The organism is Sphingomonas floccifaciens, from assembly GCF_042681125.1.
In the GTDB taxonomy this organism is placed as follows: Bacteria; Pseudomonadota; Alphaproteobacteria; order Sphingomonadales; family Sphingomonadaceae; genus Sphingomonas; species Sphingomonas floccifaciens.
The window spans coordinates 44,326-100,473 of the sequence record NZ_JBHUFC010000003.1 but is presented as its reverse complement, the minus strand read 5'-3'; the positions used below and the strand labels follow the sequence as shown (position 1 = coordinate 100,473).

The following is a 56,148-nucleotide window of genomic DNA, read 5'->3' as shown; positions in this document are numbered from 1 at the left end:
CTGACCTGGCTGTGGCTCAGCGCCTATGTCTTCCTGCTCGGTGCCGAGCTGAACGCCGAACTCGAACGGCAGGTCGCCGGTGCTGCGACGGGCGAAAATGGCGCGCAGATTCTGCCCGAAACGCCTGCACCGGCGGTGGCGACCTCGATCGATCCGATCGGCAGCGGGATCATCGCCGCCTCTGCGCTCCGGGGGCGATCGGCCGCCGCCGCCGGCTTGATCGTCGCCGCAGCGCTGCTGTGGCGACGGACGCGTAAGGACTAACGCTTCCGCGCGCGGGCGATCGACAGCACGTCGTGCAGGGCTGTGACGGCCGCCGGATTGCCCCCCGTCAGCAGCCCGCGTTCCGCCCGGCGCACGCGTGATACCGCTGCGGCGATCTGTGGCGTCGACCAGCGACGCAACGCGGTGATCGTCGCGCCACGTTCCTTCCAGAACACGCGATGCCGTTCGACCACCATGTCGGCTGATTCGCCGCGGTCGACCTCGCCACGCATGTCAGCAAGCGATATCAATCGTTTGGCGAGCCCGCGCAGCATCGGGATCGTCATCCCGGCAGCATCGACCCCCATCAGTTCGCGGCCCAGCACGGCGGCATCGCCATCGATCGCAGCGGTGATCGCGGTCGCCATCTCGCTTTCGGCGATATAGGCGCCGATCTCAGCCAGTACATCCTCTCCGGCATCGCGGGGACGATCGGGGGCGGCATCAAGGAATAGCGCCAGCTTCTCGATCTCGCGCGTCAGGACGGCGCGGTCACCGCCACTCGCCTCGAACAGGGCCGCGGGCGTGTCTCCGGTCAGGCGTACGCCGTGTTCCCGCGCGATGCTGGTGGCGAGCCGCGCGGCGTTGACCCCCTCCGGCGGATAGCAGGCCAGCGCCATCGCCGCGGGGTTGGACACCGCGGCCTTGACCAGCTTGCCGGTCGCCTTGGCGGTCGGAGCGATCGCGACGACGGGATTGCCCGCCGATCCCGCCGACAGCAGCAACTCGACCGCCTCGACCGACTCCTCGCCCATACCGGTGACACGGATGTAGCGCGCACCGCCGAAGAGCGAGATCGAGGCCGCCTCGTCGGCCAACCGGCCCGGATTGGCCTTCAGCGTCGGGCCATCCAGATCGACGCGCTCGGCATCCGCACCCATCGCGCGGCCGAGCCGGGCGGCATAGTCCATCGCGCCGGCTTCGTCGGGACCATGTAAAAGGAACAGCCGCGGCCCGTTCGGCCCACGCTTGCCGGCATCGTCGATCGCCGAGGCCATCCCGGCGGCAGTCGCCTTCACTGGGCTGTGGACCTTTGCGCGAACAGCGCGATGCGCGCGACGATCTTGTCGGCGATGATCCCCGACAGCCGCTCCAGCCCGCTCTGCTCGGCCGCGATCGTGGCATATTCGGAGCCGACGACGTCGATCCCGACATCGCTACCCGCCGTATCGTCGACCACGGTCAGCCCGCTCGCCAGATCGACCAGCTGGTAGCGCGCCCGCAGCGTGCGCCGCTCACGTGACACCGAGTCGTCGCGGCGGACGCCCAGACCGATGATCGAGTCATCCAGCTTGATATCGAGCCGATAGCGGGGGCTCGTGCCATCGACGGCCGCCAGTCGATCGCGCAGCGCGCTGCCGACCAGCCAGCCCGCCTGTCCCTCGATCGGTGTCACCTGAACCTGCGACAGCGCCGCGCGAGCCGGGCTCGCCGCCCCGCCGTACAGCGGGCGCAGGCCACAGCCGGCGAGCGTCAGCAGCAGCGCGAGCGAGGCGGCAGCGCGCCTCATGCGACGATGTTCACCAGGCGATCGGGCACGACGATGACTTTCTTGGGGGCAGCGCCCTCCAGAATGCGCTGAACGCCGGCCGATGCAAGCGCCGCGGCCTGCAGAGCGTCCTTGGCCGAGCCCTTGGGTACGGTCAGCGTGTCGCGCAGCTTGCCGTTGACCTGCACCGCGATGGTGACAGAATCGTCGACCAGCAGCGCCGGATCGACGTCCGGCCATGCGGCATCGGCGACCAGGCCGTCTTGGCCGAGCACGCTCCACGCTTCCTCGGCCATGTGCGGGATCATCGGTGCGACCAGCCGGACAAGCGTCGCTACGGCCTGCGCGCGCGATGCCGATGGCTTGGCCTTCTCGATCGCGCTGGTCAGTTCGTACAGCTTGGCCACGGCCTTGTTGAAGGCGAGCGCCTCGACATCCTCGGCCACGCCGGCGATCGTGCGGTGAAGCTTGCGGTCGAGCTCGACGTCCGCGCCTTCAGCCGCCTCGACGCCCTCGACGAGGCGCCACACCCGCTGGACGAACCGCCAAGCGCCCTCGATACCCGCTTCGCTCCACGGCAGGTCGCGCTCGGGCGGGGAATCCGACAGCATGAACCAGCGCACTGCGTCCGCGCCGTAGCGATCGACGATCGGCGACGGGTCGACCGTGTTCTTCTTCGACTTGGACATCTTCTCGACGCGGCCGACCGTCACCGGCTCGCCCGTCGCGATGACCTTGCCGTCGGCGACCTGCTCGGGCGCCAGCCAGGTGCCGGCCGGATCCTTGTAGGTTTCGTGCGTCACCATGCCCTGGGTGAACAGGCCGGCGAAGGGCTCCGCCACATTGATCTTGCCGACACGGCGCAGCGCGCGCGTCCAGAAGCGGGCGTAGAGCAGGTGGAGGATCGCATGCTCGACCCCACCGATATATTGCCCGACCGGCAGCCAGCTCTCCGCGACCGCCTTGTCGAACGGCTGGTCGTCGGGCTGGCTGGCGAAGCGGATGAAATACCAGCTCGAATTGATGAAGGTGTCGAGCGTGTCGGTCTCGCGTCGCGCCTCGGCGCCGCAGGACGGGCAGGGGACGTGCTTCCACGTCGGATGGCGGTCGAGCGGGTTGCCCGGCACGTCGAAGCTGACGTCCTCCGGCAGCACGACCGGCAACTGGTCCTTAGGTACCGGCACCACGCCGCACGCGTCGCAGTGGATGATCGGGATCGGCGTGCCCCAATAGCGCTGGCGGCTGACGCCCCAGTCACGCAGGCGCCACACTGTCGTGCCGTCGCCCCAGCCTTCGGTTTCGGCACGCGAAATGACCGCGCGCTTGGCGTCGGCGACGTCCATGCCGTCCAGGAAGCGCGAATTTACCAGGCGGCCGGGGCCGGTATAGGCCTCGGCGTCCGTGAACTCCGGCGCGCTGTTCTCGCCATCGGCGACGACGCGACGGATCGGCAGCGCGTATTTGGTGGCAAATTCGAAGTCGCGCTGGTCGTGCGCCGGCACGCCGAACACGGCGCCGGTGCCATAGTCCATCAGCACGAAGTTGGCGATGTAGACCGGCAGCTGGATCGACGGATCGAGCGGGTGCGTCGCACGGATGCCGGTGTTGTAGCCCAGCTTCTCCTGCGTCTCGATCTCCGCCGCCGAGGTGCCGCCCGCCTTGCACGCCGCGATGAAGTCGGCGACGTGCGCGTCGCCCGCCATCGCCTGCGCGATCGGGTGATCGGCCGCGACCGCAACGAAGCTCGCGCCGAAGATCGTGTCGGGGCGCGTCGTGAAGACTTCGACCTCGCCGCCGTCCGACAGCGCGAAGCGGAACCGCAGGCCCTCCGACTTGCCGATCCAGTTTTCCTGCATCAGCCGCACCTTGTCTGGCCAATGCTCCAGCGTGCCCAGCCCGTCGAGCAGCTCGTCGGCGAAGTCGGTGATCTTCAGGAACCACTGGTTCAGCTTGCGCTTCTCGACCAGCGCGCCCGACCGCCACCCACGGCCGTCGATAACCTGTTCGTTAGCCAGCACGGTCATGTCGACCGGGTCCCAGTTGACCGCGGATTCCTTGCGATAGACCAGACCCGCCGTCAGCAGGTCGAGGAACAGCGCCTGTTCATGCCCGTAATAGGTCGGGTCGCAGGTCGCTAACTCACGCGTCCAGTCGAGCGCGAAGCCCAGCCGCTTCAGCTGCGCCTTCATCGATGCGATATTGTCATAGGTCCAGGCGCCGGGATGAACGCCCTTTTCCATCGCGGCGTTTTCCGCGGGCATGCCGAACGCGTCCCAGCCCATCGGGTGGAGCACTTCGTGCCCCGTCATCCGGCGGAAGCGCGCCAGCACGTCGCCCATCGTATAGTTGCGGACGTGCCCCATGTGGATCTTCCCCGATGGATAGGGGAACATCTCCAGCACGTAGCTCTTGGGCTTTGCGCTCGAATCCTCCGCGGCGAAGGTGCCGCGCTCGTCCCACGCCGCCTGCCACTTGGCATCGGCGACGGACGCGTTGAACCGCGACACTGACACTGTCGGAACCTCTTTTTTAGTTGGCGACGGCGCTGCGGCGCAGGTCGCGCGCACGCGTCAGGATGATGTCTTCCAGCTTCTGCACGGTCGCCGCCTGGACGGGTGCTGCGACCCACTGGCCGCCCTGGTTGATCTGGCGCAGCGCCGCGACGCGGACGGCATCGGCGCGCAGGTCCTGGTCCAGAATCGACACGGTGACCTTCATCCGCTCGGTCGGGGTGTTGGGGTTCGTGTACCAGTCGGTCACGATGACGCCGCCGTTCGAATCGGTCTGCAGCAGCGGCATGAAGCTCAGCGTGTCGAGCGTCGCACGCCAAAGATAGCTGTTCACGCCGATCGTCGTCACCTTCGACGCGGCAAGATCGGCCTTGGGACGGTCGCCCCGGCCGCAACCGGCAAGCGCGATCAGGGTCAGGCTCACGAGGGCGATACGCGAACGCGAAATCATGGGGCAGTCCTCAATGGGTACGATAAAGGCGTCAGGCGACACGCCTCTATAGACCCCCGGCGCGAGGCCGCAAGCGCGGGCGGAACGGGGACCGGATTGTGGATAAGCTGCAACACTTGTCTGAGAAATGGATCTGGCGGTGGAACATCCGGCCCTGTTCGTGGTACCGCATCCGTCAGGGAGTGGGACGCAGATGGTTGCTTTGCGCATCATTGCAGGAACGGGGCTCGCGGCAGCAGTGGCTGTCGCGTGGGCCATCGCGCCTGCGATCGGTGCCGAGGATGGCCGCAGTGGGCCGCGTCGCCTGACGCCTTCGGTGGAAGGAATCGGCTCGTTCACACCTGCTTCGGGCGACCCCCGTCTCGCCGCTGCGCTCGCGCGGGCTGGCGTATCGGGCAACGGCTTCCGCTTTACGCCGTCCAATGCCGGTCGTGCCGGTTCGCGTGCCGTGACCGTCGCGGTCCAGGCCCGGTCAAGCCGCAGCGCCGCGGTCGGTGCGTCGGATCGCCTGGCCGCTGCCGCGCCTGCGGCGACGGCGGCACCGATCGCCTATAACCTGGGTGTCGCGGTGGGCTGGAAGCGGTTTGCGATCTCGGGTGATCTCGCAAAGATCGACCTCGCCGCCCAGCCGGGCAGCCGCGAAGTCGCCGATCTGGGCCTCAGCTATACCGGCCGTTCCTTCTCGGGCCGGGTGAAGGCGGAGGCTGCGCGCCCGACCGCGAACCAGCCGCGCCTGACCGCCGATGCGCCGAGCTATTCGCTCGACCTGGGCGGTGCCTATTCGATCACGCGCAACCTCGATCTGACCGCGGGCGTCCGCTACAAGACCGAGCGTGACCGCCTTCCGCAACTGGCGGAGCAGCGGCGCGACAGCCAGTCGGTCTACGTCGGCACCGCATTCCGATTCTAAGGTTCGCGCAGGAGAGTAGCGCAAGCTAATCTCCGCCTCGGCGCGAACCACGGCCGGCATCGCGCAAGCGATGACCGACGGCGCGAATTCACTTCGCGCCGCGCCCCATAGCGATCAACCTACTCAACCCAGCCAAGCATCGATCCCGGCCCACCCATAGGCCCCGACCGCCGCCACCCGGCGAAACCGCCGCGCATCCATTCCTCCAAGCGCGATCACCGGGACCGCGGCCCCGCGCACCAGCGCCCCGAACCGCGCGACTCCCAACCCATGCGCCCCGACATGCGACCGAGTCGCGAACACCGGCGACACGAACACGGCATCCGCCCCGCGCCGTACCGCCGCGACCAGCTCCCGCCGATCATGCGCCGATCGCGTCGACAGCCTTCGCCGAACCCGGCCATTATGGACGCCACCGCTCCCGACCAGCCCGCCGGCGCCGAGCACTACCAGTCCCCGCCGCCGCGCGACGTGCTCGATGCGTGCCAGCAACCGCCGTCGCTCCGCCATCGGCCAGCCATAATGCCGCACCACCACGCCGGCGCCGCGCGGCAGCCGGTCGATCGCCGCCCACAGTGCATCCCCCATCCGCTCGTCAGTCATCAGCCAGAGGCGGGGCAGGGGGTGGCGGGCGCGCATCGCGGCACCTATAGCGCCCCACATGCCGAACGACGATGCCGCAGGCCGGCTGGCCGCGATCCACTCGACCATTGCCTATGGCTGCAAGCTCGCGGGCCGCGACGCGTCCGACGTGACGCTGATCGCGGTGTCGAAAATGCACGATGCCGATGCCATCCGCCCGCTGATCGCTGCCGGCCAGCGCGTGTTCGGCGAAAACCGCGTGCAGGAGGCGGCCGACAAATGGCCGGCCCTGCGCGAGGAAACGGCCGGCATCGCGCTCCATCTCGTCGGTCAGCTCCAATCGAACAAGGCAGCCGATGCCGTAGCGCTATTCGACGCGATCCATTCGGTCGACCGCCCTTCGCTAGTCTCAGCCCTCGCCCGCGCGATGGATGCGCAGGACCGACGCCTGCCGTGCTTCGTCCAGGTCAACATCGGCGACGAACCGCAGAAGGGCGGCTGCCCGGTCGCCGACCTGCCCGCGCTGCTCAGCGACGCACGCGCGGCGAACCTCCCCGTCGTCGGGCTGATGTGCGTGCCCCCAGCGGACCTCGAACCCGCCCCCTATTTCGCGCTGCTGGCGAAGATCGCGCGTGATGAGGGGCTGGGCCAGCTCAGCATGGGCATGAGCGGCGACCTCGAAACCGCGGTCCGGATCGGCGCCACGCATGTCCGCGTCGGCACCGCCCTGTTCGGAGCGCGCGCGTGACGCCGCTTCCGATCCGCTTTGCCGCGCTGTTGTTCGACTTCGACGGCGTGCTGGTCGAAACCGAATATGCCGGCAACCGTCACATCGCCGACTATCTGACCGGCATCGGCCATCCGACCAGCCCCGAGGACTCGATGGCCAATTTCATGGGCCTGTCGGGGGCGGATTTCATCGGTGCGATCGAACGCTGGATCGGCCGCGCCCTGCCCGAGGATTTCGCGAGCGTTCGCGAGGAGGAAAACGCCCGCGCGATCCGAGACGGCGTCGCCGCGGTCGCGGGCGCGGTCGCCTTCGTTCGCGCGCTGCCCGCCGACCTGCCGCGGGCGATCGTCTCGTCGAGCTCGACCGAATGGATCCGCGCGCACCTCGACCATATCGGGCTGGCCGACGCGTTCGGCGACCACATCTACTCGGGCAAGGAGCATGTCGCTCGCGGCAAGCCGGCACCTGATCTGTATCTCTACGCTGCCAAGGCGCTGGGCGTCCCGATCACCGATTGCGCGATCCTGGAGGATTCGCCCGTCGGCGCGACCGGGGCGGTGGCGTCGGGCGGTCATGTCATCGGGCTGTGCGCCGGCACGCATTGCGGCATCGGCCATGCCGACCGGCTGACCGCGCTTGGCGTTGCGGCCGTCGCCAGCGATTTCGACGAGGTCGCGCGGCTACTCGCCTAGTCGCGCGATCAGCGCCTGCGCGGCGGCGGGATTGCGCTCCTTCGCGCCCGAGATGAAGAAGACGAAGGTCTCGCGTGGAGCCGTCTTTGCGTCCCGCGTGACATAGGGCAGCCCGTCCGGCTCGCCCCCCGTCGCCCAGTCGCGCGCCATCGTGGCGATGCCGGCCAGGTCGTCGGCCGCATAGCCCTCGGGCTCGTCCGCAACCGCCGTCTCGAACCGCGCATAGACGAAGTCCGCCGTCACATCGGCGATCGCAGGATAGTCGTCCGACCGCGCCTGGACGATCGCGACATTCGCCGCCCGGCACATCGCGACGAACTCGGGCACCGCAAAGCTTGCGTGCCGCACCTGCACCGCATGCCGCAGCGCCAGACCATCGCGCGTCTTCGGCAGCAAGGCCAGGAATGCCGCGAAATCCTCGGCCTCGAACTTCTTGGTCGCCATGAACTGCCACAGGATCGGGCCGAGCTTGTCGCCGAGTTCGGTGATCCCCTGACCGACGAACTTCTCGATCGATGCCCCCGCCTCGGCCAGCACCTTGCGATTCGTGCAGAAGCGCGACGCCTTCAACGTGAAGACGAACCCGTCGGGCGTTTCGTCGCGCCATTTGGCGAAGGTCTCGGGCTTGAAGCCGGAATAATAGGTGCCGTTCACCTCGATCGCCGTCAGCTTCGACGCGGCATATTCCAGTTCACGCTTCTGCGGCCATTTCTCGGGATAAAAGACGCCGCCACGCCACGGCTCGAACGTCCAGCCACCGATGCCGACGCGAATCTTGGGATGGGTCATGAGACAGTCTTAGCATGCCGCTACGCTCTCGTGCAGGCATAAGCCCCAACTCATCGACTATGCCAAAACTGACATGACAAGCGGCAGGGCGGCGCCGGCCGTCACCGTGCGACCCAAGCCATACTCACTGCGATTTCTTGTATAGCGCCGCTGCTCATAACCAGCGACTGGAGCGGGCGAAGGGATTCGAACCCTCGACCCCAACCTTGGCAAGGTTGTGCTCTACCCCTGAGCTACGCCCGCTCTGGCGTTGCCGGGAAGTGCTTCCCGGCGGGTGGAGGCGGGCCATTAGCGCGGGTGTTTCGGGGACGCAACCCCGAAATCGCGTGCGCGCCGAAAACACTTGGCGTGGGGAGGTTCAGCGCCCACATGGGCGGCATCCCGATTTCGCAAGAGGACCCGCCCTTGGCCACGCTAGGACTTTCGCCCGCCGACAAGGAGGCCGTGGAGGCTTTCCGCCGCGACGTCGTCGAGCCGTCGATGACCAACCTGGTCATCATCGATTTCTGGGCGGAATGGTGCGGGCCGTGCAAGCAGCTGGGGCCGGTGCTGGACAAGGTCGCCGCCGATTATGCCGGCAAGGGCGTCGTGCTGAAGAAAATCGACGTCGATGCGAACAAGTTCATCGCCGCGCAATTCCAGGTCCGTTCGATCCCGACCGTCTATGCGATGTTCCAGGGCCAGCTTGCAGCCGATCTGACCAGCGCACGGACCGAATCGCAGCTGAAGGCGATGCTCGACCAGCTGCTGCGCCAGTTGCCCGTCCAGAGCGACGAGGCGGCGCAGGAGGCCGAGCTGGAGCCGCTGATCGCGATGGCGGAGGGCGTACTGGCCGAGGGCGACGCGGCGCGTGCGCTGTCGATCTACGACGAGCTGGCAGAGATGACGCCCGAGCATCCCGCGGTCGCCGCCGGGCGCGCCCGGGCGTTGGTGGCGGAGGGGCGGGTGGACGAGGCTGCCGCGGCGCTCGACGCCCTTCCGGCCGAGGCCGCCAAGGCGCCTGAGGTGACCCGCGCACGTTCGGCGATCGATCTGGCGCGCACGGCGACGCCGGTCGCGGACCTGTCGGGGCTGGAGGCTCGCGTCGCCGCCGATCCGACCGACCATGCAGCGGCGATGGAACTGGCGGGCGGCCAGATGGCGGCCGGCGACCGCGATGGTGCCGCCGCGACGCTGTTGCGATCGATCGCGACCGACAAGGACTGGAACGAGGGCGCTGCGCGGGCGCAGTTGCTGAAGCTGTTCGAGGCGGTCGGGCTGGAGGACCCCTGGGTCTCGGCGCACCGCCGCAAGCTGTCCGCGATCCTGTTCGGGTGAGCGACGCGCCTGCCTCGACCCGCCTGTCGATCTTTCCGCTGCCGGGCGCGATCCTGTTTCCGCGGATGCACCTGCCGCTGCACATCTTCGAGCCGCGGTACCGGGCGATGGTCGGCGATTCGCTGGCGCGCGACCGGCGGATCGGGATGATCCAGCCGCGAGGCGCGCCGTTAGTGCACGGCGACCCGCCGCCGCTGTTCGACATCGGCTGCGTCGGCAAGATCGCCGATGTCGAGGCGCTGGACGATGGCCGCTACAACATCGTGCTGGAGGGGCTGGCACGCTTCCGCATCGTCCGCGAGTTGAATGTCACCACCAGCTTCCGCCAGGTCGAGGCCGTGCTGCAACCCACGCCTGAGGGCGAGATCCTGAATCTGGGCGAACGTGCCGCGCTGGAGGCCGAATCGCGCAAGTTCGCCGACATCCACGGCTATGCGGTGGATTGGGACAGCGTCGCGCGGCTCGACGACGAATCGCTCGTCAACGGCATCGCGCAGATCGCGCCGTTCGACCCCGCGTCGAAACAGGCGTTGCTGGAGTCACCGTCGCTGTCGGAACGCGCCGAGCTGATCGTCCAGTTGATGACGTTCTTCGGCCACCACGATGAGGATTCGGGGACACTGCAATAACGCTGGGCTCCGTCGACACGGGCAGCGACGTGCCGACCCGATCAATGCCCGTGCGTCTTGATTCCCCGCCGCCGCAGCTTCTGCCGCCGGCGCTTGCGCAACAGGATCACCGCAGTCGGAATTGCCGCCACGACGATCGCGACGATGATCCCATATGCGACAATCTCACGTTCGATTTCGAAGAGCATGCGACCTACCCGTACCCCGGTACGTGAACATTATTACCTAAATCAGAAGCCCTGACAGGAGTTTCGGCACCTGTCCGCTTTCACCGCGGGCTTCCGCCATGAACCGGTCCTTCAGCGCCGGCATCCGCTGGACCGCCGACAGGCCGAAGCGCCGCACCGCGCTGGCGGTCTTGCCCGGCACGCCGAACAGCCGGGTCAGCCCGTCCGTCGCGGCCGCGACCATGAAGGTATCGAGGCTGCGCCACCGCTCATAGCGCGCGAGCAGCTGCGCGTCACCCAGGTCCATGCCGGAGCGCTTGCCCTCAACCAGCACCTCGACCAGCGTGGCGACGTCGCGGAAGCCGACGTTGACGCCCTGGCCCGCGATCGGATGGATGCCATGCGCGGCATCGCCGACCAGCGCGAGCCGTTCGCCGGTGATCTTGGCGGCATGATGGAAGCCGAGCGGATAGCTCTGCCGCCGGGTCAGCTTGCTGAGCGGGCCGAGGAACCCGCCCATCCGCTTCTCCGCCTCATGCAGCCACGCACGGTCGCCAAGCTTCATCATGCCGGGCGCATCGCTCGCGCGGACCGACCACACGATCGCCGAGCGATGCCCGTCGTCATCATCGACCAGCGGCAACAGCGCGAACGGGCCGCTGGGATAGAAGATCTCGTAGGCGATATTCTCATGCGGTTCGGCATGGTGGAACGACGACACCATCGCGGCGTGATCGTACGTCCAGCGCGCGACCCGCAGGCCCGCCGCCTCCCGCGTCGGCGAACTGCGACCTTCGGCAGCGATCAGCAGCGGCGCGTGGACGGTCGATCCGTCGCTGAGCGTCGCGGTCACGCCGAACGGCCCGCGATCGATCGTCGTCGCCCGCGTCGACATGCGCAGGTCGACATGCGCCGCGCCTTCCGCCGATTCGAGCAAGGCGCGGCGCAGGTGCCGATTCTCGAACATCGTGCCCAGCGCGTCGCCCGGCTGGTCGGGCGCGAAGTCGAGCGCGCCGGGCTCCAGCCCGTCGCTGACGCGGATACCCTCGATCGGGCAGCCGACCCCCGCCAGCCGCTCGATCACGCCGATCGCCGACAGCATCCGGTACGGCGCGCTGGCGATGGCGGAGGCGCGGCCGTCGAAGCCTGCGGCGAGGATGGTGTCCTTGTCCGCGATATCGACGATGATGCTGGTCAGGCCGTGCGCCGACAGCGCGACGCCCAGCGCGCTGCCGACCAGCCCGCCGCCGAGGATGAGGACATCTGCACGGTTCATGGACACAGCCCTACCGGGCCGCAGGCGCCGTGCCAATGGTGGGCGGGCAGACATAGGCCGTCTTGTACGGCTGGTCCCAGCAGTGCTGGAAACCGTCGAGGACGTTAAGGTTCATCGGCCAGCGGATCGCGATCGGCTTGCCGTCCGGCCCGCGCGGGTCGAAGCCGGCCGGGCGGGGCACCGCGGCGAGTGCCGTCCGCGCCCGGTCCAGCCCCGCGCGATCGCGGCGCAGGAAGGCGATGCTGCCGTCGACATACAGGTTCCAGCCGAAGCCGCGGTCCTGCTCGGGCGTCTTGTAGGCCTGCTTAAAGAGCGCGATCGCCGCCGCGGTCTGGCCCAGGTTCGCCCGCAACTGGCCCTCGTGCCAGTAGAGCAGGCCGATCCGATCGGGCGGGACGGTATTTGCCGTGCGCCAGTCGCGGATCAGGTCCGCCGCCTCCGCTTCACAGCCGCGCATCGACAGCGAGCGCCAGCCGCCTGCCATGTCCTGATCGAACCCGCGCAGGTCGAGCGCCATCATCGCGGACCGGTCATAGCGGCAATCCGGCGCGACGGACTGGGCGAGCAGCAGGGCGAGAAGCATCGACATGGGCCGATATCTGCCGGGCGGACGGGGCGAACACAACCGCACGCCGCCGCCTTGACGGCGAGTCCGCAGGCGCGGACAATGGCAGCCTGCTTTCTTGGGGTATGAATCGATGGCGAGCCGGGCGGCGCCATATCTTTGGCGGGACACGGTAAAGGCGGGCGCGCGGCGCTCCGGGGCGATGCTGGCGGCGGTGCTGCTGATCCTCGCCACGATCGCGCTGGCGCTGGCGCTGGCCAGCTATCATTCGGGCGATCCGTCGCTGAACACCGCCGCCGGCGGGCCGGTGCGCAACCTGCTCGGCACGCCCGGCGCGTTCGTCGCCGATGCGCTGTTCGCCCTGCTCGGGCCGGCGGTCGCGCTCGCGCTGCCGCTCGGGCTGGTCTTCGCCTCCCGCCTGTGGCGCGACGTGCCGCTCGGGCGATGGGGGCGGATGCTGCGCACGACGCTGATCGGCGTCGCGCTGATGGCCAGTGCCTTTGCCTTCCTGTCGTCGGAAGCCGTCATGGCCCTGCCCGGCGGGTGGGGTGGGATCGTCGGGCTGACGGTCGCGGACGCCTTCCGCTGGCTCATCTCGCTGATCGGCAATGCCGGGGCCGAACTCTGGGCCGCGCGGATCATCGGGGTGGTGCTGGGTCTGATCGGCGTGTTCGTCTGGACGCGGGGGATCAACCTCGACCTGCCCGAAGCGCGCCTGTCGCTCCCGCGCCTGCGCCGGGCCGGAACGACGCCGCGCACCCGCGGCGCGTCCGGCGCGATCGAGGTCGATGACGTCTTCGATGTCGATGACGACATGGAAGACGATGGCGCCGCCGCCCCGGTCGTCGCCGCGCCGGCCCCGCGCAAGGTCGCGGTGCCGATCGACCGTCCCGGTCCGCTGATCGCCGACCGCCAGGTGCCGCCTGCGCCCGCCAAGAAGGAAGAGCGCCAGCAGAGCCTGGACCTGCGCGACAATTACAAGCTGCCGCCGCTCGACCTGCTCAAACCCCCGCCGCCCAACGCCAATCCGACGATCGACAAGGCGGCGCTGGAGCGTAACGCGCGGCTGCTCGAAAGCGTGCTCGACGACTTCAAGGTGAAGGGCGCGATCGTCGAGGTCCGCCCCGGCCCCGTCGTGACGATGTACGAACTGGAGCCGGAGCCCGGTATCAAGGCGACCCGCGTCATCGCGCTGGCCGACGATATCGCGCGCAACATGTCCGCCATCTCAGCGCGCGTCGCGACGATTCCTGGCCGCACTGTCATCGGCATCGAACTGCCCAACGCCCGGCGAGAAGCGGTGGCATTGCAGGAACTGATCGGCAGCGACGCGTTCGACGCCGCGACCGGCCTGCCGCTGGTGCTGGGCAAGAACATCGCCGGCGATCCGGTCGTCGCCGATCTCGCGCCGATGCCGCATCTGCTGGTCGCCGGCACGACCGGCTCGGGCAAGTCGGTCGGCCTCAACAGCATGATCCTGTCGCTGCTCTACCGGCTGACGCCGGATCAGTGCCGGATGATCATGATCGACCCCAAGATGCTGGAACTCAGCATCTACAAGGGCATCCCGCACCTGCTGGCCGACGTCGTCACCGATCCGCCCAAGGCCGTCCGCGCGCTTAAATGGGCGGTCGAGCAGATGGAGGACCGCTATCGCATGATGGCGAGCGTCAACGTCCGCTCCCTCGCCAGCTTCAACGAAAAGGTCCGTGCGGCGAAGGCGAAGGGCCAGACGCTCGGGCGCAAGGTCCATGTCGGCTACGACGACAACGGCAAGCCGATGTATGAGGAGGAGACGCTCGACCTGGCGCCGCTGCCCCAGATCGTCATCATCGTCGACGAGCTCGCCGACCTGATGATGACCGCGGGCAAGGAAGTCGAATTCCTGATTCAGCGCCTCGCGCAGAAGGCGCGCGCGGCGGGCATCCACCTGATCATGGCGACGCAGCGCCCCTCGGTCGACGTCATCACCGGCGTCATCAAGGCCAATCTGCCGACGCGCATCAGCTTCCACGTCACGTCGAAGATCGATTCGCGCACGATCCTCGGCGAACAGGGCGCCGAGCAGCTGCTGGGCAAGGGCGACATGCTCTACATGCCCGGCGGCCGCGGCACTGCGCGCGTCCACGGTCCCTTCGTCAGCGACGACGAGGTGCAGGCCGTCGCCGATTTCTGGCGCGCGCAGGGCGAGCCGGAATATATCGACGCGGTCACCAACGATCCGGAAGAAGGCGGCTTCGCGCTCGACGGGGCGCCGATTGGTGACGACACGCCCGAGAACTCGCTCTACCGCCAGGCGGTGCAGCATGTCGCGCAGAGCCAGAAGGCCTCGACCAGCTGGCTCCAGCGCCAGCTCCGCGTCGGCTACAATTCCGCCGCGCGCCTGATCGAGCGGATGGAAAAGGAAGGCTTGGTCGGCAAACCCGACCACGTCGGCCGCCGCGAGGTGCTGATGGACGAGGATGGCCGACCGCTAGCGTAGGAACCGGAGGCATCCTCCCATTCCCGTTCGCCCTGAGCTTGTCGAAGGGCCGCTCTTCGATACGCCCGCACCGACCTTTCGGCAGGAAGTACGGTGCTTCGACAAGCTCAGCACGAACGGGGGAGTCTGCGATCTCCCCGGAACGGCGAGGTTCACGCCGCGTTCAACGCCCCGCTTTCATGAGGTCCGAATGTTCAAACCCCTCTTCTTGACCGCCGCGGCTGTCGCCGTCGCCGCGCCTGCCGTCGCCCAGACTGCGCCCGACATCGCGCAGGTGCAGCGGCATTTGCAGGCGGTGTCGACGATGACCGCCAATTTCTTGCAGACCGATCGCGCGGGCAAGGTGCTGACCGGCACGTTGACGCTCAAGAAGCCGGGCAAAGTCCGCTTTCAATATGAAAAGAGCGTGCCGATCCTGATCGTCGGCGACGGCAAGGACCTGTGGTTCCTCGACTATTCGGTCGGGCAGAAGTCGCGCTGGCCGGTCGGCAATTCGCCGCTTGGCGTGCTGCTCGACCCGACCAAGGACATCTCGCGCTTCGCGACCGTGCAGCCGACCGGCAATCCCAATATCGTCAGCGTCGAGGCGCGCGACCCAAAGCGGCCGGAGTTCGGGCGGATTACGCTCGTCTTCGCCAAGCAGGCATCTGCCCCCGGCGGGCTGATGCTCCAGGGCTGGGTCGCGCTCGACAGCCAGGGCAATCGCACATCGATTCGCCTGTCGAATCAGCAGTTTGGCGTGCCGGTGAGCGACCAGGCGTTCAAATGGCGCGACCCGAAGAGGGGTTCGGTGCGAAACTGAGCCGAGCTGAACGAAAGCGTTCATCGCAGCGACAGGAATAGCCGGCTATTCATTTGCGTGCGGAGGCGGGGGCTTTCCAGTTCGGGATTCCCCCTGTTGCCCGGACGACATCCGGCCCCCCCTCCAGCCTGCGTGACGAACGTCAGGTCGGCCCTCGCTCCCTGCCCCCGGAGCGGGGGCCATTTCGTTTGTGGCATGCGGCGTGCCGCCGCATGACGCACAAACGAACCGGCCGACGGGGCTTAAGCCCCGTTCGACGTCACGGCGTTGCCGTGACGGCTTCTTGCTTTGCGGACGACCCGCAAACGCCCTACATCCCCCGCAACATGACCCTCAGCATCGCGTCCTGGAACATCAATTCCGTCCGCTTCCGCATCGGCATCGTCGAGCAGTTCCTGCGCGAGCAATCGCCTGACATCCTGTGCCTGCAGGAAACCAAGGTGATCGACGCGGACTTCCCGTCGTCCGCCTTTCGCGCGCTTGGTTACGACCATGTCATCGTCCATGGCCAGCGGATGCACCACGGCGTCGCGATCGTCAGCCGCGTGCCCCTGGTCGAGGACGACCGGCTCGACTGGCAGGCGAACGGCGAGGCGCGGCATGTCGGCGTGCGGTTGCCGAACGGCCTGCGACTCGAGAACGTCTATGTCCCCGCCGGCGGCGACGTGCCGGACCGCGAGGTCAATCCCAAGTTCGGCCAGAAGCTTGATTTCGTCGAGCGGATGACGCGCTGGTCGGAAACGCTCGATGTGCCCACCGTTCTGACCGGCGACTTCAATATCGCCCCGCTGCCCGAGGACGTGTGGAGCCATAAGGCACTGTTGGACGTCGTCAGCCACACGCCGATCGAGGTCGAGGCGCTGGACCGCCTGCAAAAGGCGCACGACTGGGTCGATCTCGGCCGCAAGTTCCACCCCGCCCCGGCGCGGCTCCACACCTGGTGGAGCTACCGGGCGAAGGACTGGGCAGCGTCCGACCGCGGGCGCCGGCTCGACCATATGTGGGCCAGCCCACCGGTTGCCGAAAAAGCCGTGTCGCACCGCGTATGCGAGCCGTGCCGCAGCTGGCTCAAGCCCTCCGACCACGTCCCCATCGTTACCGAGTTCGACATTTGAGCGACCCGAAGGCGGCGGCGCGGGCGATCGATGCGCTGCGGCGCGGCTGGCCGGTGTCGGTCGGCGCGCTGACAGTGCTCACGATCGAGACGGCAGACCCGGAGCGACTGGCCGCGTTCGATCCCGAGGCGCAAGCGGCCGTCCTGTTGTCGGCTGGCCGCGCGGCGACGCTGAAGCTCGCCAACCAGCGCGACGCCGCGGTGCCCGACGCGCCGGTGCTGGTGGAGCGCGCGCCGTGGCTCGATTTCGCGACCGCGACCGCGCTTGCCGATCCCCAGCGCGATCTGGCGACGCCCTTCAAGGGCCCGTTCCGCGCGCTGCCCGTCCCGCACCGCGACGACGCGGCCGCCGCCCTGCTGCTCGCCCGCGTCGCCGGGGTTCTTCCCGCCTTCTTTGTGCGCGAGGGCGTGACCGGCGACGTCACGATCGCCCGCGACGATCTCGACGCCCACGAAGACGCCGGCCGCCTCGCCATCGCCACCCGTGCGCGCCTGCCCGTTGCGGCGCTGGAGGATGCGGAGATCGTCGCTTTCCGCACACCGGAGGCGGCGGGCGAGCATGTCGCGCTGATCCTTGGCCGCCCCGACGGCACACCGCCGCTGGTGCGCCTCCATAGCGAATGCCTGACCGGTGACGTGCTGGGCAGCCTCAAATGCGACTGCGGCCCGCAGCTTAACGAAGCGCTGCGCCGAATCGCGGGCGGCGGCTGGGGCATCCTGTTGTATCTGCGGCAGGAGGGGCGCGGCATCGGCCTGGTCAACAAGCTGCGTGCCTACGCGCTGCAGGATCAGGGGTTCGACACGGTCGACGCCAATACCCGGCTGGGCTTCGCGATCGATGCGCGCGATTTCCGCGTGGCGGCGCGGATGCTCGACCTTCTCGGCCAGCGCAGCGTGCGGCTACTGACGAACAATCCGGCGAAGGTCGCGGGGCTGGAAGCGGCGGGAATCGCGGTGACCGAACGCGTACCGCTCGCGCTGCCGGCGAATCCGCATAACGCGAAATATCTGGAGACGAAGCGGGATCGGACCGGGCACCAGCTCTGACGTATCCTACCCGTTCGTTTCGAGTAGGGATCGAGCGAAGTCGAGAGCCCGTATCGAGAAATCTCTCGATACGCCGTCTCGACAGGCTCAACGGCTACTCGAGACGAACGGATAACACAGCAGGCCCGGCTCACTCCGCCGCCAGCAAACTCTCCGCGCCACCCAGGTCCACCGACACCAGCCGGCTGACCCCCTTTTCGATCATCGTCACCCCGAACAGCCGGTGCATCCGGCTCATCGTCGCGGCATTGTGGGTGACGATCAGATACCGGGTGTCGGTTTCCTGGACCATGCGGTCGAGCAAATCGCAGAAGCGGTCGATGTTGGCGTCGTCCAGCGGCGCGTCGACCTCGTCGAGCACGCAAATCGGTGCCGGGTTGGTCAGGAACAGCGCGAAGATCAGCGCGACCGCGGTCAGTGCCTGTTCCCCGCCCGACAGCAGGGTCAGCGATTGCAGGCGCTTGCCCGGCGGCTGGGCCATGATCTCCAGCCCCGCCTCCAGCGGATCATCCGAATCGATCAGCGCGAGGTGCGCCTGGCCGCCGTTGAACAGCGTCGTGAACAGCCGCCGGAAATGGCCATCGACGGCCTCGAACGCGGTGCGCAGCCGTTCGCGGCCTTCCCGGTTCAGCGTCCCGATCGACCCGCGCAGGCGATGGACCGCCTGGGTCAGCTCGTCCCGCTCCTGCGCGTTGGTCAGCGCGCCGGCCTCCAGCTCGGCCAGTTCGCTCTCGGCGACCAGATTGACCGGCCCGATCCGTTCGCGATCCTGCGTCAGCCGTTCGTAACGCGCCGATTCGTCGGCCCGCGGCCCGACGTCGCCGGCATCGAACCCGGCGCGGTCGGGCAGCAGCGGCGGCGGACATTCGAACCGCTCGCCCGACAGCCGTCCCATCTCGACGCGACGCAGATCCTGGTTCTCGGCCCGCGCCACCGCGCCCGCGCGCGCCTCGCGCGCGACCGACAGCGCCTCGGCGATCGTCCGCGCCGCCGCCTCCATCTCCCGTACCCGTGCTTCTGCGGCCTGCTCCGCGCGGGCCTGGGTATCGGCGTCGCCGCGGGCATCTGCAGCCTCCACCTCCGCCTGCGCGATCCGTTCGGCCAGCCGCTGCGGTTGCTGGGTCAGCCAGTCGCGTTCTGACGCCAGCGCCGTCTCGCGCTTTGCCATGTCCGCGATCCGCCGCGCAGCCTCGCCCGCGCGGGTGCGCCAGCTCTTGGCTTCGGCCGCCGCCGTGCCGGCCCGGTCCCGCGCGCTGGCGATCTCGCGGTCCAGGCCGGCGCGATCCGCGCGCAGTACCGCAACCGCGTGCCGCGACCGCTCGGTCGCTGTGCTGAGCTGCGCTACCCGCTCCCGCGTCGCCGTGCCGTCCGGCAGTGCCGCCATAGCGGTCTCGGTCCGCGCCAGCTCGTCGCTCGCCTCGCTCGCGTCCCGCGTCAGTCGCGCCGCGCGCAGGTCGAGGTCGCTGCGCTGCGCGTTCAGGCGTTCAAGCGCATTGGCGACGCGATCTTCGATCCGTACTGCCTCGCGCCCCGCCGCTTCCGCCGCATCAAGCGCACGACGCTGCGCCGCGGCACGCTGCCGGGCATCGGTGACCGCCGCATCGATCGCGGCAAGTGCGGCATCGGCGGCCGTCACCGCCTCCGCCGCCGCCGGTCGCGCCGCCTGCAAGGCGCGCAGTCGCGTGACGCGTTCCAGCCGCTCGGCCGCCGCCGCGCCGTTGCCGCGCGCGACATAGCCGTCCCACCGCCGCAGCACGCCATCGCGCGTTACCAGCCGTTGCCCGACCGCCAGAGCCTGCCCGGCGTCGGCATCCGCGACGAATATCTGGGCCAGGCGCCGTGCCAATGCCGCAGGCGCCTCGACATGCGCGGATAGCGCCTCCGCCCCGGTCGGCGCCGCCGGATCGCCCGCCTGCGCCGCCGCGCCGGCCCAGTGCCGTTCGGCCGCGGGATCGAGCCCGGCGTCGAGATCGTCGCCCAACGCCGCCGCCAGCGCGCGCTCATAGCCCGCTGAGGGTTGCAACCGGTCGAGCACCCGATCCCGTGGCGAGGGCTGAACGGTCCGCGCCAGCGCCTTCACTTCGCTGTCGATCGCCGCGAGATCGGCATGCGCTGCCGCGCGCGCGGTCTGGGCCGCATCCCGCCCGTCCTGCGCGGTCCGCTCGGCCGATTGCGCAGTCTCCAGTGCGGCCCGCGCTGCGGTCGCGGCCTCCGCGGCGGCGATCCGGTCCAGCTTCGCCTTCGCGCCCTCCGCCGCGATCGGCGCCATGTCGGCGATCGCAGCCTGTTCGCGCGCCAGCGTCGCCAGGTCGCGCTGGACCCGGTCGAGCCGTATCCGGGCCGCATCCCGCGCCGCGACGGCGACCCGCGCCTCGGCCGCCTCGCTCGCCTGCGCCGCCAGGGCCTGCGCCAGCGCGACCTCGGCATCGCGTGACAGCCGCTCGCTGTCTGCAAGGTGCGCATCGAGCTCGGGAATGCGCGCCGTCGCTTCGGCGATCCGCGCCTGAACCGCCTTGCCTTCGCCTGCCAGCCGCTCCAGCGCCTCGGCTGCGTCGTTCGCCAGCGCCCCTTCGCGCGCGCGATCCTCGCCCAGCCGCCGGTATTGCTCCTCCAATTCGGCCAGCCGTTTGCGCGCCGCTTCCAATTGCCCGCGCAGCTTGTTCAGCGCGTGTCCCGCCTCGCTCGCCCGGTCGCGCGCGGCGAGCGAGGCCTGTCGCGCCGCGGCTAGCGCGGTGGTGGCGATCGCCTGCGCCTCGCTCGCGGCGGCGGCGGCGGCGGTGCGTTCGACGACCAGCGCCTCGGCCGCCGCACTCTCCGCCTTTGCGACGTCCGCCGCTGCGGCCGCCTCGCGCCACTTGGCGAAGATCATCCGCCCCTCGGCGACGCGGATCTGCGCCGACAGCGTGCGATAGCGCTCGGCCTGGCGGGCCTGCCGCTTCAGTTGGCCCGCACGCGCTTCCTGGTCGGATATGACCTCGTCCAGCCGCACCAGATTGGCTTCGGTCGCGCGCAGCCGTGCTTCGGCATCCTTGCGGCGAACGTGCAGCCCGGCGATCCCCGCCGCCTCCTCCAGCATTGCGCGGCGTTCGGCGGGTTTGGCGGCGATGATCGCGCCGATCCGCCCCTGGCTGACCAGGGCCGGCGAATGCGCGCCAGTCGCGGCGTCGGCAAAGGCGAGCGCGACGTCCTTCGCGCGGACGTCGCGGCCGTTGATCCGATACGCGCTGCCCGCCCCACGCTCGATCCGGCGGACGACCTCCAGCTCCTCGCCCTGGCCGGTGCCGACGTCGATCACCTGGTCGGCCAGGATCGACACTTCGGCGAAGTCGCGCTGCGGCCGCGTCGCGGTGCCGGCGAAGATCACGTCGTCCATGCCGGCGCCGCGCATCGACTTGGCGCTGGTCTCGCCCATCACCCAGCGCAGCGCTTCGAGCAGGTTCGACTTGCCGCAGCCGTTCGGCCCGACGACGCCGGTCAGGCCCGATTCGATCCGCAGGTCGGCGGGATCGACGAAGCTCTTGAAGCCGGTCAGGCGCAGGCGCTTGATGCGCATGGGTTATACCGGCCGGTGCTCCCGCGCAGGCGGGAGCCTAGAGCCGCAAGCGTTAAGGCCCGAGGCTCTAGGCTCCCGCCTGCGCGGGAGCACGGCAGACATGGATGCCCCCCGGCCTATATCAGGCCCCCGCGGCCTTCAGCGCGGCCTCGACCTGCTCCCAGCTGACCGTATTCTCCAGCATCTTGCCGTTCAGGATGAAGGTCGGCGTGCCGGGGATCGGATAATCCTGGTTCGCCTTCTCGTTCATCTTCTGCAACCGCGTCGCCTCGCCCGCATCGGCCAGGCACTGGCGCGCCTTCGCCTCAGGAATGCCGCGCTGTTTGACGAAATCGAGATAGCCCGCGCCCTCGGCGAACCGCGTCGCCTGCTGGCCCAGCGGCAGCTTGCCCAGTTCCTCGTAATAGGTCTGCGGCAGCTTCTGGAGCACGTCCAGCGTGCGCGGCTGGTCGGCGTACATCTGGTTCAGGATGGTGAAGAACGGCCCCGGCCCGCCGCACCCGCCGACCAGCGCGGCGGCGATGTCCGCGCCGTTGCGCAGATAGTCGCGGAATTCATAGCTGACCTTGCCGCTGGCGACATAGTTCTGCGTCAGCGGGGCATAGCCCTTCTCATCGAACTCCTTGCAGACGTGGCAGGTGCGGCTGCCATATTCGACCAGCTTCACCGGCGCGTCAGGGTTGCCCATCAGCCAACCGCCCTCGGGCGTGCGGGTGACCGTGTCGACCCAGCTCTGACCGGCCGGCGCCGCCTTGCCGGCGACCGGGGCGGCTGCGGTCATGTTGTCGACGGTCGTCGTCTTGCTGGTGTCACCGCCGCCGCAGGCAGTGAGCGCGGTGGCGAGGGCGAGAACGGTGAGGATACGCATCGAAGGGGTCTCTCCTGAATTACTTGGCGCCGGCGGCGGCGAGCTGGGGGGCGAGGCCGTCCCAGCTGGCGACATTTTGCGCGAGCTTGCCGTTGACTTCGAAACCGGGCGTGCCGGGGATCTTCTTGAACGCCGCGTCGGTCATCGCGACCAACTGCTTCGTCAGCGTGGGATTGGCCAGGCAGCGATTGAGCGCGGCCGGCGTCACGCCATGCTGCGCGCCGATCGCGCCCAGCCCGGAATTGTCGATCACCGCGCGGATCTGCTGCGGTTGCGCCATCGCCTTCAGCTTGTCGAGATTGGCCTGGGCATAGCTATCGCCCTTTTCGGTCCAGACCTGTTGCTGCGCAAAGATCGCACCGGCCAACGCGGTGAAGCGCTGCGGCGGCGCGCATTTCGCGACGCTCCAGGCGGCGAGGTCGAACGGATCACGGACAGCGGCGCGCGTCTCGACCTGCACCTTGCCCTGACGGACCAGCGCGTCATGCAGCGGGGCCTTCGATTCGGCGGCGAAATGGGCGCAATGCGAACAGGTGAAGCTCAGATATTCGACCAGCTTTACCTTTGCCGCCGGATTGCCGGCCAGCACGCTGCCCGTCGGCGTGATGGACACGGTCTGGCGCCAGTCCTTTGCGGCGGGCGGCGCGGCGGCCATCACCACGACGGCGGCGGCAAGGGCGAAGGCGGTACGCATCAACTGATCTTTCCGAGGAAGGGGACGGGAATCGGCGGCGCGCTTTCGACCCCGGCGGCGAGTGCGGCCAGCACTTGCTTGAGTTCCGGGTCGGCGATGGTGCGCAGCGATTCGCCGAGTTCGTGACTGACCGGGCGCACGGCGGGTGGCGCCCGGCGCACCTCGCGCTTCACCTCGCCCTGGCGGATCGTGAGCTTCGCCACCGCGCCATAGCCGAAGAAGCGGTTCACCCGCTCAATGATCTCGGGCGCGATATGCTGCATCATCGTCGCATGCGCGCCCTGCACGGTCAGCGTCAGTACGCCGTTCGCGCGTTCCCCGTGGGGAAAGCGGATCGATTCGGGCATCGACACGCGGGCATAGCGATCGCCGACGATTTCGCTCCAGCGCGTGACGACGGCGGACTGGACGAAGCCGAATCGCCGGAACGCCGCCCGGCCGACGTCGGGCAGCAGTTCGCTGACCTGGCGCGCGCGGTTAGCGCGGACCGGTTCGGGCTTTGGTTGAACAGGCTTCGGCATGTGCGGTGATCCATGCCATAGAGCCGCGGTGTCCGCAAAGGTCTCCCCGCAAATCGCCGCGCCGCTGCTCGCCTGGTACGATGCGAACGCGCGCTCGCTGCCGTGGCGCGCCCCGCCCGGCAGCCCGCCGCCCGACCCGTACCGCGTCTGGCTGTCGGAGGTGATGCTCCAGCAAACGACGGTCGCCGCGGTGCGGCCGCGATTCGAAAGCTGGGTCGCGCGCTGGCCGACGCTGGCGGATTTCGCGGAGGCATCGGACGACGACGTCATGGCAGCATGGGCGGGGCTCGGCTACTACGCCCGTGCCCGCAACCTGCTGAAATGCGCGCGCGCGGTCGCCGCGGATCATGGCGGACGCTTTCCCGACACCGAGGCCGCGTTGCGCGCGCTGCCGGGCCTTGGCGACTATACCGCCGCCGCCGTCGCCGCGATCGCCTTCGGCCGCCGCGCGGTGGTGGTCGACGCCAATGTGAAGCGCGTCGTCACGCGCCTGTTCGCCGACGACGGCGGCAACATCCGTGCCCTTGCCGACTCGATCACGCCAGATGACCGCGCTGGCGATTTCGCGCAGGCGATGATGGACCTGGGCTCGTCCATCTGTACCCCGCGTGCGCCGAAATGCCTGCTCTGCCCGCTGCGCGAGGATTGCGCTGGCTTCGCGACCGGCGATCCCGAAGCCTATCCGGCGAAAAAGGCCAAGGCGGAGAAGCCGACCCGCCACGGCACGATCTTCTGGCTGGCGCGTGGCGAGGACGTCCTGCTCGTCCGCCGCCCCGACAAGGGCCTGCTCGGCGGCATGCGCGCGCTGCCGTCCGGGCCGTGGACGCTCGCACACCCTCACCCTTCCGCGGCTTCGCCGCTCCCTCCCTCTCCCATCGGGAGAGGGAAGGGGCCCGCCGCCGAAGGCGGTGGGAAGGGTGAGGGTGAGATGGAAGGCGCCCCCGCCCAGGCCGACTGGCAGTGGCTGGACGGCGAGATCGTCCATGTCTTCACCCACTTCCGGCTGGTCTGCCGTCTTGCCGCCGCGCGCGTGGAGGCGCAGGAAGCGGGGGCTGGCGGCGAATGGTGGCCGGTCGCGCGGCTCGGGCAAGCGGGCCTGCCGACCCTGTTCGCAAAGGCGGCGGAAAAGTTTCGGAGGGATTGTGATGCGGTCTAAGGCTTTGATTGCGCTGGCGCTCGCCGCCGGCGGCGCGTTTGCGGCGCATGCCTGGGAAGGCCAGGCCAGCCCGCAGCCGATGCCCCGGCCCGCGGCTGCGCCTGCACAATCTCACGGGCATGCGGCGATCCAGGCGCTGTTCGACGGTTATGTAGCCGACAAGAAGATGCCCGGCATCGTCGGCGCCTTCGGCCGCGGCGATTCGCCGACGCTATTCGTCTCGGCGGGCGCGATTTCGCTCGATCCCGGCGCGGCGAAGGCGGGTCCCGACACGCTGTGGCGCGTCTATTCGATGACCAAGCCGATCACCGCGATGGCGGCGATGCTGCTGATCGAGGACGGCAAGCTGAAGCTCGACCAGCCGCTGGCCGACATCTACCCCAATTTTGCGAAGATGCGCGTGCTGACCAGCCCCGACACGTCGCTCGATTCGGTCCCGGCGACGCGCCCGATCACGATCCGCATGCTGCTGACCCACACCGCAGGATTGAGCTACAATATCTCCGCCAAAGGCCCGCTGCTCAAGGAATATGAGCGTCTCGGCCTGCTGCCCGGCGCGATCAACGCGGCGGTCGAGGCGCAGGCGAAGCTCGCGCGTCCGAAGTCGCTGCAGGACTTCGCCCACCGCGTCGCCCAGGCCCCGCTGATCGCGCAGCCGGGGACGACGTGGAGCTATTCGATCGGCCTCGACCTGACGGCTGCGGTGGTCGAGAAGGTGTCGGGCATGTCCTTCGAACGCTTCGTCCAGACGCGGCTGTTCGATCCGCTGAAGATGCGCTCCAGCTACTGGACGGTTCCCCAGTCGGAGGTCGCCCGCTTCGCCGACAATTACCTGATCGCCGGCACCACCCTGACGCCGCTCGATCCGGCCAAGGCGTCGGCCTTCACCCAGCCGCCGAGCTTTCCCTATGGCGGCGCCGGCCTCGTCTCCTCGGCGCGGGACTATGACCGCTTCCTCCACATGCTCGCCGACGCAGGCACGCTCGACGGTGTCCGCGTGATGAAGCCGGAGACGGTGCGCCTCGCCTTGTCGAACCTGCTGCCGCCGGGCGTGACCTTCAACGGCGTCGGCGGCGCGACCGGGGGCACGCAGGGGCCGCGGATGGGCTATGGCGCGGGCGGCTCGGTCTATCTCGCCGATGTGCCGGGCGGCGCGAGCAAGGGGACCTATGGCTGGGGCGGGGCGGCGGGGACGATCGCCTGGGTCGACCCGTTGAAGAAGGTCCGCGGCACGGTGATGGTCAATTACTTCCCCGCCGATCGCTGGCCGGTGCGCAGCGATGTCGTCCGGGCGCTCTATGCGGACGCGCGCGCGAAGTGATCGCGACCGGCTTCACCGGCGCCTGGCTCGACCGCGCCGATCCCGTCCGGGGCGATCCCGCGCTTCTCGATGCGGCACTCGCCGATCCGCGCGCGCGGCTGATGCGGCTGGAAAATGGCGACCCGGCGGTCGACGCGACCGGCGCCATCGCCTGGACCTCTCTCGCCGATCTCGAGGGCACGCCGATCTTCCTCGGCCTCGATGCCGAACAGCGCCCCTATTTCGCCGAAACGCGCGCGGGCGATGCCGCCGGTCCTGCGCGATCGGGCGCGCTGATGCGGATGCTGGACGCGATGCCGCCGGGCGATGCCGCGATCTTCGGCACGGTGCGCAGCGTCACCGGCTGGCATGCGCGCAACGGCTTCTGCGCCAACTGCGGCGCCGCGACCGCGATCATCCGCGGCGGCTGGGCGCGCGCCTGCCCGTCGTGCGGGACGGAGCATTATCCCCGGGTCGATCCGGTCGTCATCATGCTCGCCGAATTTGAAGGCCGTGCGCTGGTCGGTCGGCAGGCGGCGTGGCCGGCGGGGCGCTATTCGGCGCTGGTCGGCTTCGTCGAGCCCGGCGAATCGCTCGAAGAAGCGGTCGCGCGGGAAGTGTTCGAGGAAGCCGGCGTGCGCGTATCCGACGTGCGCTATCTGGCCAGCCAGCCCTGGCCGTTTCCTGGGCAGTTGATGCTCGCCGCGATCGGGGCGGCGGAGAGCGACGCGCTGACGATCGATGCGAAGGAGATAGAGGATGCGTTCTGGGTGACGAAGGCCGACGTGCGGGCGGCGCTGGCCGGAGAGGCAGACGCGAAGTTCCTGCCCCCGCCGCCCTACGCGATCGCGCGCACGCTGCTGGAGGAATGGGCGAAGTAACCCCTCTCCCCCTTGCGGGAGAGGGCTTCAGAAAATCGACCGTCCGATCACCGTTCCCCAGTCGACCCGATCCGGAACGCGACGAACCACAGCAGCGCGATGCCGATGATCAGCCCGATCGCCCGCCCCGCCGTCACGGCCGCGAGCGCGCTTGTGGATAGGTCCCCAGCAACCGCACCCATTTCGAGTGATAGCCGAGCTCGTCGAGCGCCCGGTCGACCGCCGGGTCGCCCGGCCGCCCGACGATATCGGCATAGAATTCGGTGGCCGAGAACCGCGCCTCGCGCTGATAGCTTTCCAGCTTCGTCATGTTGACGCCGTTGGTCGCGAAGCCGCCGAGCGCCTTGTAGAGTGCGGCGGGGATATTCTTCACCTCGAACACGAAGCTGGTCATGAACGGCCCCGCACCCTCCACCGCCCGGCCGGCGCGGGCGAGCGTGACGAAGCGGGTGACGTTGTGCGCGGCATCGGACACGTCCTCCTCCAGCACGTTCAACCCATAGAGCGCCGCCGCCGCGGGCGGGGCGAGTGCGGCCACCGCCGGATCGTTCAGGTCGGCGACCACCGCGGCGGCGCCCGCGGTGTCGGGATAGGCGACCGGCTTGATTCCCGCCTCGCGCAGCCAGTGGCGGCACTGGCCCAGCGCCTGGGGATGGCTCATCGCCTCGCGCACCATGTCGCGCGTTCCGACCCCCAGCAGTGCGTGGCGGATGTTGAGGAAATGTTCGCCGGTGATGACGAGGCCGCTTTCCGGCAGCAGGAAATGCATGTCGGCGACGCGGCCGTGCAGCGAATTCTCGATCGGGATGATCGCGCAGTCGGCCTGGGCGGTCTGCACCGCCTCGATCGCGTCGGCGAAGTCGAAGCAGGGCAGCGGCAACCCGTCGGGAAACGCCTCCATCGCCGCGACATGGCTGTTGGCGCCGGGCGCGCCCTGGAAGGCGACGGCGCGGGTCGGCTCGCTGATCGCGGCCTCGGTCATCCGCGCAACGATCGGGCGGGCGGGGGGTGCGTAATTCTCCATCTCGTGCGAGCGGGTAATCGCCGTGCTTGCGATGGGCAATCCCGCGCTTTAAGGGCGGGGGACTTCAACCTCTTTTCCAAATGGGCGGCAATGGACAATCGGACCAACACGATCGCGGGCTGGGTGCTGGCAGGCTGCGTCTGCGCGCTGGGGCTCTCGATCGCGAGCGGCATGGCGTTCCACGGCGGACGCCCGGAAAAGATGGGCTACCCGATCGAGGGCGTCGAGGAGGGTGGCGCCGGCGGCGGCGCTGCCGAGGCACCGATCGCGACCCGTCTGGCGACCGCTGACGTAGCCAAGGGCCAGGCGAGCTTCGCCAAGTGCGCGGCGTGCCACACCATCACCCAGGGCGGTGCGAACGGCGTCGGCCCGAACCTGTGGGCGACGATGGGCGAGGCAATCGCGCAGGGCAAGGGCGGCTTCGCCTTCTCCGAAGCGCTGAAGGCCAAGGGCGGCAGCTGGAACTTCGACAATATGGACCAGTGGCTGAAGAGCCCGCGCAAGTTCGCCGATGGCACCAAGATGACCTTCGCCGGTCTCGGCAATGCCGAAGAGCGCGCGAATGTGATCGCCTATCTGAACGCGCAGGGGTCGAACCTGCCGCTTCCGGCGGCTCCGGCGCCCGGTGCCGAAGCCGCGCCGGCCGGCACCGAGCCCAAGCCTGACGCTGCGACCAACAAGGACGGCGCGGGCGTCATCGCCAACACCGCCGACATCCAGAACGCCGCCACGCCCGCAAGCGGCGCGCCGTCGATCGATCCGGCCGCGGCCCAGCGCGCACCGAAATAACGGGCGCCCTCGGCGTGCGTCAGCACGCCGAGGAGACGCCACGCCGGGCAGCGGCGCGGCGCAGCCGCTCCGTCTGACGGCGTGGCTTACAGAGCGCAGAAGAACCAAGCCGGGGCCACTACCCCGGCTTTTTTCGTCCGCCCGTCCCGCCGCGGGAAATTTCGCATCTTCTGCTGGCGAGCAATCGAGGCTAACTTTCGTTAATGTCTGCCGTCCCGCCGCTTCGTCGCCTGATCTATTCCAGCCGTGCCGTTGGTCGCGACCTAAGCGACGCCAAGCATGACATTCTGGCCGTCTCCCGCCGCAACAACGGGATGGACGGTATCTCGGGCATATTATGGAGTGCAGGCGACCATTATCTGCAGGTCCTCGAAGGACCGGCGGAGAGCGTCGACACCGCCTTCGACCGCATTCGCGCCGATCCCCGCCATACCGACATCCACATCCTCGACGACCGCAGCGTCGACGCGCGCCAGTTCGGCGACTGGGCGATGGCGGGCATGCCGGGCGACCACCCGGAGGACGCACGCGAGCGATTGCGGATGATGCTGCGCAACGCCGATGCGGACGTGGTGCGTTTTTTCGGGGCGTGAACTCCCGCTGTCGTGCTCTGCCATCTGCCGCAGCAAAGGACGGCGGATCGCGCTTTAGGGACTGAAGCGATCAGCTTTCCCTCCCCCCGTTCGTGCTGAGCGCAGTCGAAGCACAGGAGGCCCATGCCCTTCGACTTCGCTCAGGGCGAAGGGATCAGCTTGAAGGCTTGGTGCTAGCTTAACGTCGATCCTCCCCTGCAAGGGGAGGTGGCAGTGCGAAGCACTGACGGAGGGGTGTCGCCCTCTCGATAGCGGGACACCCCTCCACCCCGCGCTGCGCGCGCGGTCCCCCTCCCCTTGCAGGGGAGCAAATCTGAATGTCGATCCGCCCTAGACAAGGCGCAGACCCAGGAATGCGGCGCTTGTTGGAGTAAAGTTGGAGAGTGCGCGCTACGTTCGTCGCGGTCGCGCTCTTTGGCATCGTCGGGATTGGAGATCCGCACGCCGGGTCGGGGGCGTCGAAAAATGCGCTCTATGCGTGACTTTCGTGAACTTTGGGCGGCCGGCGCCACGCCGTCAGCTGGAGCGAGCTGCGCTCGCACCGCTGCCCCACGTGGCGAGTCGGCGGTTTGCTTGCGCAAACCGCGCGCCGCCCGTCACAACGTCGGGTCGTGGTCCGCGTAGTGCTTGCGCACGACCTCCCAGCCGTCCTCCGCCGTCTCGCAATAGGTGAACAGCGACAGGTCCTTCTCGGAGATCACGCCTTCCTCGACCAGTGCGGGGAAGTTCACCACCCGCTCCCAAAAGGCGCGGCCGTAGAGCAGGATCGGGATCGGCTTGATCTTGCCGGTCTGGATGAGCGTCAGCAGTTCGAACAGTTCGTCGAACGTCCCGAATCCGCCGGGGAAGGCGGCCAGCGCGCGGGCGTGAAGCAGGAAGTGCATCTTGCGCAGCGCGAAATAGTGGAACTGCATCGACAGCGCCGGGGTGACATAGGGGTTCGGCGCCTGTTCGTGCGGCAGGACGATGTTCAGCGCGATCGATTCGGCGCCGACGTCCAGCGCGCCGCGGTTGGCCGCTTCCATGATCGACGGGCCGCCGCCCGAACATACGACGAAGTGGCGCATCCCGGCTTCGTCGAGCGGGAAGTTGCTGACCGTGCGCGCCAGTTCGCGCGCGACGTCGTAATATTTCGACTTCTCGACCAGCTTCTCCGCGATCCGCCGCTGCGGGCCGTCCGCCGGAGCGGCGTCGAGCAGCGCGCGCGCCTTTTCGGGCTCGGGGATGCGGGCGGAACCGTAGAAGACGAAGGTCGAGGCGATCTTCGCCTCTTCCAGGATCAGCTCGGGCTTCAGCAATTCCAGCTGGAAGCGGACGGGCCGCAGGTCCTCGCGCAGCAGGAAGTCCATGTCCTGGAAGGCGAGGCGGTAGGAGGGATGCTCCGTCTGCGGGGTCGACACGCCCTGCTTGGCGGTCTCGGCATCCTGTTTAGCGCGTGGAAAGACGCGCTCCGGTACTTTCGTGTCTGTCATTTTCGGGAGGGTTACGCGGCTTTCCTTAACGACACAATGCAGCGCCGCCGAGGTCGAGGTGGAGGTGGTTGTAATGCGCCGCGTTATAGTCGGGCGACAGCACGGTGCGGAACCGTCGACAGGCGGAGCGGCGGATGACCTGCAGGAATTCGGCGACCGCCGGGTCGGTCGTCCGCCAGTCGCGCTCGATGGTGATGCGGCGTCCGTCGGCGAGCACGAAGGCGGCGATGTCGACTGCGTTGCCGGTGGCGTGCTCGCTCAGCCGGCTGGTCGCGGTGCCGACGCGGTTACGGCAGGCATAGGTGCCGAACGTCTCGACCTTGCGCACCTCGCTGCCCAGGATCTCGCGCCCCGCCGGCACCACGCCGTTGCGCACCCAGGCGGTGAAGCTGCGCGCCAGCGGACAGGCCATCGCCTTCAGGTTCGTCGTCGGCACACCGTAGTCGATCAGCTGGACAGTGCCGACCAGCAGGCAGCCGCCGCCGAAGTCGCGATCGGGGAGCGGCGAGAATCGAACGTTCTCGCGCGACAGGTCGGCGAAACATTGCTGCGTCGCGCGGCTGGGCGGCTGGTTCAGCGTGACGGGTGGCGCGCCGGCCGGCCGCTGCGGCTGTGCGGGCCGGCCGCTCCCGCAGGCGGCGAGCAACAGGGCAAGGGACAGCGCGAGGAACCGATACACGGCCACGATCATCCCCGCGGGCAGCGACTTTGTCACGCGGGCTTCGTCGCGGCGCACCACCGGTCGGACGCAATCGTAACCGAAGTTACGATTGACAGGCCTCCGTGCATCGTTAGGGCCGCCGACGGGCCACGCGGTCCCAACGCCGCGCGTGCTCTCTGTGAGGAGAGTCTACATGACTGATCTACCTGCCGCCCCGGCAACGAAGCCGGCGCGTCCGTTCTTTTCCTCCGGCCCCTGCGCGAAGCCGCCGGGCTGGGCTGCCGAAAACCTCGCCACCGAATCGCTGGGCCGTTCGCACCGGTCGAAGATCGGCAAGGCGCGCCTGCAATATTGCATCGACCTGATGCGCGAGCTGCTGCGCCTGCCCGACACCCACCGTATCGGCATCGTTCCCGGTTCCGACACCGGCGCGTTCGAAATGGCGATGTGGACGATGCTGGGCGCGCGGCCCGTCACGACGCTGGCGTGGGAAAGCTTCGGTGAAGGTTGGGTCACCGACGCGGTCAAGCAGCTGAAGCTCGATCCGACCGTCCTGCGCGCCGATTACGGCCAGCTGCCGGACCTGAATGCGGTCGACTGGTCGAACGATGTTCTCTTCACCTGGAACGGCACCACGTCTGGCGTGCGCGTGCCGAACGGCGACTGGATCGCCGACGACCGTGAAGGACTCTCGTTCGCCGACGCGACCTCGGCCGTATTCGCCTACGACCTGCCGTGGGACAAGATCGATGTCGCGACCTTCAGCTGGCAGAAGGTGCTGGGCGGCGAGGGCGGTCACGGCGTCCTGATCCTCGGCCCCCGCGCGGTCGAGCGGCTGGAAAGCTACACCCCCGCCTGGCCGCTGCCGAAGGTCTTCCGCCTCGTCTCCAAGGGCAAGCTGGCCGAAGGCGTGTTCAAGGGCGAGACGATCAACACGCCGTCGATGCTGGCGGTCGAGGACTGCATCGCCAGCCTGGAATGGGCGAAGTCGCTGGGCGCGAGCGGGCTGATCGCCCGGTCGGACGCCAATGCGGCGGCTTTGGACAAGATCGTCGCCGAGCGGGACTGGCTGGGCCATCTGGCCGAGGACGAAGCCTCGCGGTCGAAGACCAGCGTGTGCCTGACCGTCGCCGGTGCCGACGAAGCGTTCATCAAGACGATGGCCGGGGCACTCGAAAAGGCCGGTGCGGCGTACGACGTCGCCGGCTACCGCGATGCGCCCCCGGGCCTGCGCATCTGGTGCGGTGCGACCGTCGATACGGCGGACATCGAGGCACTCGGGCCGTGGCTCGACTGGGCCTATGCGGTGGCCCGCGCCTCCTAAATCGTTATCCCCGCGAAAGCGGGGATCTAGAGTTCCAAGCGACATCCCCTGTGACCCTGGATCCCGGATCAAGTCCGGGATGACGGGTGGAGACATCAAATGCCAAAAGTCCTCATCAGCGACAAAATGGACCCCAAGGCCGCGCAGATTTTCCGCGAGCGCGGTGTCGAGGTCGACGAGATCACCGGCAAGACGCCCGAAGAACTGATCGCCATCATCGGCGAATACGACGGCCTCGCCATCCGCAGCTCGACCAAGGTGACGAAGGCGATCCTCGACGCCGCGACCAATCTGAAGGTCGTCGGCCGCGCCGGCATCGGCGTCGACAACGTCGACATCCCCGCCGCCTCGGCCAAGGGCGTCGTGGTGATGAACACGCCGTTCGGCAACTCGATCACCACCGCCGAACACGCCATCGCGCTGATGTTCGCGCTCGCCCGCCAGCTGCCTGAAGCGAACGCACAGACCCAGGCGGGGACGTGGCCGAAGAACGGCTTCATGGGCGTCGAGGTGACCGGCAAGACGCTCGGCCTGATCGGTGCGGGCAACATCGGCTCGATCGTCGCCGACCGTGCGCTCGGCCTGCGCATGAAGGTCATCGCGTTCGATCCGTTCCTGTCGCCCGAACGCGCGGTCGAACTGGGCGTCGAGAAGGTCGAGCTCGACCAGCTGCTGGCGCGCGCCGACTTCATCACGCTCCACACGCCGCTGACCGAGCAGACCCGCAACATCCTGTCCGCGGAGAATCTGGCCAAGACCAAGAAGGGCGTGCGCATCATCAACTGTGCGCGCGGCGGGCTGATCGACGAAGCGGCGCTCAAGGACCTGCTCGATTCGGGTCATATCGCCGGTGCAGCCCTCGACGTGTTCGTGACCGAGCCGGCCAAGGAACACACTCTATTCGGCACCCCGAACTTCGTCGCGACCCCGCACCTGGGTGCCTCGACCAGCGAAGCGCAGGTCAATGTCGCGATCCAGGTCGCCGAGCAGATGGCCGACTTCCTGATGACCGGCGGTGTCACCAACGCGCTCAACTCGCCGTCGATCTCGGCCGAGGAAGCGCCGCGGGTGAAGCCGTACATGGCGCTCGCCGAAAAGCTTGGCTCGCTGGTGGGTCAGCTGTCGACCGGCGCGATCCCGCGCATCTCGATCCACAGCGAAGGCGCCGCGGCCGAGGTCAACCAGAAGCCGATCGTCAGCGCGGTCCTCGCAGGCTTCCTGCGCACCCAGACCGACACGGTCAACATGGTCAACGCGCCCTTCCTGGCGAAGGAACGCGGCATGGAAGTGCGCGAGGTCCGCACCGAGCGTGAAGGCGATTACCACACGCTGCTGCGCGTGTCGGTGAAGACCGATGCGGGCGAGCGCTCGGTCGCCGGCACCCTGTTCGGCAACCGCGCGCCGCGCCTGGTCGAACTGTTCGGGATCAAGGTCGAGGCCGATCTGGCGGGCCACATGCTCTACGTCGTCAACGAGGACGCACCGGGCTTCATCGGCCGCCTAGGCTCACTGCTGGGCGAGGCGGGGGTCAACATCGGCACCTTCCACCTCGGTCGCCGTGAGGCTGGTGGCGAAGCGATCCTGCTGCTGTCGGTCGACGAAGCGGTGACGCCGGACCTGCTGGCCAAGGTCAAGGCGCTGGGCGGTGTGAAGACCGCGATGGCGTTGTCGTTCTAAATCTAATAGCCCTCTCCCCGCCGGGGAGAGGGTTGGGAGAGGGGCCGTGCCGCAAGTCGATCCGGAGCTATTGAAACGAGCCCGCGCCCTCCGCTCCGAAATGACCGAAGCCGAAACGCGCCTTTGGCTCGCGATCCGCGCAAAGCGCCTGAACGGTATCAAGTTCGTCCGCCAGACCGTCCGCGGGCGCGCCATCCCGGACTTCGTCGCGCGTAGTCATAACCTCGTCATCGAGGTTGACGGCGACACGCACGCAACTAGCGAGGCTTACGATGCGCGGCGGACTGCCGTGCTGAAGAGACAGGGTTACCGCGTGCTGCGCTTTACCAACGCCGATGTGATGACGAATTTGGACGGGGTGCTTCATGTTATCCTGGATGCCTTGACGTCTGCCCCTCTCCCAACCCTCTCCCCAGAGGGGAGAGGGCAATAATGACCGGCCTCCTGCCCGAAGGGTTCGACGATCGCCTGCCGCCGCTGGCGGATGTCGCCGCGCGGATCGAGCGGGGCGTGCTCGATGTCGCGCGCGGCTATGGCTATGAGCAGGTCGACCCGCCGCTCGCTGAGTTCGAGGATGAACTCAGCGCCCGGCTGAAGGCCGGCGGCGCCCACGGCGCGGTGCGGTTCGTCGATCCGGTGTCGCAGCGCAATCTCGCGATCCGGCCGGACATCACCGCCCAGGTCGGGCGGATCGCCGCGACCCGCATGGGGCACCATCCGCGCCCGCTGCGGCTGTCCTATGTCGGCCCGGTGCTGAAACTGCGCGGCAGCGACCTGAACCCGGCGCGGGCGATGCGCCAGCTGGGCATCGAGTTGATCGGCCTCGATTCGGTCGCCGCCGCGCGCGAGGTCGTGTCGGTCGCGGTCGAGGCGCTGACGCAAGCGGGCATCGCGGGCGTGTCGGTCGATTTCACCCTGCCGGACTTGGTGCCGACGCTGGCCGAGAACTGGCCCCACGCCCGCCTGACCGAACTGCGCGAGGCGCTCGACGCCAAGGACGCGGGCCGCGTCGCCGCGATCGATGCGAGCTACCTGCCGCTGATCGAGGCGGCCGGGCCTTTCGACGCCGCCATCGCCCGTCTGCGCGCGCACGATACCGGCGGGGCGCTGGCCGGTCGGATCGACGGGCTGGAGCGGATCGCCGCGGCGCTGCCCGCCGGCACCCAGCTGACGCTTGACCCGACCGAACGCCACGGCTTCGAATATCAGAGCTGGTTCGGCTTCTCGATCTTCGCCGCCGGTGCGCTGCGCGAGATCGGGCGCGGCGGCAGCTACGTCATCCTCCATGCAGACGGGCATGAGGAGCCGGCGGTCGGCATGTCGCTGTTCCTCGACCCCGTGCTTGGCACGCTTGCGCGCACGCCGGAGCGGCGGCGACTGTTCCTGCCGGTCGGGACCGATCGCGAAGACGGTGCGCGTCTCCGCCGCGAAGGCTGGGTGACCGTCGCCGCGCTGGAGGCCACCGACACGCCAGAGGCGCAGCTGTGCACCCATGTCTGGCTTGGCGGCCGTGCGGAACTGGCCGGCGCTTGATCTGAAGCAGCGAGTCCTGCGGGCTCGTGCGGGAACCCGAATCGCGCATCGATAATTGAATCGGCTTCGCAACGACGGAGCCGACGGACATGGCCGCACGCGCCTATTGGCAGGGACAGATCCGGCTCGCGCTCGTGTCGATCCCGGTCGAGATTTATTCAGCGACCAAGTCGGGTGCGCAGATCGCGTTCCACCAGGTCCACGAACCCAGCGGCAAGCGGGTGAAGTACGAGAAGACGGTCCCCGGCCTGGGGCCGATCGATACCGATGAGATCGTCAAGGGCTTCGAACTGTCGAAGGGCGAATATGTCCTGCTCGAACAGGACGAGATCGATGCGGTGAAGCTCGAATCGAAGAAGACGCTGGAGTTGACCCAATTCGTCGACGCCGACGAGATCGACGTGCTCTATTACGAACGCCCCTATTTCGTCGTCCCCGCCGACGATCTGGCGGAAGAGGCGTTCATCGTGCTGCGGGAGGCGTTGCGAAAGGCGCGCAAGGTCGGTCTCGGCCAGCTGGCGATGCGCGGCCGCGAATATGTCGTCAGCCTGAAGCCCTGTGGTCGCGGCATGGTGCTGGAGACGTTGCGCTACGCCGATGAGGTCAACAAGGCGCAGGGCTATTTCCGCGACATCCCCGATGACAAGCCCGACGCCGACCTGCTCGACCTCGCCTCGACGCTGATCGAGAAGAAGACCGCGAAGTTCGATCCGCAGGAATTCCACGACCGCTATGTCGACGCGCTGCGCGGGCTGATCGAGCGGAAGAAAAAGGCCAAGGGCGCGAAGATCATCGAGGATGCCGGCGACGATGCGCGGCCGTCGGGCGGCAATGTCGTCGACCTGATGGCGGCGCTCAAGAAATCGCTAGAAGGGAAGGGCGGGGCGGCGCCGGCAAAATCCGCCCCGGCGAGGAAGGCGCCTGCGCGGAAACCGGCTGCGAAGAAAGCGCCGGCGAAGAAGCGTGCCTGACTCCCCTCCCTGGAAGGAAGGGGACGGGGGTGAGTGGCTCTCCCCGAGCCGCACCGCCTGTGGAGGCCCACCCACCCCTAACCCCTCCCTTCCAGGGAGGGGAGAATGAGCAGCGATCCGCTCGAAAAATACAACGCCAAGCGGGATTTCGCCAAGACCGCCGAGCCTGCCGGCGAGATCGCGCCCGGCACCGGGCACCGCTTCATGGTGCAGAAGCACGATGCAACACGGCTGCACTGGGACTTCCGGCTCGAACTCGATGGCGTGCTGAAGAGCTGGGCGGTGACGCGCGGGCCGAGCCTCGACCCGGCGGAGAAGCGGCTGGCGGTGCGGACCGAGGATCACCCGCTGTCCTACGCCGATTTCGAAGGCACGATCCCGAAGGGCGAATATGGCGGCGGAACCGTCATGCTGTGGGACGACGGCCTGTGGGCACCGATCGAGGGCAAGAGCGCCACGGATCTGGAAAAGGGCCACCTGCATTTCGTCCTGCAGGGCGAGCGGATGCGCGGGGAATGGCTGCTGATCCGCCTAAAGCCGCGCGGCAAGGAAAGCCGTGAGAACTGGCTGCTGCGCAAGATCGACGATGCATATGCCGGCGGCGCGGACCAACTGGTCGAGGCCGGACTGACCAGCGTGAAGACCGGCCGCACGATGCAGGAGATCGCGGAGGGCAGGAAGGCCAAGGACCTCAAGACCTGGCCGCCCCACAAGCTCCTCCCCGCTCGCGGGGAGGGGGACCAGCCGAAGGCTGGTGGAGGGGGCTCTCCGCGCGCGAGTCGCGTGGGGAAGCCCCCCTCCACCACCGCTGCGCGGCGGTCCCCCTCCCCGTCCCGGGGAGGATCGAAGCCCCCGAAATTCCGCCCCCTGCAACTCTGCACCCTCGTCGACAGCGTGCCGACCGGCAACGGCTGGCTGCACGAGATGAAATATGACGGCTACCGCGCCCTCGTCGCGGTCGCCGGAGGCAAGGCGAAGGTTTACACCCGCACTGGTCTCGACTGGACCGACAAATTCCCAGGCATCGCCGCCGCGGCTGCCGACCTGCCCGTCGAAACCGCGCTGATCGATGGCGAGATCGTTGCGTTCAAGGACGGCAAGCCCGACTTCTCGACATTGCAGGATGCCATATCCGGCGGCGGCGACGGCCTTGCCCTCTTCGCCTTCGACCTGCTCGAATTGGACGGAGAGGATCTCGCGCCCCGTCCGCTGGTCGAGCGCAAGGACCGGCTTCGCCCGCTGTTCGACGTCGCCGACGACCGCCTGCGCTATTCCGAACATGTCGTCGGTTCGGGCGAAAAGCTGTTCGAGGCGATGTGCGCGGAGGGGTTCGAAGGCGTCGTCTCCAAACAGGCCGACGCTCCCTATCGCGGCACGCGGACCAAGGGCTGGGTGAAGACCAAATGCACCCGGCGGCAGGAATTCGTCGTCATCGGCTGGTCGGAAAGCGACAAGGCGGGGCGGGGGTTCAGGGCGCTCTTGCTTGGGCTGAACGGCCCGGATGGCCTGCGCTATGCCGGCAAGGTCGGAACGGGCTTTTCCACCGAAAAGATGCTCGATCTGCGTGCGAAACTCGACGCGCTCGCGCGTAAGACCGCGCCGGTCGACGTGCCCCGCGCGGCGGCGCGTGGAGCGCATTGGGTGACCCCCAGGCTGGTCGCCGAAGTCGCCTTCGCCGAATTCACCGCCGAAGACGTCGTCCGCCACGCCAGCTTCCTCGGGCTGCGCGAGGACAAGCCGGTCGAGGACGTCGTCGCCGAAAAGCCCGCGGAGCCACCCGCGACCACCTCAACGGTCAAGATCAGCAGCCCCGACCGCATCATCGATCCGACCAGCAAGCTGACGAAGAGCAAGCTCGCCGCCTATTACGAGGCGATGGCGCCGGTCATGCTGCCGTGGCTCGCGAACCGGCCGATCAGCTTGGTGCGCTGTCCGCAGGGGCGGGCGAAACAATGTTTCTTCCAGAAGCATGACGCCGGATCGTTCGGCAATCATGTCCACCACGTCGACATCCGCGAAAAGGACGGGTCGACCGAACCCTATCTGTGGGTCGACAGCGCCGACGGCATGCTCGCCTGCGTTCAGATGGGAACGATCGAATTCCACGGCTGGGGCAGTCTCATCGCCGACGTCGAGAAGCCCGATCGCATGGTGTTCGACCTCGACCCCGACGAAGGGCTCGGCTTCGACGACGTGAAGCGCGCGGCGGAGGACATCAAGCAGCACCTCGCCGATATCGGTCTCACCAGCTATCCGATGCTTTCCGGCGGCAAGGGCATTCACGTGGTCGTGCCGCTCAAGCCGCAAGCCGAATGGCCCGCGGTCAAATCCTTCGCCGAGCGTTTCGCCCGCGCGCTTGGGGAAGCGGACCCCGGCCGGTTCACCGCCAATATGAAGAAGGCCGAGCGCAAGGGGCGCATCTTCCTCGACTGGCTGCGCAACCAGCGCGGGTCGACCGCGGTGCTGCCCTATGTCGTTCGCGCGCGGGCCGGGGCGGGGGTGGCGACGCCGATCACGTGGAGCGAGCTGAAGGATATCGACAGTCCGGCGGCGTTCACCGCACGCGATCTCGATACGCTGCTGTCACGGGCTGACGGACGGTCGCTGACTCATTGGGGGACGTCGGATCAGGTGTTGCCGGAGGTGTAGAGCGCCCCCGAAACCGTTCGCCCTGAGCCTGTCGAAGGGCTGCCCTTCTTCGCCCCACTTGAGGAATGACCAAAGAATAAGGACAGGGCTTCGACAAGCTCAGCCCGAACGGAGGCGGGTTAGGGCTGGTCTTTCCTCGCATCATCCGCCACGACCCGCACATGGTCGAGCAAATCCTGTCCTTTCTCGCGAACATCGTCATCAGCGTCATCGAAGCCACCGGCTATTGGGGCGTCGCGCTGCTGATGGCGATCGAGAGCGCGTGCGTGCCGCTGCCCTCCGAACTGATCATGCCGTTCGCCGGCTATCTGGTCAGCCAGGGCAAGATGGACATCTGGCTCGCCGCGACCGCGGGCGCGCTCGGGTGCAATCTTGGCTCGATCGTCGCCTATGAGGTCGGCAAGAGCGGCGGGCGGCCGTTCGTCCTGCGCTATGGCAAATATCTGCTGATCGGCGCCGACGAACTCGACGCGGCCGACCGGTTCTTCGCGCGCTGGGGCTCGGCGGCGGTGTTCGTCGGGCGCCTGTTGCCGGTCATCCGCACCTTCATCGCCTTCCCCGCCGGCGTCGCGCGGATGAAGCTGGTGCCGTTCCACATCTATACCTTCGTCGGCAGCTGGCCGTTCTGCTTCGCGCTCGCCTGGGTCGGGCGCGAACTGGGCGAGGCATGGCACGGCGACCCCCGCGTCCGCGCGGTATTCCATTCGCTCGACGCGGTGATCGGCGTGGCGATCGTCGTCGCGGTGATCTGGTATGTCCGCCACCGGCTGAAGGCTATTCGGAAGTCGAAGGCGGAACTGGCGGCGATCGACCGCGCCGAGGGGTAAGGGTCTAGGGGAAGAAGACCCTCATCCTCCCACCGCCGTTGGCGGCGGGCCCCTCCTTCTCCCGCGAAGGCGGGAGAAGGTCTGCTTCAGAACCCTCTCCCGCCTTCGCGGGAGAGGGCAGGGTGAGGGTTTTCTTCTTTTCCCGTCTTACTTCTTGGCTGCCCCATCCTTCGGCAACACCGTCATCGTCCACGCCTTCGCCGGCACCAGATACCTGGCCGCCAGCGCCTGCAATTCCTGCGGCGTGATCGTCGTCAGGTCGGTGGCGATCGTGTCGAGCGCCTTCAGCCGCTTGGAGTCGAAGCTGCCGCCTTCGGTCTGGATCAGCCAGAACTGGTTGCCCGTCGACAGTCGCGCGACATATTGCACGACCGGGACCAGCGCGCGGCGCAGCTCGTCGGTGTCGACCGGCTTCGCGACTAGGTCCGCCGCGATCTCGCGCGACAGGTCGAAGAAATAGCCGGTCTTGTCGGGCGGCACGCTGCCGATCGCCATGATCCGCCCGCCGCCGGCCAGGCCCACCGGCCAGTTCGAGGCGACATTGGGCGTGTAGCTGATCCCCGCCGCCGAGCGCAGCTTGTCGAGCAGCCGGTCGCGGAAGACGGCGGCGAGCACCTCCAGCTTGCGGCCCGTGGCGATGCCGTCGCTGCCGCCGCCGGTCGGCCAGGCGATGACCGCCGCCGCCTGGGTATCGCGGCCGTCGTGCGTGCGGGCGACGGGGGTGGGCGTGGGGTCGGGGAAGCGGATCGGCGCGACCGCGGCGGTCGGCACCTTGCGTGGCTTCAGCGCGCCCAGCGACGCCGCCACTGCCGCGATCGCGGCATCCGACTTCATGTCGCCATAGATCTGCACCTCGATCGGCCCGCTGGCCAAAATCGGCTCCCACAGCTTGCGGAACGACTTCGCGTCGAGCTTCTCCAGGTCGGCGCGCGTCGGCGTCCCCCAGCGCGGGTCGCCATCATGCAGCAGCCGGTCGAGGTCGCGGCCCAGCACCGCATCCGGCGAAGCGCCGAGCGACGGATAGCTCGCGAGCATCACCGCCTTCGCCCGCGCGACGGGGTTCGGGTCCCAGCCCGGCTTGGCGAGCTTCGCCGCGATCAGCTTGAGCTGGTCGGCCAGATCCTCGGCCGACGTCGTCGCCCCGAACAGGAACGCGTCCTCGTCGACCGCGAAGTCCAGGTCGATCCGCCGCCCGCTGGTCATGCGGTCGATCTCTTCCTGCCCCAGCTTGCCGATCCCGCTGGCGACGAGCGCCAGGTCGCCGGCATAGGCGGGCGTCTGGCGGTCGCCCGGCAGGCCGTTGAGGCCGCGCCCGAAGCGCACGCGCACATAGACGCGGCTTGCCTCCGACGGGTTCTCGAACAGCAGCAGGTTGACGCCGTTGGCGAACGTCACCTTCTCGATCTTCGGATCGGCGACCGCAACCGTGCGCGCGACGACCTTACCGGGGGCCCCGAGCTTCGGCAGCGCATCGAAGCCGATCGCGGCGAGCCGGCTGCTCGCGGCGGTGCCCGGCTTGACCTCGGCCGTCAGCGCGGCCTGGAGTGCGGCAGCGGCATTGTCCGCCGGCTGGGGCGTGTTGACGACACCGCGCAACGCGACGCCCGAAAAGACCGCCTTGGCCGACGCCTGCACCGCCTCGGGCGTGAACATCTTCTTGACCATCGCATCCTGCAGGATGCCCAGACTCGTCTGCGGCGTGGTCGTCGTCTCCTTGATGTCGACCGCCTCGACCAGATCGTCGGCCTTCTTCGCGCCCGCCTCGACCCGCGCCTGTGCGACCGACGCCTTCATCGAGGTTTCGATCTCGGTCAGTTCGCGGTCGATCTCCCCTTGCGTCGGCGGCGTCGCGATCGCGTCGGCGATGCCGGTGCGCACGTCCTTCAGCGCCGTCTGCCAGTCGTTGCCGAGCGGCAGGATGTTCATCAGCGTGGCATTGGCCGACCGCGACACGTCCTCAAGATTGGCGCCTGCCGAAATGAAGCTGCCGCCGCCGCGCGCGCGGCTTTCCAGCCGGCGGTTGACGATGCGGACCGCGACCATGTCGATCATGCGCTTCTGGTTGAAGATCACCGTGTCGTCGCCGACCGTCCACGGCCGCAGCCACGCCAGGCTGACGAGCGTCGGCAGTTGCGGTTCGACCAATGCAGCGGTGTCCGACTTGGCGGGCTTCGGGCTTCCGAAATCGGGGGAGGGGACGGCGGCGCCGATGCCGCGCCAGTCGGCGAAATGCTTGACGATCGCCGCTTCGAACAGCGCGGGGTCCATGTCGCCCGAAATGACGACAACCGCGCGTTCGGGGCGGTACCAGCGGTCGTGGAACGCCTTCACGCTGGCCGCGGTCGCGCCCGACAGTGTCTCGGTCGTGCCGATCGGCGAGCGTTCGGCCAGCGGCTGGCCGGCGAAGAAGGTCTCGCGCGTGACGTCGCCCAGCCGTACCTGCGGCCCCGGCTGTTCGCGCGCTTCCGACAGCACCACCGGGCGTTCGGCATCGAGCGCGGCCTGTGTCAGGCTCGGCCCGGCCATCATGCCCGAAAGGATTTTCAGGCTTTCATCCAGCCCCGCCGGGTTCGCCATCGGCAGGTCGAGCTTGTAGACGGTCTGGGTGAAGCTGGTCGACGCGTTGGTGTCGGCGCCGAAGGTCACGCCCATCCGCTGCCAGATGCGTTTGGCCTCGCCATCGGGGACGTGTTCGGACCCGCGGAAGCTCAGATGCTCGATCAGATGCGCGAAGCCGCGCTCGCTGTCCTGTTCGTGCAGCGAACCGACGTCCATCCGGACGCGGATCGCGACCTGCCCCGGCGGCACGCCGTTCCTGCGCACGGCATAGCGCAGACCGTTGGGCAGCGTCCCGAACCGCCAGTCGGGATCGGGGGTGATGTCGCTGCCCTTGTACAGCCACGCGCTCTTGTCGACCGTGACGGCGGGCGCCTGAATGACGGGGGCGGGCTTGGGCGCCTGTTGCGCGGGCAGCGCACCGGCGAATAGCAAGACGGGGAGCGTGGCAAAGGCGACGCGGCGTAACCGGGAAGAGCGTAGCATCAGCGTCAGCCTTAGACGCTCGGCAACCTTGCCGCCACCTGAACCGCATTCGGGGTAACGCAGCGTTTCGGGAATGTGCGCTTGATCGCATGGGCGCCGCGGCCCACATGGGCGTCATGCTGATCGAAACCGAATCCACGCCCAATCCGGCGACGCTCAAGTTCCTGCCCGGCCGTACCGTGATGGACGCCGGCACCCGCGATTTCGCGACGCCGGAGGAGGCGGAGGCCTCGCCGCTGGCCGACGCGCTGTTCGGGCTGGGTGATGTGACCGGCGTGTTCTTCGGCCGCGACTTCGTGAGCGTGACCGCGGCGCCCGGCGTCGACTGGACAGGGCTGAAGCCGGACGTGCTCGGCGTGCTGCTCGACCATTTCAGCGCGAACATGCCGCTGTTTCGCCCCGGTTCTGCTGCCGGCATCAGTGTACCGGGCGACGACGCGACCTTTGGCGACGACCCCGAGGATGCCGATATCGTCGCGCAGATCCGCGAATTGATCGACACCCGCGTGCGCCCTGCGGTCGCCAACGACGGCGGCGACATCGTCTATCGCGGGTTCGACAAGGGTAAGGTCTACCTGCAGATGCAGGGCGCCTGTTCGGGCTGTCCGTCGTCCTCGGCGACGTTGAAGCAGGGGATCGAGCAGTTGCTGCGCCATTACGTGCCCGAAGTGACCGAGGTCCGGGCGGTCTAGACTCTACATCGTCATTCCCACGAAGGCGGGAATCAATTGTGGCTGACCTCTCGGTTGCAGCCGCGCATCCAGCCAGAATTTACCCCCGCCTGCGCGGGGGTGACGTCAGTCAGTTTGGAGTTTCACATGGGCCAGCCGCTCGACGACACCGCGCTCGACACGATCTTCCGCACCGCGCGCACCTATAACGGCTATCTCGACAAGGCTGTCAGCGAAGACCAGCTTCGCGCGATCTGGGACCTGATGAAGTTCGGCCCCACCTCCGCCAACCAGCTGCCCGCGCGCCTGGTCTGGGTGACCAGCGACGAGGCGAAGGAAACGCTGGCCGCCTGCGCCAGCGACAGCAACGCCGACAAGATCCGCAAGGCGCCGGTGTCGGTCGTCATCGGCATGGACGAGAATTTCCACGAGCACCTGCCCGAACTGTTCCCGCATACCGACGCCAAGTCGTGGTTCGACGGCAATCAGGAACTGCGCAAGGCATCGGCGTTCCGCAATTCCTCGCTCCAGGGCGCCTATTTCATCGTCGCGGCGCGCGCGCTGGGGCTCGATACCGGGCCGATGTCGGGCTTTGATGGCGGCAAGGTCGATCAGGCGTTCTTCGCCGACCAGCCGGGGGTGACGGTCAATTTCATCTCGACGCTCGGCTATGGCGACCCGGCGACCGTCTATGGCCGCAGCCCGCGGCCGGACTTCGCCAAGTTCAACCGGATCGTCTGACGCCTTGGCCACGACGCTCGTCATCGACACCGCGACCGCGGCCTGTTCGGTCGCGCTGATCGAGGGCGCGCGCGTCGTGGCGAGCCTGCATGACGTCGTCGGGCGCGGCCATGCCGAGCGGCTGGTGCCGATGATCGCCGAGCTGCCGGACGGCGGCCGCGCCGATTCGATCCTGGTCGATTGCGGTCCCGGCAGCTTTACCGGCGTACGCGTCGGTATCGCCGCGGCCATCGGCCTGGGTATCGGCTGGGGCGTGCCCGTGTCGGGCTATACTTCGACCGCGCTGGTCGCCGCGGCGGGGCTGGAGGATAACCTGAATTGGCAAGGGCTTGCCGTCGTCCTCGAAGGGGGGCACGGTGAGCTGTTCGTGCAACCCTATGACCGCCCCCTCGCCCCCGCCGGTGCGCTCGCTTCGCTGAAGCCGGAGGCTGCGCTGACCGCGATCGGTACGCGGCCCGCGATCGGCAGCGGCGTGCGCTGGCTGGCGGATGTCGCGGGAGTCGAGGCGCTGCCGGAGGCTGCCCGCGCGATCCTGCTGCCCGAGGCACTGCGCACCCTGCCGCCGCGCCCGATCTACGGCCGCGCCCCCGATGCCAAGCCGCAGCCGCAGGCCGCGCGGTGAGCACCGCCCCGCGCCTGGTCGACCTGCGCAGCGGCGACGTCAACGATCTGGCGGGCGTCGTCCACATCATGAACCGCGCCTTCGATCCGCGCTATGGCGAGGCATGGTCGTCGGCGCAGTGCATCGGCATGCTGGCGCTTCAGGGTGTCTGGCTGACGTTGGCGTGCGAGGGCAACGCCCTGGTCGGCTTCGCGATGGCGCGTGTCGTGGCGGGCGATGGCGAACTGCTGTTGCTGGCGGTCGAGCCCGAACGGCGCGGCCGCGGGATCGGCGGCACGCTGTTGCGCAGCGTCATCGCCGACGCCTGCGACAAGCAGGCAGAGCGGCTGCACCTCGAAATGCGCGCGGGCAATTCGGCGCTTGCCCTCTATGGCGCGCACGGCTTCACCCAGGTCGGCCAGCGCCGCGCTTATTATCGCGGCCTGACCGGCGAGGCGTTCGACGCCCATACCTATGCGCTGACCTTAGGCTAATTCGTCTTCCCGTTGCGATAATTGCGAGTCGCTAGCGCTTCCCTGCCGCGGTCGCATTGATTACATCGGCGTCATGGCCCGCAAGATCGACCTCGAAGCCCTCTGCCACCAGAAGGGCCTGCGCATCACCGAACAGCGCAAGGTGATTGCCCGCGTCCTGTCCGAAGCCGAGGATCATCCCGACGTCGAGAAGGTGTATGAGCGCGCCTCGTCGATCGATCCCGGCATCTCGATCGCGACCGTGTACCGCACGGTCCGCCTGTTCGAGGAAGCCGGCATCCTCGACCGCCACGACTTCGGCGACGGCCGCGCCCGCTACGAACCCTCGCCCGAGGCGCATCACGATCACCTGATCGACGTAGAGACGGGCAAGGTGATCGAATTCGTCGATCCCGAGCTCGAACTGCTCCAGAAGCAGATCGCCGAGCGGCTGGGCTTTCGACTGGTCGATCACCGGATGGAGCTTTATGGCGTGAGCCTTGACCGGAAAGCGTGAGAGGGAGACTTTCATCTCTCGGCCGTCACCCCGGACTTGATCCGGGGTCCAGGGCCGCACACGATATCGCCTGTGGCTCTGGATGCCGGATCAAGTCTGGCCTGACGAAGGTGAGGGAGGGGATATGACCACCGCCGCCCTCCACCCGCATTACTCGCTCGCCGCCAACCTGCGCTTCGGCAGCCGTATCGCGGGTCTGCTGCTGGCGCTGCTCCTCGCGCTTCCACTCCACGGCCTGTGGCGGCTGTTCCGCCTGTCGTCCCCCTGGCCGATGAACTTCCTCGCCGCCGTCGCCTGGATCGTCGGCGCGCGTCGCCACACCATCGGTCGCTCGCTGCGTCGCGATGTCGTCTTCCTGTCGAATCATCTCAGCTGGCTCGACATTCCGCTCCTCGCCGGGCGCAACGGCACGGCGTTCGTCGCCAAGTCCGATCTCGAAAAGGTGCCGGTGATCGGCTGGCTGTGCAGCCTCAACCGCACGCTGTTCGTCGATCGCACCGCGCGGATGAGCATCGCCGACCAGATCGCCCAGTTGCGCGATGCGCTGGCCGATGTCTGGTCGATCACCATCTTCGCCGAAGGCACGACCGGCGACGGTACGACCCTGCTTCCCTTCAAGCCTGCGCTGCTCGCCGTCCTCGACCCGCCGCCGCCGGGCGTGCGGGTCCAGCCGGTGCTGATCGACTATGGTCCGGCGATGGCCGACCTTGCGTGGCTGGGCGACGAACCCGGCGCGGTGAACGCCCGCCGCGTGCTGTCGCGCCGCGGCACCTTCACCGCGACGCTGACGTTTCTCGAACCGTTCGATCCGGCGGATTATCCGGGCCGCAAGGCGATCGCGTCGGAGGCTCGGATGCGGATGGTTTCGCAGAAGAGTTGATTCACGCAAAGGCGCGAAGGCGCAAAGATGTCTTTCGCGCCGCAGCGCGTATTTCTTATCGCTACCGCACAGCGCGTTGGGCCGTGCGCATAGAAGGCTGCTGGCGCAGCGAGCGACGCATCTCAGCGCCTCTGCGCCTCCGCGTGAGCCCCTCTTCTTCTCTTAGCGCCTTCGCGCCCTTGCGTGAAAAATCCCTTCTTCTTCACCTTGCCTCCGATCCGGGGTAAGGGCCGCCCCATCATGACCGCCCCAAAAACCTTCCACGTCAAATCCTTCGGCTGCCAGATGAACGTCTATGACGGCGAGCGAATGGCGGAGGCGATGGCGGCGGCGGGTTATACCGCAGCACCGGGCGAGGACGCCGATCTGGTCGTGCTCAACACCTGCCACATCCGCGAGAAGGCGACCGAGAAGGTCTATTCCGACATCGGCCGGATGAAGAAGCATCGCCCCGACCAGATGATCGCGGTCGCTGGCTGCGTTGCGCAGGCGGAAGGCGCGGAGATCGTGCGCCGCGCCAAGGTCGACGTCGTCGTCGGCCCGCAGGCGTATCACAACCTGCCGCAGCTGGTCGCCGATGCCGCGAAGGGAACGGCGGCGATCGACACCGACATGCCCGCGCTCAGCAAGTTCGGGGCGCTGCCCGCCCGCCGCCGCGTGGGGCCATCGGCGTTCCTGACCGTGCAGGAGGGGTGCGACAAATTCTGCACCTATTGCGTTGTCCCCTATACCCGGGGTGCCGAGATCAGCCGGCCGTTCGCGGCGATCGTCGACGAGGCGAAGGCTCTGGTCGAGGCGGGCGCGAAGGAGATCACGCTGCTCGGGCAGAATGTGAATGCTTGGTCCACCGATGGCGAGGATCTGGGCAGCCTGATCCATACGCTCGACCGCATCCCCGGTCTCGCGCGGATTCGCTACACGACCAGCCACCCGAACGACATGACGCAGAGCCTGATCGACGCGCACCGCGACGTCGCATCGCTGATGCCGTTCCTCCACCTGCCGGTGCAATCGGGCAACGACCGCATCCTGAAAGCCATGAACCGCAGTCACACGCGTGACAGCTATCTGCGCATCCTCGACCGCGTCCGCGCCGCCCGGCCCGATATCGCGCTGTCGGGCGATTTCATCGTCGGCTTCCCCGGCGAAACCGAGGCGGAGTTCGCCGACACGCTTAGTCTGGTCGCCGAGGTTCGCCATGCGATGGCGTTCAGCTTCAAATATTCGCCCCGCCCCGGCACGCCGGCCGCCGACCTGCCGGACCAGATCGCGCCGGAGGTCATGGTCGATCGGCTGGCGCGATTGCAGGACGCCCTGGGCCGCGATCAGGCGGCGTTCAACGCCGATACGGTCGGCAAGCGCTGCGCGATCCTGATCGAGCGGCCCGGCCGCAAGCCCGGGCAGATGATCGGCAAGTCGCCTTGGCTGCAGTCGGTCGTGGTCGAGGACGGCCCGCCTATCGGCTCGCTGATCGACGTCGATATCGTTGCAGCGGGTCCGGTCTCGCTGACCGGCGTCGCCGTGCTCGCCCGCGCGGCCTGACGACTTGACCGCGCCTCGCGGGGACACCCGCGCCTATGCGATGCTCGCTGCGGCGATGCTGTTCTGGGCGGGCAATGCCATCGCCGGCCGGCTGGTGCGCGACGACATCCCGCCCGCGACGCTCAGCCTGCTGCGCTGGACCGGCGCTTTGGCGATCCTGCTGCCGTTCGCCTGGTCGAAGCTGGTCCGCGACCGGGCGATCCTGCTCGCCGGCTGGCCGCGGGTCGTCGCGATCGGCTTGCTCGGCGTCGCGTCGTTCAACGCGCTCTATTACCTCGGCCTGCACGACACGACCGCCAGCAATGGGCTGCTGCTCCAGGCACTGATCCCCGCGCTCGTCCTCGTCTGCGACCGACTGATCTTCGGGACGCGGCCGGGGTGGGGGGCTGTGGCCGGCGTCGCGATCTCGACGATCGGTGTCGGGATCATCGTCTTTCGCGGCGATCCGGCGCTGCTGACCGGCTTCGTGTTGGGGCGCGGCGATGCCCTGATCCTGACCGCGGTCGTCATCTGGGCGCTCTACACCAGCTTGCTGCGCACCAAGCCCGCCGCGCATCCGCTCGCGTTTCTAGCCGCGATCTTCATGGTCGGCCTTGTCGCGCTGATCCCGCTCGCAATAGCCGAGATCGTAAGCGGGGCGACGATTCGCGCGACCCCCACCGCGCTCGGCGTCATCGCCTATGTCGCGATCTTCCCCTCATTGCTGTCCTACCTCCTCTTCAACGCCGGCGTCGCAGCGATCGGGGCGGGGCGGGCCGGACAGGTCATCAACCTTATGCCGTTGTTCGGCGCGCTGCTCGCCGCGGTTCTGCTGGGCGAGCGACTCCGCGCCTATCACGCGGTCGGCATGGCGATGATCCTGGCCGGTCTGATCGTCGGGCTGCTGCGCCGTCAGAGCGTCACTTCGCCCTGATCTTCGCCGTCCCAGTAATGTACGCGGTCGGCATGGACGCGGATCAGCGTCAGGCCGGGCGTGTCGACGCCCTGTTCGAACCAGCGGTCGAGGTCCTTGACCCAATGTGCCTCGAACGCGGCCTTGTCGCGGATGATCTCGGCCTTGCCTTCCGCCGCGATGAAGACCGGCGGCTTGCCCATCAGTCCCTTGTTGCCGTGAAGCGTCAGCCCGACGTTCGGATCGGCCTGGATCTCCTGCACCGTATGCGTCGTCTCCAGCGCGAAGAACCAGCTGTCGCCGTCATAGTCGACGTCGCGATTGTTGCTCATCGGCCGCGCGGCGATGCCGCCGTCGGCGGTCTTCGTCGACAGCATCGTGAAGTCGATATCGCGCATGATCTCGGCGAGGTCGGACAGGGTCTTGGGCATGGCTACTCTCCTTTGCCGGTGTGAGCGGATGAGTGCCCCCACGGTTCCCTGTTGCGCCGCCGCCACGCGCTCCCCAAATCTTTGCCGTCACGCAAATGCCGTTGTGTTTGCGCAGTCCTCTGCCACACTCGCCGAACCAGCGAGCCGATCCCTAGGAGCCCGATGAGCCGAAAGCCCGTTCCCGCCCAGTCCGGCGAGCGCAGCCGTACCGAAGTCGTCTTCGACCGTCCGGAGCTGCTGCCGCAGCTGTTCGGCGAATTCGACACCAACCTGGTCGCGCTGGAGAATCGCCTGGGCGTCTACATCACCGCGCGCGGCAACCGCGTGCAGGTTGAGGGGACGGCGGAGCAGGTGGCGCTGGCCCGCGACGTGCTGAATGGTCTCCACACCCGCATCCTCCAGGGGCAGGACATCGACCCCGGGATGGTCGACGCCGTGATCGCGCTGGCCGCGCAGCCGGTGCTCGACGGCATCATCTCAACCGAACGCGGCCACGGCATCCCGCCGATCATGATCCGCACGCGCAAGAAGACGATCGTGCCGCGCACCATCGCGCAGACGCATTACATGCGCGATCTGGTCAGCCACGACATCATCTTCGCATTGGGGCCGGCAGGCACCGGCAAGACCTATCTCGCGGTGGCGCAGGCCGTGTCGCAGCTGATCACCGGCAGCGTCCAGCGCCTGATCCTGTCGCGTCCGGCGGTGGAGGCGGGGGAAAAGCTCGGCTTCCTGCCTGGCGACATGAAGGAGAAGGTCGACCCCTATCTTCGTCCCCTCTATGATGCGCTCCACGACTGCCTGCCCGCCGAACAGGTGGAGCGGCGGATCGCGAGCGGCGAGATCGAGATCGCGCCGATCGCCTTCATGCGCGGCCGGACGCTCGCCGACGCCTTCATCATCCTGGACGAGGCCCAGAATACGACGCCGGCGCAGATGAAGATGTTCCTGACCCGCTTCGGTGAAGGCAGCCGCATGGTCATCTGCGGCGACCCCAAACAGGTCGACCTGCCCGGCGGCGTCGCCGGATCGGGCCTGGCCGACGCGGTCGCCCGCCTGGAGGGGATCGAAGGCATGGCCGTTACCCGCTTCTCAGCCGCCGACGTCGTCCGCCACCCGATCGTCGGCCGGATCGTCGAGGCATATGAGGGGCAGGACGGTTGAAGGGCGGGATATCCCGCCGTATATCCTTCGACTGAAGGAGCGCGGCTGATGGCGTCGCTGTACATCAAGGACGAAGAGACGGCGGCGCTGGCGGCCGAAGTCGCGCGGCGATTGGGCACGACCAAGACCGAGGCCGTGCGGACGGCACTGCGCGAGAAGAAGGCGACGTTCGCGCCGGAAGCGGAAGGTCCGGCAGCGGACATCATCGCGTGGCTCCACGAGCGCCGTCGCACGCATCCGCTTCCTGATCGCCCCGGCCATGTGGCGAACAAGGCGTTTTTCGACGAGATTTCCGGCGAGGATCCGGATTGACCATATTTGTCGACGCCTCGGCGATCATCGCGATGATCGCTGGCGAGCCTGAAGGGAATGGCTTTGCGTTGGCCATTCGCGCTGATGGCGATGCGATTTGGTCGGCGGTCGCGTGCTGGGAAGCCGTGCGTGGTCTGCACAAGGCCAAGGACATTAGCTTCGACGCGGCACGACGGGAGGTCGAGGCATTGGCCGTCGCGATGCCGTTTCGTCTGGTCGATATCGGCGATGAGGAGCGGGACATGGCGCTCGTTGCGTACGAGCGATACGGCAAGGGGCGCCACGACGCGAAACTCAACATGGGTGACTGCTTCGCCTATGCCTGCGCCAGAACGAACGGTGCGAAACTGCTCTACAAGGGCGACGATTTCTCTAAGACGGATCTCGCATGATCGATATCGCCGTCCTCCGCGAAGACCCTTGGCCCGACGCGGCCGATTGGGAAGCGCTCGCCACCCGCGCCGCCACCGCTGCGATCGAAGCGACGCCGCAGCGTGACTGGCTCACCCATCCCGTGCAGATCGAAATCGCGGTCCGCCTGACCAGCGACGACGAAGTCCACACGCTCAACCGCCAGTATCGTGACAAGGACAAGCCGACCAACGTGCTGTCTTTCCCGATGGTCCAGCCCGACCTGCTCGACACGGTCACGCAAGGGTCGGACGATGGCGAGGTGCTGCTGGGCGACATCGTGCTCGCGCACGGCGTCTGCGCGGCCGAGGCGGCGGAGAAGGGCGTGTCGGTCGAGGACCACGCAACCCATTTGATTGTCCACGGCACGCTGCATCTGCTAGGCCACGACCACGGCACCGATGCGGAGGCCGAGGCGATGGAGGGGCTGGAGCGCGACGTGCTCGCCGGCCTCGGCATCTCCGATCCCTATCTGATCCGCGAGGACTGAACTCAAACCTATGGCCGAGGACCGAAGTCGCGCCGGCAACGGCGACTCCGAAAATGGTAGCATCTGGAAGGGGCTTCGCACCCTGATCTTCGGCGACGAATCCGCCGAGACGCTGCGCGACCAGCTCGAAGAGGTCATCGAACGGCACGATGACGAGAAGGCCCGTCCCATCGCGGGCGACCTGGCGCCGATCGAGCGCCAGATGCTTAAGAACCTGCTGCACTTTGGCGAGCGCGATGCCGGCGACATGGGCGTGCCGCGCGCGGACATCATCGCGGTCGAGGAAGGCACCAGCTTTCCCGCGCTTGTCGCGCTGTTCGCCGACGCCGGCCACAGCCGCCTGCCGGTCTATCGCCAGAAGCTTGATACGATCGTCGGCATGGTCCACATCAAGGACGTGTTCGCGATCCTGGCGACCGGGGCCGAACCGCCCGCGACGATCGAGGGGCTGATCCGACAGCCGCTCTATGTCCCGCAATCGATGGGCGCGATCGACCTGCTCGCCCAGATGCGCGCCAGTCGCACGCACCTGGCGGTTGTGCTCGACGAATACTCGGGGACCGAGGGGCTCATCACGATCGAGGATCTGATCGAGGAGATCGTCGGCGAGATCGAGGACGAGCATGACGAGGCGCCCGAGGCGCTGATCGTGCCGCTGGGCGGCGGCGCCTGGCAGGCCGACGCCCGCGCCGAACTGGAGGACATCGCCGAGGCGATCGATCCGCGGCTGGCCGAGGTCGACGAGGATGTCGACACAATCGGCGGCCTGGCGGTCGTGCTGGCCGGGCATGTGCCGGAGGCGGGCGAAACGCTGGTGCATGACAGCGGCTGGCAAATCGAGGTCGTCGAATCGGACGCCAAGCGCGTGTCGAAACTGCGCCTGCACCCGCCGCGGCCGGTGCCGGAGGGCGTTGAGGCATAATCATCCTCCCCTGCAAGGGGAGGTGGCAGGCCGAAGGCCTGACGGAGGGGTGTCACCCTTTCCGAATAGGGTGACACCCCTCCGACGCGCTGACGCGCGCCACCTCCCCTTGCAGGGGAGGATCACTTCATCGTGGTATACCCGCCCATTGTTCGCCCTGGGCTTGTCGAGGGCTCGCTCGACGCACGTGCTTCGACAAGCTCAGCACGAGCTGGGTGGCTGCCGCCCTTCATCGCCTCATTCGATCAGTGCCTGCGCAAATTCGCATTTGGTCGATCAGTCATCGTCGTGTAGCCCGATCGCCATACTCATCGCCACGACGCCGCGCGGTCCCCTTGCGCGCGGGCTCGTGAATTAGGAGACGAGACATGGATGCGAAGACCGGATCGATCGACAAGAACGGCGGCGGTTGCCCGTTCGATCACAGCGTGCGCAGCCTGCTCGGCCGCACCAACCGCGACTGGTGGCCGCAGGCGCTTGCCGTCGACATCCTGTCGCCGAACGGCCCGGTCAACCCGATGGGCGACGACTTCGACTATGCCGAAGCGTTCAAGCAGCTCGACTATGACGCGCTGAAGGCCGACCTGGTTGCGCTGATGACCGACAGCCAGCCGTGGTGGCCGGCCGATTACGGCCACTATGGCCCGTTCTTCATCCGCATGGCCTGGCACGCCGCCGGCACCTATCGCACCGGTGACGGCCGCGGTGGCGCGAACAGCGGCCAGCAGCGCTTCGCCCCGCTCGATTCGTGGCCCGACAACGGCAACCTCGACAAGGCGCGCCGCCTGCTGTGGCCGATCAAGCAGAAATACGGCAAGCACATCAGCTGGGCCGATCTGTTCATCCTGACCGGCAACGTCGCGATCGAATCGATGGGCGGCCCGGTGTTCGGCTTCGGCGGCGGTCGTGCCGACGTGTACGAGCCCGAGAAGGACATCTACTGGGGCGAGGAAGACAAGTGGGTCAACGAGGGCGTCGAGACCCGCATCCGCCCGGATGAGGGCTATCACGAGCTCGACGGGCCGCTGGCCGCGATCCAGATGGGCCTCATCTACGTCAATCCGGAAGGTCCGGGCGGCAACCCCGATCCGCTGCTGTCGGCGCGCGACATGAAGGCGACGTTCGAGCGCATGGCGATGAACCATGAGGAAACCGTCGCGCTGACCGCCGGCGGCCATACTTTCGGCAAGGCGCACGGCAACGGCGACCCGTCGCTGCTCGGCGCGGCGCCGGCGGGCGGCGACCTGACCGCGCTCGGCTTCGGCTGGGTATCGACCCACGAGAGCGGCGGCATCGGCGAACACACCGTCACCAGCGGCATCGAAGGCGCGTGGGTCAACACGCCCACTGAATGGAGCGAGAATTATTTCCGCCTGCTGCTCGACTATGAGTATGAGCTCGTCCGCTCGCCGGCGGGGGCCCAGCAGTGGCAGCCGATCAACCAGCGCGAAGAGGACATGGCGCCGGCCGCGTGGGATTCGTCGATCAAGGTCCCGACGATGATGACGACCGCCGACATGGCGCTAAAGGTCGATCCGGAATTCCGCGCGATCAGCGAACGGTTCCGCAACGATCACGAAGCGTTCAAGGATGCGTTCGCCCGCGCCTGGTTCAAGCTGACTCACCGCGACATGGGTCCCAAGGTCCGCTACCTCGGCCCAGACGTCCCGGCCGAAGATTTGATCTGGCAGGATCCGGTCCCCGCCGGCACGATGCCGTCGGATGCGGACGTCGATGCCGTCAAGGCGAAGATCCGCGACAGCGGCCTGACCGTCAGCCAGCTGATCAAGACCGCCTGGGCCTCCGCCTCGACCTATCGCAAGTCGGACCACCGCGGCGGTGCCAATGGTGCGCGCATCCGTCTCGCCCCGCAGAAGGACTGGGAAGTCAACGAGCCGGAGATGCTGGCCAAGGTCCTCGACACCCTTGAAGGCCTGCGCGGCACCCTGTCGATGGCCGATGCCATCGTGCTGGGCGGCGTCGTCGGTCTCGAAAAGGCGATCGCGGATGCCGGCTTCTCGGTTCCGGTGCCCTTCACCGGTGGCCGTGGCGACGCGACGCAGGAGCAGACCGACGTCGACAGCTTTGCACCGCTGGAGCCGCAGGCCGATGGTTTCCGTAACTATCAGCCCAAGAAGCTGCGCGTGCTGACCGAGGAAATGCTCCTCGACCGCGCCAGCCTGCTCGGCCTGTCGGTGCCGGAAATGACGGTGCTGGTCGGCGGCCTGCGCGTGCTCGGCGCCAACCACGGCGAACGTGGCCACGGCCATTTCACCAAGCGGGCGGGCCAGCTGACCAACGACTTCTTCGTCAACCTGCTGGGCATGACGAACGTGTGGAAGTCGGTCGAAGGCAGCGACGACCAGGAGTATATCGCGTCCGACCGCGCCGGTGGTCACGAAACCTGGCGCGCGACCCGCGCCGACCTGGTCTTCGGTTCGAACAGCGAACTGCGTGCGGTCGCGGAAATCTATGCCGAGACGGGTCATGAAGAGAAGTTCGTGAAGGACTTCGTGAAGGCCTGGACCAAGGTCATGAACGCAGACCGGTTCGACCTCGCCGCCTGAGGGTTCGGCGGGATCGAATGCAGGACGGCCGCGGGGGTTCTCCCACCCCGCGGCCGTTTCGCGTTTTAGAGCGTGTTTAGGCTGCGTGGAGGCATCGTGACGGAGCCGATTTTGGTTCAGGGCAAGAAGCGAGGAGTGGAGCGATGCTATTGCATCGTGACCGACGAGCGACGCAGCCCTGGG

The 56,148-nt window shown here is 68.0% G+C and carries 54 protein-coding genes and 1 tRNA gene (1 of these 55 only partly in view); 36 read left to right on the top strand and 19 right to left on the bottom strand.

Annotation, left to right across the window (positions count from 1 at the left end; all coding sequences use genetic code 11):
• A protein-coding gene (locus tag ACFSC3_RS07420) for a YihY/virulence factor BrkB family protein (RefSeq protein ID WP_380939779.1) crosses the window boundary here: on the top strand, window positions 1–264 show its final stretch. Its footprint begins 801 nt before the window's first position; 264 of the gene's 1,065 nt are visible here — the last part of the coding sequence; the start codon falls outside the window, past its left edge; its stop codon occupies window positions 262–264.
• Here the strand turns inward: ACFSC3_RS07420 and holA are convergent.
• From holA to ACFSC3_RS07400, 4 genes are read right to left on the bottom strand one after another with little or no spacing between them, the layout of a single operon-like run.
• Window positions 261–1,283, bottom strand: a complete 1,023-nt coding sequence (gene holA, locus ACFSC3_RS07415) for a DNA polymerase III subunit delta (RefSeq protein WP_380939778.1) — start codon at window positions 1,281–1,283, stop codon at window positions 261–263. The two genes, ACFSC3_RS07420 and holA, sit on opposite strands and share 4 nt — an antisense overlap.
• Window positions 1,280–1,774, bottom strand: a complete 495-nt coding sequence (gene lptE, locus ACFSC3_RS07410; protein ID WP_380939777.1) for an LPS assembly lipoprotein LptE — start codon at window positions 1,772–1,774, stop codon at window positions 1,280–1,282. Before lptE ends, holA begins: the two co-directional genes overlap by 4 nt.
• Window positions 1,771–4,260 carry a leucine--tRNA ligase gene (gene leuS, locus ACFSC3_RS07405; RefSeq protein WP_380940880.1) on the bottom strand — a complete coding sequence of 830 codons (2,490 nt, stop codon included), beginning with the start codon at window positions 4,258–4,260 and terminating at the stop codon, window positions 1,771–1,773. Before leuS ends, lptE begins: the two co-directional genes overlap by 4 nt.
• A gap of 22 nt (window positions 4,261–4,282) precedes the next feature.
• A complete protein-coding gene (locus ACFSC3_RS07400; RefSeq protein ID WP_380939776.1) occupies window positions 4,283–4,714 on the bottom strand; it encodes a DUF3576 domain-containing protein in 432 nt (143 codons plus the stop codon).
• Window positions 4,715–4,907: 193 nt separating this feature from the next.
• Here ACFSC3_RS07400 and ACFSC3_RS07395 point away from each other — a divergent pair, with 193 nt between their 5' ends.
• Entirely contained in the window at window positions 4,908–5,624 is a 717-nt protein-coding gene (locus ACFSC3_RS07395) for a hypothetical protein (protein ID WP_380939775.1), read from the top strand.
• A gap of 123 nt (window positions 5,625–5,747) precedes the next feature.
• Here the strand turns inward: ACFSC3_RS07395 and ACFSC3_RS07390 are convergent, their stop codons facing one another.
• Window positions 5,748–6,263, bottom strand: coding sequence for a thiamine phosphate synthase (locus ACFSC3_RS07390; protein ID WP_380939774.1), 516 nt, complete (start codon window positions 6,261–6,263; stop codon window positions 5,748–5,750).
• A gap of 22 nt (window positions 6,264–6,285) precedes the next feature.
• Here ACFSC3_RS07390 and ACFSC3_RS07385 point away from each other — a divergent pair, with 22 nt between their 5' ends.
• Both ACFSC3_RS07385 and ACFSC3_RS07380 read left to right on the top strand, forming a co-directional pair.
• Entirely contained in the window at window positions 6,286–6,954 is a 669-nt protein-coding gene (locus ACFSC3_RS07385; protein WP_380939773.1) for a YggS family pyridoxal phosphate-dependent enzyme, read from the top strand.
• Window positions 6,951–7,628, top strand: a complete 678-nt coding sequence (locus ACFSC3_RS07380) for an HAD family hydrolase (protein ID WP_380939772.1) — start codon at window positions 6,951–6,953, stop codon at window positions 7,626–7,628. The genes ACFSC3_RS07385 and ACFSC3_RS07380 overlap by 4 nt, the downstream gene beginning before the upstream one ends.
• On the opposite strand, the gene ACFSC3_RS07375 is transcribed toward ACFSC3_RS07380, so the two are convergent.
• Complete coding sequence (locus ACFSC3_RS07375; RefSeq protein ID WP_380939771.1) at window positions 7,617–8,417, bottom strand: DUF72 domain-containing protein; 801 nt, start codon at window positions 8,415–8,417, stop codon at window positions 7,617–7,619. The two genes, ACFSC3_RS07380 and ACFSC3_RS07375, sit on opposite strands and share 12 nt — an antisense overlap.
• Before the next feature lie 168 nt (window positions 8,418–8,585).
• Window positions 8,586–8,660: transfer RNA gene (locus ACFSC3_RS07370), tRNA-Gly, on the bottom strand.
• A gap of 162 nt (window positions 8,661–8,822) precedes the next feature.
• Between ACFSC3_RS07370 and ACFSC3_RS07365 the strand changes: the two genes are divergently transcribed.
• Complete coding sequence (locus ACFSC3_RS07365; protein ID WP_380939770.1) at window positions 8,823–9,734, top strand: tetratricopeptide repeat protein; 912 nt, start codon at window positions 8,823–8,825, stop codon at window positions 9,732–9,734.
• Complete coding sequence (locus ACFSC3_RS07360) at window positions 9,731–10,363, top strand: LON peptidase substrate-binding domain-containing protein (protein WP_380939769.1); 633 nt, start codon at window positions 9,731–9,733, stop codon at window positions 10,361–10,363. Before ACFSC3_RS07365 ends, ACFSC3_RS07360 begins: the two co-directional genes overlap by 4 nt.
• 41 nt (window positions 10,364–10,404) lie before the next feature.
• Here ACFSC3_RS07360 and ACFSC3_RS07355 read toward each other — a convergent pair whose 3' ends face one another.
• From ACFSC3_RS07355 to ACFSC3_RS07345, 3 genes are read right to left on the bottom strand one after another with little or no spacing between them, the layout of a single operon-like run.
• Window positions 10,405–10,551, bottom strand: a complete 147-nt coding sequence (locus tag ACFSC3_RS07355; RefSeq protein ID WP_380939768.1) for a hypothetical protein — start codon at window positions 10,549–10,551, stop codon at window positions 10,405–10,407.
• Window positions 10,552–10,588: 37 nt separating this feature from the next.
• A complete protein-coding gene (locus ACFSC3_RS07350; protein WP_380939767.1) occupies window positions 10,589–11,806 on the bottom strand; it encodes an FAD-dependent monooxygenase in 1,218 nt (405 codons plus the stop codon).
• 10 nt (window positions 11,807–11,816) lie between these two features.
• Window positions 11,817–12,395: a hypothetical protein gene (locus tag ACFSC3_RS07345; RefSeq protein ID WP_380939766.1), complete on the bottom strand. Its 579-nt coding sequence runs from the start codon at window positions 12,393–12,395 to the stop codon at window positions 11,817–11,819.
• Window positions 12,396–12,504: 109 nt separating this feature from the next.
• Between ACFSC3_RS07345 and ACFSC3_RS07340 the strand changes: the two genes are divergently transcribed.
• The 4 genes from ACFSC3_RS07340 to ribA all read left to right on the top strand — a co-directional run bounded on the left by ACFSC3_RS07340 (window position 12,505) and on the right by ribA (window position 17,816).
• Window positions 12,505–14,853 carry a DNA translocase FtsK gene (locus tag ACFSC3_RS07340; protein WP_380939765.1) on the top strand — a complete coding sequence of 783 codons (2,349 nt, stop codon included), beginning with the start codon at window positions 12,505–12,507 and terminating at the stop codon, window positions 14,851–14,853.
• A gap of 190 nt (window positions 14,854–15,043) precedes the next feature.
• Window positions 15,044–15,655, top strand: coding sequence for a LolA family protein (locus ACFSC3_RS07335; RefSeq protein WP_380939764.1), 612 nt, complete (start codon window positions 15,044–15,046; stop codon window positions 15,653–15,655).
• A gap of 326 nt (window positions 15,656–15,981) precedes the next feature.
• Complete coding sequence (locus tag ACFSC3_RS07330) at window positions 15,982–16,770, top strand: exodeoxyribonuclease III (protein ID WP_380939763.1); 789 nt, start codon at window positions 15,982–15,984, stop codon at window positions 16,768–16,770.
• Window positions 16,767–17,816: a GTP cyclohydrolase II gene (gene ribA / locus ACFSC3_RS07325; RefSeq protein WP_380939762.1), complete on the top strand. Its 1,050-nt coding sequence runs from the start codon at window positions 16,767–16,769 to the stop codon at window positions 17,814–17,816. Before ACFSC3_RS07330 ends, ribA begins: the two co-directional genes overlap by 4 nt.
• 130 nt (window positions 17,817–17,946) lie before the next feature.
• Here ribA and smc read toward each other — a convergent pair whose 3' ends face one another.
• The 4 genes from smc to ACFSC3_RS07305 form a co-directional block, all read right to left on the bottom strand.
• A complete protein-coding gene (gene smc / locus ACFSC3_RS07320; RefSeq protein ID WP_380939761.1) occupies window positions 17,947–21,369 on the bottom strand; it encodes a chromosome segregation protein SMC in 3,423 nt (1,140 codons plus the stop codon).
• A gap of 121 nt (window positions 21,370–21,490) precedes the next feature.
• Complete coding sequence (locus ACFSC3_RS07315) at window positions 21,491–22,237, bottom strand: thioredoxin domain-containing protein (RefSeq protein WP_380939760.1); 747 nt, start codon at window positions 22,235–22,237, stop codon at window positions 21,491–21,493.
• A 19-nt stretch (window positions 22,238–22,256) separates the two neighbouring features.
• Entirely contained in the window at window positions 22,257–22,931 is a 675-nt protein-coding gene (locus tag ACFSC3_RS07310; RefSeq protein ID WP_380939759.1) for a DsbA family protein, read from the bottom strand.
• A complete protein-coding gene (locus ACFSC3_RS07305; RefSeq protein ID WP_380939758.1) occupies window positions 22,931–23,452 on the bottom strand; it encodes a DUF721 domain-containing protein in 522 nt (173 codons plus the stop codon). Before ACFSC3_RS07305 ends, ACFSC3_RS07310 begins: the two co-directional genes overlap by 1 nt.
• Here ACFSC3_RS07305 and ACFSC3_RS07300 point away from each other — a divergent pair.
• From ACFSC3_RS07300 to nudC, 3 genes are read left to right on the top strand one after another with little or no spacing between them, the layout of a single operon-like run.
• Window positions 23,451–24,608, top strand: a complete 1,158-nt coding sequence (locus ACFSC3_RS07300) for an A/G-specific adenine glycosylase (RefSeq protein WP_380939757.1) — start codon at window positions 23,451–23,453, stop codon at window positions 24,606–24,608. The two genes, ACFSC3_RS07305 and ACFSC3_RS07300, sit on opposite strands and share 2 nt — an antisense overlap.
• A complete protein-coding gene (locus tag ACFSC3_RS07295) occupies window positions 24,598–25,929 on the top strand; it encodes a serine hydrolase domain-containing protein (protein WP_380939756.1) in 1,332 nt (443 codons plus the stop codon). The genes ACFSC3_RS07300 and ACFSC3_RS07295 overlap by 11 nt, the downstream gene beginning before the upstream one ends.
• Window positions 25,926–26,789: an NAD(+) diphosphatase gene (nudC, locus tag ACFSC3_RS07290; protein WP_380939755.1), complete on the top strand. Its 864-nt coding sequence runs from the start codon at window positions 25,926–25,928 to the stop codon at window positions 26,787–26,789. The genes ACFSC3_RS07295 and nudC overlap by 4 nt, the downstream gene beginning before the upstream one ends.
• Window positions 26,790–26,922: 133 nt before the next feature.
• Here nudC and ACFSC3_RS07285 read toward each other — a convergent pair whose 3' ends face one another.
• Window positions 26,923–27,813, bottom strand: a complete 891-nt coding sequence (locus ACFSC3_RS07285) for a prephenate dehydratase (protein WP_380940879.1) — start codon at window positions 27,811–27,813, stop codon at window positions 26,923–26,925.
• A 90-nt stretch (window positions 27,814–27,903) separates the two neighbouring features.
• Between ACFSC3_RS07285 and ACFSC3_RS07280 the strand changes: the two genes are divergently transcribed.
• On the top strand, window positions 27,904–28,602 hold the full coding sequence (locus tag ACFSC3_RS07280) for a c-type cytochrome (protein WP_380939754.1): 699 nt from the start codon (window positions 27,904–27,906) through the stop codon (window positions 28,600–28,602).
• 203 nt (window positions 28,603–28,805) lie between these two features.
• Window positions 28,806–29,195 (top strand): BLUF domain-containing protein, encoded by a 390-nt coding sequence (locus tag ACFSC3_RS07275; protein WP_380939753.1) that lies wholly within the window; start codon window positions 28,806–28,808, stop codon window positions 29,193–29,195.
• 596 nt (window positions 29,196–29,791) lie between these two features.
• Here ACFSC3_RS07275 and ACFSC3_RS07270 read toward each other — a convergent pair.
• A complete protein-coding gene (locus ACFSC3_RS07270; protein ID WP_380939752.1) occupies window positions 29,792–30,667 on the bottom strand; it encodes an LOG family protein in 876 nt (291 codons plus the stop codon).
• 25 nt (window positions 30,668–30,692) lie between these two features.
• Entirely contained in the window at window positions 30,693–31,358 is a 666-nt protein-coding gene (locus tag ACFSC3_RS07265; RefSeq protein ID WP_380940878.1) for an extensin family protein, read from the bottom strand.
• A gap of 163 nt (window positions 31,359–31,521) precedes the next feature.
• Here ACFSC3_RS07265 and ACFSC3_RS07260 point away from each other — a divergent pair, with 163 nt between their 5' ends.
• The 7 genes from ACFSC3_RS07260 to ACFSC3_RS07230 all read left to right on the top strand — a co-directional run bounded on the left by ACFSC3_RS07260 (window position 31,522) and on the right by ACFSC3_RS07230 (window position 40,309).
• Complete coding sequence (locus ACFSC3_RS07260; RefSeq protein WP_380939751.1) at window positions 31,522–32,652, top strand: phosphoserine transaminase; 1,131 nt, start codon at window positions 31,522–31,524, stop codon at window positions 32,650–32,652.
• Window positions 32,653–32,751: 99 nt separating this feature from the next.
• Window positions 32,752–34,329 carry a phosphoglycerate dehydrogenase gene (serA, locus tag ACFSC3_RS07255; protein ID WP_380939750.1) on the top strand — a complete coding sequence of 526 codons (1,578 nt, stop codon included), beginning with the start codon at window positions 32,752–32,754 and terminating at the stop codon, window positions 34,327–34,329.
• 46 nt (window positions 34,330–34,375) lie between these two features.
• On the top strand, window positions 34,376–34,762 hold the full coding sequence (locus tag ACFSC3_RS07250) for an endonuclease domain-containing protein (protein ID WP_380939749.1): 387 nt from the start codon (window positions 34,376–34,378) through the stop codon (window positions 34,760–34,762).
• Window positions 34,762–35,862, top strand: a complete 1,101-nt coding sequence (locus ACFSC3_RS07245) for an ATP phosphoribosyltransferase regulatory subunit (protein WP_380939748.1) — start codon at window positions 34,762–34,764, stop codon at window positions 35,860–35,862. Before ACFSC3_RS07250 ends, ACFSC3_RS07245 begins: the two co-directional genes overlap by 1 nt.
• 89 nt (window positions 35,863–35,951) lie before the next feature.
• Entirely contained in the window at window positions 35,952–36,833 is an 882-nt protein-coding gene (gene ku / locus ACFSC3_RS07240; protein WP_380939747.1) for a non-homologous end joining protein Ku, read from the top strand.
• 105 nt (window positions 36,834–36,938) lie between these two features.
• Window positions 36,939–39,482 carry a DNA ligase D gene (gene ligD, locus ACFSC3_RS07235; RefSeq protein ID WP_380939746.1) on the top strand — a complete coding sequence of 848 codons (2,544 nt, stop codon included), beginning with the start codon at window positions 36,939–36,941 and terminating at the stop codon, window positions 39,480–39,482.
• Window positions 39,483–39,643: 161 nt separating this feature from the next.
• Window positions 39,644–40,309, top strand: a complete 666-nt coding sequence (locus ACFSC3_RS07230; RefSeq protein ID WP_380939745.1) for a DedA family protein — start codon at window positions 39,644–39,646, stop codon at window positions 40,307–40,309.
• A gap of 147 nt (window positions 40,310–40,456) precedes the next feature.
• On the opposite strand, the gene ACFSC3_RS07225 is transcribed toward ACFSC3_RS07230, so the two are convergent.
• Window positions 40,457–43,351, bottom strand: coding sequence for a M16 family metallopeptidase (locus ACFSC3_RS07225; protein ID WP_380939744.1), 2,895 nt, complete (start codon window positions 43,349–43,351; stop codon window positions 40,457–40,459).
• Between the two features lie 116 nt (window positions 43,352–43,467).
• On the opposite strand from ACFSC3_RS07225, the gene ACFSC3_RS07220 reads away from it, so the two are divergent.
• The 8 genes from ACFSC3_RS07220 (at window position 43,468) to ACFSC3_RS07185 (ending at window position 49,689) form a co-directional block, all read left to right on the top strand.
• Window positions 43,468–44,043, top strand: coding sequence for a NifU family protein (locus tag ACFSC3_RS07220; RefSeq protein ID WP_380940877.1), 576 nt, complete (start codon window positions 43,468–43,470; stop codon window positions 44,041–44,043).
• Window positions 44,044–44,169: 126 nt separating this feature from the next.
• The gene (locus tag ACFSC3_RS07215; RefSeq protein WP_380939743.1) at window positions 44,170–44,763 is read left to right on the top strand and encodes a malonic semialdehyde reductase; all 594 of its coding nucleotides are present in this window, start codon (window positions 44,170–44,172) and stop codon (window positions 44,761–44,763) included.
• A 4-nt stretch (window positions 44,764–44,767) separates the two neighbouring features.
• Window positions 44,768–45,385, top strand: a complete 618-nt coding sequence (tsaB, locus tag ACFSC3_RS07210) for a tRNA (adenosine(37)-N6)-threonylcarbamoyltransferase complex dimerization subunit type 1 TsaB (protein ID WP_380939742.1) — start codon at window positions 44,768–44,770, stop codon at window positions 45,383–45,385.
• Complete coding sequence (locus ACFSC3_RS07205) at window positions 45,382–45,858, top strand: GNAT family N-acetyltransferase (protein ID WP_380939741.1); 477 nt, start codon at window positions 45,382–45,384, stop codon at window positions 45,856–45,858. The genes tsaB and ACFSC3_RS07205 overlap by 4 nt, the downstream gene beginning before the upstream one ends.
• 73 nt (window positions 45,859–45,931) lie before the next feature.
• Complete coding sequence (locus ACFSC3_RS07200) at window positions 45,932–46,354, top strand: Fur family transcriptional regulator (protein ID WP_380939740.1); 423 nt, start codon at window positions 45,932–45,934, stop codon at window positions 46,352–46,354.
• 124 nt (window positions 46,355–46,478) lie between these two features.
• Window positions 46,479–47,234, top strand: coding sequence for a lysophospholipid acyltransferase family protein (locus tag ACFSC3_RS07195; protein WP_380939739.1), 756 nt, complete (start codon window positions 46,479–46,481; stop codon window positions 47,232–47,234).
• Between the two features lie 240 nt (window positions 47,235–47,474).
• Window positions 47,475–48,776, top strand: a complete 1,302-nt coding sequence (miaB, locus tag ACFSC3_RS07190; protein ID WP_380939738.1) for a tRNA (N6-isopentenyl adenosine(37)-C2)-methylthiotransferase MiaB — start codon at window positions 47,475–47,477, stop codon at window positions 48,774–48,776.
• A 4-nt stretch (window positions 48,777–48,780) separates the two neighbouring features.
• Complete coding sequence (locus tag ACFSC3_RS07185) at window positions 48,781–49,689, top strand: DMT family transporter (RefSeq protein WP_380939737.1); 909 nt, start codon at window positions 48,781–48,783, stop codon at window positions 49,687–49,689.
• On the opposite strand, the gene ACFSC3_RS07180 is transcribed toward ACFSC3_RS07185, so the two are convergent.
• The gene (locus tag ACFSC3_RS07180) at window positions 49,668–50,099 is read right to left on the bottom strand and encodes a pyridoxamine 5'-phosphate oxidase family protein (RefSeq protein ID WP_380939736.1); all 432 of its coding nucleotides are present in this window, start codon (window positions 50,097–50,099) and stop codon (window positions 49,668–49,670) included. The genes ACFSC3_RS07185 and ACFSC3_RS07180 overlap by 22 nt on opposite strands.
• A 162-nt stretch (window positions 50,100–50,261) precedes the next feature.
• Here ACFSC3_RS07180 and ACFSC3_RS07175 point away from each other — a divergent pair, with 162 nt between their 5' ends.
• The 6 genes from ACFSC3_RS07175 (at window position 50,262) to katG (ending at window position 55,965) form a co-directional block, all read left to right on the top strand.
• Complete coding sequence (locus ACFSC3_RS07175; RefSeq protein WP_380939735.1) at window positions 50,262–51,263, top strand: PhoH family protein; 1,002 nt, start codon at window positions 50,262–50,264, stop codon at window positions 51,261–51,263.
• Between the two features lie 48 nt (window positions 51,264–51,311).
• A complete protein-coding gene (locus tag ACFSC3_RS07170) occupies window positions 51,312–51,575 on the top strand; it encodes a type II toxin-antitoxin system VapB family antitoxin (protein WP_380939734.1) in 264 nt (87 codons plus the stop codon).
• Window positions 51,572–51,967: a type II toxin-antitoxin system VapC family toxin gene (locus ACFSC3_RS07165; RefSeq protein WP_380939733.1), complete on the top strand. Its 396-nt coding sequence runs from the start codon at window positions 51,572–51,574 to the stop codon at window positions 51,965–51,967. The genes ACFSC3_RS07170 and ACFSC3_RS07165 overlap by 4 nt, the downstream gene beginning before the upstream one ends.
• Window positions 51,964–52,476 (top strand): rRNA maturation RNase YbeY, encoded by a 513-nt coding sequence (ybeY, locus tag ACFSC3_RS07160; protein ID WP_380939732.1) that lies wholly within the window; start codon window positions 51,964–51,966, stop codon window positions 52,474–52,476. Before ACFSC3_RS07165 ends, ybeY begins: the two co-directional genes overlap by 4 nt.
• Window positions 52,477–52,486: 10 nt before the next feature.
• Window positions 52,487–53,398, top strand: coding sequence for a hemolysin family protein (locus tag ACFSC3_RS07155; RefSeq protein ID WP_380939731.1), 912 nt, complete (start codon window positions 52,487–52,489; stop codon window positions 53,396–53,398).
• A 368-nt stretch (window positions 53,399–53,766) separates the two neighbouring features.
• A complete protein-coding gene (gene katG / locus ACFSC3_RS07150; RefSeq protein WP_380939730.1) occupies window positions 53,767–55,965 on the top strand; it encodes a catalase/peroxidase HPI in 2,199 nt (732 codons plus the stop codon).
• Window positions 55,966–56,148 lie beyond the last annotated feature (183 nt).

Coding starts and splice junctions, on each gene's coding strand:
- lptE (WP_380939777.1), bottom strand. CDS start 1,774: ATGAGGCGCGCTGCCGCCTCGCTCGCGCTGCTGCTGACGCTCGCCGGC.
- ACFSC3_RS07400 (WP_380939776.1), bottom strand. CDS start 4,714: ATGATTTCGCGTTCGCGTATCGCCCTCGTGAGCCTGACCCTGATCGCG.
- ACFSC3_RS07395 (WP_380939775.1), top strand. CDS start 4,908: ATGGTTGCTTTGCGCATCATTGCAGGAACGGGGCTCGCGGCAGCAGTG.
- ACFSC3_RS07390 (WP_380939774.1), bottom strand. CDS start 6,263: ATGCGCGCCCGCCACCCCCTGCCCCGCCTCTGGCTGATGACTGACGAG.
- ACFSC3_RS07385 (WP_380939773.1), top strand. CDS start 6,286: ATGCCGAACGACGATGCCGCAGGCCGGCTGGCCGCGATCCACTCGACC.
- ACFSC3_RS07375 (WP_380939771.1), bottom strand. CDS start 8,417: ATGACCCATCCCAAGATTCGCGTCGGCATCGGTGGCTGGACGTTCGAG.
- ACFSC3_RS07355 (WP_380939768.1), bottom strand. CDS start 10,551: ATGCTCTTCGAAATCGAACGTGAGATTGTCGCATATGGGATCATCGTC.
- ACFSC3_RS07350 (WP_380939767.1), bottom strand. CDS start 11,806: ATGAACCGTGCAGATGTCCTCATCCTCGGCGGCGGGCTGGTCGGCAGC.
- ACFSC3_RS07345 (WP_380939766.1), bottom strand. CDS start 12,395: ATGTCGATGCTTCTCGCCCTGCTGCTCGCCCAGTCCGTCGCGCCGGAT.
- ACFSC3_RS07340 (WP_380939765.1), top strand. CDS start 12,505: ATGGCGAGCCGGGCGGCGCCATATCTTTGGCGGGACACGGTAAAGGCG.
- ACFSC3_RS07335 (WP_380939764.1), top strand. CDS start 15,044: ATGTTCAAACCCCTCTTCTTGACCGCCGCGGCTGTCGCCGTCGCCGCG.
- ACFSC3_RS07330 (WP_380939763.1), top strand. CDS start 15,982: ATGACCCTCAGCATCGCGTCCTGGAACATCAATTCCGTCCGCTTCCGC.
- smc (WP_380939761.1), bottom strand. CDS start 21,369: ATGCGCATCAAGCGCCTGCGCCTGACCGGCTTCAAGAGCTTCGTCGAT.
- ACFSC3_RS07315 (WP_380939760.1), bottom strand. CDS start 22,237: ATGCGTATCCTCACCGTTCTCGCCCTCGCCACCGCGCTCACTGCCTGC.
- ACFSC3_RS07310 (WP_380939759.1), bottom strand. CDS start 22,931: ATGCGTACCGCCTTCGCCCTTGCCGCCGCCGTCGTGGTGATGGCCGCC.
- ACFSC3_RS07300 (WP_380939757.1), top strand. CDS start 23,451: ATGTGCGGTGATCCATGCCATAGAGCCGCGGTGTCCGCAAAGGTCTCC.
- ACFSC3_RS07305 (WP_380939758.1), bottom strand. CDS start 23,452: ATGCCGAAGCCTGTTCAACCAAAGCCCGAACCGGTCCGCGCTAACCGC.
- ACFSC3_RS07295 (WP_380939756.1), top strand. CDS start 24,598: ATGCGGTCTAAGGCTTTGATTGCGCTGGCGCTCGCCGCCGGCGGCGCG.
- ACFSC3_RS07285 (WP_380940879.1), bottom strand. CDS start 27,813: ATGGAGAATTACGCACCCCCCGCCCGCCCGATCGTTGCGCGGATGACC.
- ACFSC3_RS07280 (WP_380939754.1), top strand. CDS start 27,904: ATGGACAATCGGACCAACACGATCGCGGGCTGGGTGCTGGCAGGCTGC.
- ACFSC3_RS07275 (WP_380939753.1), top strand. CDS start 28,806: ATGTCTGCCGTCCCGCCGCTTCGTCGCCTGATCTATTCCAGCCGTGCC.
- ACFSC3_RS07270 (WP_380939752.1), bottom strand. CDS start 30,667: ATGACAGACACGAAAGTACCGGAGCGCGTCTTTCCACGCGCTAAACAG.
- ACFSC3_RS07265 (WP_380940878.1), bottom strand. CDS start 31,358: ATGATCGTGGCCGTGTATCGGTTCCTCGCGCTGTCCCTTGCCCTGTTG.
- ACFSC3_RS07260 (WP_380939751.1), top strand. CDS start 31,522: ATGACTGATCTACCTGCCGCCCCGGCAACGAAGCCGGCGCGTCCGTTC.
- serA (WP_380939750.1), top strand. CDS start 32,752: ATGCCAAAAGTCCTCATCAGCGACAAAATGGACCCCAAGGCCGCGCAG.
- ACFSC3_RS07245 (WP_380939748.1), top strand. CDS start 34,762: ATGACCGGCCTCCTGCCCGAAGGGTTCGACGATCGCCTGCCGCCGCTG.
- ku (WP_380939747.1), top strand. CDS start 35,952: ATGGCCGCACGCGCCTATTGGCAGGGACAGATCCGGCTCGCGCTCGTG.
- ligD (WP_380939746.1), top strand. CDS start 36,939: ATGAGCAGCGATCCGCTCGAAAAATACAACGCCAAGCGGGATTTCGCC.
- ACFSC3_RS07230 (WP_380939745.1), top strand. CDS start 39,644: ATGGTCGAGCAAATCCTGTCCTTTCTCGCGAACATCGTCATCAGCGTC.
- ACFSC3_RS07225 (WP_380939744.1), bottom strand. CDS start 43,351: ATGCTACGCTCTTCCCGGTTACGCCGCGTCGCCTTTGCCACGCTCCCC.
- ACFSC3_RS07220 (WP_380940877.1), top strand. CDS start 43,468: ATGCTGATCGAAACCGAATCCACGCCCAATCCGGCGACGCTCAAGTTC.
- ACFSC3_RS07215 (WP_380939743.1), top strand. CDS start 44,170: ATGGGCCAGCCGCTCGACGACACCGCGCTCGACACGATCTTCCGCACC.
- ACFSC3_RS07200 (WP_380939740.1), top strand. CDS start 45,932: ATGGCCCGCAAGATCGACCTCGAAGCCCTCTGCCACCAGAAGGGCCTG.
- ACFSC3_RS07195 (WP_380939739.1), top strand. CDS start 46,479: ATGACCACCGCCGCCCTCCACCCGCATTACTCGCTCGCCGCCAACCTG.
- miaB (WP_380939738.1), top strand. CDS start 47,475: ATGACCGCCCCAAAAACCTTCCACGTCAAATCCTTCGGCTGCCAGATG.
- ACFSC3_RS07180 (WP_380939736.1), bottom strand. CDS start 50,099: ATGCCCAAGACCCTGTCCGACCTCGCCGAGATCATGCGCGATATCGAC.
- ACFSC3_RS07175 (WP_380939735.1), top strand. CDS start 50,262: ATGAGCCGAAAGCCCGTTCCCGCCCAGTCCGGCGAGCGCAGCCGTACC.
- ACFSC3_RS07170 (WP_380939734.1), top strand. CDS start 51,312: ATGGCGTCGCTGTACATCAAGGACGAAGAGACGGCGGCGCTGGCGGCC.
- ybeY (WP_380939732.1), top strand. CDS start 51,964: ATGATCGATATCGCCGTCCTCCGCGAAGACCCTTGGCCCGACGCGGCC.
- ACFSC3_RS07155 (WP_380939731.1), top strand. CDS start 52,487: ATGGCCGAGGACCGAAGTCGCGCCGGCAACGGCGACTCCGAAAATGGT.
- katG (WP_380939730.1), top strand. CDS start 53,767: ATGGATGCGAAGACCGGATCGATCGACAAGAACGGCGGCGGTTGCCCG.